This window comes from Microbacterium esteraromaticum (genome assembly GCF_028747645.1).
GTDB classification, from domain to species: domain Bacteria; phylum Actinomycetota; class Actinomycetes; order Actinomycetales; family Microbacteriaceae; genus Microbacterium; species Microbacterium esteraromaticum_C.
The window spans coordinates 2,324,002-2,381,672 of sequence record NZ_CP118100.1 but is presented as its reverse complement, the minus strand read 5'-3'; the positions used below and the strand labels follow the sequence as shown (position 1 = coordinate 2,381,672).

The following is a 57,671-nucleotide window of genomic DNA, read 5'->3' as shown; positions in this document are numbered from 1 at the left end:
CTGCCGTACGTCATCGGGCTCGATCGCCACGAACGTCGCCACCCGCAGCTGGTTGCGGCCGAGCTTGCGGTACGGTTCGGTGTCGACGACCCCGTTCGCGCGCAACGTCTTGGCAATGGCTGCGGCGTCGATGCTGTCGTCGAAGTCGATCGTGACGACGACGGGAGAGCGGTAGGCCGGGTCGGCGACGAACGGCGTCGCGACGTCGGATGCGCTTGCCCAGTCGTACAGCAGGCCGGAGGACTCCGCGGTGCGGGCAGCGGCCCAGCTGAGGCCTCCGTTGCCCAGCATCCACTCCAGCTGCGAGTCGAGCAGGTGCAGGGTGGTGAGCGCCGGTGTGTTCAGCGTCTGGTTCAGGCGCGAGTTGTCGACCGCGTTCTTCAGGCTGAGGAACTCGGGGATGTATCGGTCCGAGGCGGCGATGCGTTCGATGCGTTCGATGGCAGCCGGAGACATCGCGGCGAACCAGATGCCGCCGTCCGAGCCGAGGTTCTTCTGCGGGGCGAAGTAGTACACGTCTGCCTGCGTGGTATCGAAGTCGATGCCGCCGGCCGCGCTGGTTGCATCGATGACCGTCAGTGCCCCGTCCGAGGCGACGCGCTGTACAGGGGCGGCGACGCCGGTGGAGGTCTCGTTGTGAGGCCAGGCATACACGTCGACGCCGTCGACGAGCTCGGGCGTCGTCGCGGTGCCCGGCTCTGCCTGGCGGACGTCGGGTGTCTCCAGCCACGGAGCGGCGGCGGCCTTGGCGAACTTGCCACCGAACTCGCCGAACACGAGGTTCTGGCTGCGGCGCTCGATGAGGCCGAATGCCGCGGCATCCCAGAACGCCGTGGAGCCACCGTTGCCGAGCACGATCTCGTACCCGTCCGGCAGGCGGAACAGGCTCGTGAGACGCTCTCGGACGCTGCCGACGAGGTTCTTGACGCCCGCCTGGCGGTGCGAGGTGCCCAGCAGGCTCATGCCCACCGAGGACAGCGCCTCGATCTGCGCGGGGCGCACTTTGGACGGACCACAGCCGAAGCGTCCGTCGACGGGCAGGAGTTCACGGGGGATCTCGATCGCCATGCTGTTGATTGTATGCCGCATGGGAAGTGCCATCCGTCGTGTGACGAGCCGTTGACGATCGCCGGGAAGGTAGGCTTGCCTAACACGCTTCGGAGGGCCCGCATGACCGACTTGATCGACACCACAGAGATGTATCTGCGCACCATCCTCGAACTCGAGGAGGAGAACATCGTGCCGTTGCGCGCACGCATCTCGGAGCGCCTCGGGCACTCCGGTCCGACCGTCTCGCAGACGGTGGGGCGCATGGAGCGCGACGGCCTGGTCGTCGTGTCTGAGGATCGGCGCCTCGAACTCACCGACGACGGTCGCCGCAAGGCCGTCGACGTGATGCGCAAGCACCGTCTCGCCGAGCGCTTGCTGTCGGATGTCATCGGTCTGGACTGGGCGTACGTGCACGACGAGGCGTGCCGGTGGGAGCACGTGATGAGCGAGCAGGTCGAGCGCCGCTTGGTCGAACTGCTCGGGCATCCGACCGAATCCCCCTACGGCAACCCGATCCCCGGTCTCGACCAGCTCGGTGACGTCGCCACGCCGGCGTTCGACGAGGGCGTCATCGGATTGGTCAAGAAGCTCGACGCCGAGGGTGGCCCCATTCAGGGCACCGTGCGCCGTCTCGCCGAGCCCGCGCAGGTCGACCCCGAGCTTCTCGAGCAGTTGCGCGAGGCCGGTGTCGTGCCCGGCGCAACAGGCGACTACCGCTACAGCGAGGGGTACGTCCTGATCCGTATGGAGGGTCGGGAAGAGGGGCTGGAGCTTCCGGTCGAGCTCGCATCGCACATCTTCCTGGTTCAGTCAAAGGCCTGATCAGGGATTGTTTTTCGGTCGGTGGAGCGGATTGCCAGGTTCTGAGGGTGACAGAAACGTTATCGTCCGGTAGCCTCGGTGAAGTCGTCGGCGCAGAAGCCCGCCGGTGACGATCGCGAGGATCGCCTCCCCGGTTCATCGTCCTCGCGAGCAGTTCGCACAACGTGCCGTGTCATACGTGCCCGAGAATCGACATTGCTGATGAACCGGCGCTTTACCCGAGCGCGGAGGCGCAGGAGGACACCCTTTTGGCCGCAGATATCGTCACGACCGAGACAGCTGAAGAAAAGAAGTCCGTACGGGCGCGCGTATCCGACGCACGCCGCGCGAGCGTCAAGCCGATGCGAACGGTCGCGATCTTCGCGGCCGTGAGCGCGCTGGTCGCCGCTGTCGCACTTCCCGCCTACGCGGCGACTAATCCGGTCACAGACCAGGCAACCACCCTGCAGCAGATGGCTGTGAGCGATGCGCAGTCGCTCGTTGTCGCCTCAGAGGCCACCGCAGCGCCCCTGGAGCGCGGTGAGTACTCGGCAACCACGCCGGACGAGATCGCGAAGAAGAAGGCCGAAGAGGCAGCCAAGGCCCGTGCCGCAGCCGCCGCTCGTGTCGCCGCGGCCAACAACAGTGGCGCTGCGATCAGCGATGCCGACCTCCGGCTGGCAGCTGCCGGCTCGGGTGCGGTCCGCTATCCGGTTCCGCAGGGCTCGTACTACGTCAGCCGCACCCTCGGCAACGGTCACAATGGCGCCGACATGGTCGCCCCTGCGGGTACGCCGATCTTCGCGACGGCCAGCGGAGTCGTGCGCATCTCGTCCGAGGGCTACTACGGCTACGGCGTGGCCATCGTGATCGACTCGGTCGTCGGTGGCCAGCGCGTGTCGACGCTCTACGCGCACATGATCAACGGAAGCCGCGCCGTGCAGGCGGGGCAGACCGTCGAGGCCGGCCAGTTCATCGGCAAGGTCGGCAACACCGGTCGCTCCTACGGCGCTCACCTGCACTACGAGGTCAAGGTCAACGGTTCGCTCGTCGAGCCGATCAGCTGGCTGCGCGCCAACGCTTCCTGACCCGACACGTTGCCGCGGTTCATCTGCGGTTCGCCTTCTGGTCAGGGCGATGGGCTAGCCTGTACGCGTCGTCGTACAGGCAGGAGAAGCAGATGGAACCGATACCGGGCATCCGAACCATGGATGCGCACGGCCATCGGAGCCATCTGCACCGTCCGCAGGGACGGTTCGGTTCCGCCGAGCGCGAATGGCGCTGTCGCTAGACAGCGCCTTTTTCGTATCTGCCCTCATCTGCCGCCCGTGCGACGTCGTGTGAGTCGAGAGTGCCGGGAAGCCATCCCGGCGGATCGAAGGGATGACGACGATGCGCACACTGGTACTGAACGCCGGATATGAACCGCTCACGGTGGTCTCGTTCAAGAGAGCCCTGGTCCTGGTCATGAATGACAAGGCGAGCGTGATCGAGCACGTGGAGAACGACCCCGTTGTGGCCGGACGCAACGCGTACGACAGACCCGTCGTGATCCTGCTCACCCGCTACGTGCGCGTGCCGTCGACGCGCAGAGTGCCGGTGACGCGTCGCGGCGTGCTGCGTCGCGATGAGCACCGGTGCGGCTACTGCGGCAAATCCGCGGCGACCATCGACCATGTGCTTCCCCGTTCCCGTGGGGGAGGGAACAGCTGGGAGAATCTCGTCGCCTGCTGCCTGAGGTGCAACAACGCCAAGAGCGATCGCACGCCGCAGGAGATGGGTTGGGCGCTGCGAGTGACGCCGCGGCAACCGCGTGGTTCGTCGTGGACGCTGCGCGGCGCGGAGCGAGGAGACCCGCGGTGGGAGCCGTATCTGGCGCTTGCGGCCTAGCCGTTCGGCCGACGCATTGGTGGTGCCCTCGACAGGATTCGAACCTGCGACCTGCCCTTTAGGAGAGGGCTGCTCTATCCAGCTGAGCTACGAAGGCGCACGGCAAGTCTAACCGTGTCGGATCGGCGACGAGAGCGCGAGAGGGCGCCGGGAAGAACCCGGCACCCTCTCGGCGTCGTCAGTGAGCGGCGTTGTAGGCGTCCACGATTTCGGCGGGAATGCGCCCGCGCTCGGAGACCTCGTGGCCCTGCTCCTTCGCCCACGCGCGGATCGCGGCGGAATCGGAGTTCCGTGCCGCACGGCGGCGGGGGGCCGATGCGCGGGCTCCAGACGCCGACGACCGGCGTCCCGCTTCGATGTACGGCGCGAGCGCGACACGCAGCTCCTCGGCGTGAGCGGCCGTCAGATCGATCTCGTAGGCGGTTCCATTCAGAGAGAAATGAATGGTCTCGCCCTCGCCGACCTCGAGCAGCGTTCCGTCGATGTCGTCAACCAGTTGATGCACAATTCGTCGAGCCATGCAGGTCACACTATTCCGATATCTCGGAGGTGGCAATACGCCACGCGCATTGATGTCAGAGAATTGCGCCGCCGAAGATCTCGAATTCGACGAATCAATTCAGCCGATCGATTCAGGGCAATAGGCCGAGACGGCGGGCTCGGGTCACAGCCGCGTGGCGCGTCGAGGCATCGAGCTTCGACATCGCCGCACCAAGGTATGCCTTGACAGTGCCCTCGCGCAGGCTGAGCTGGGCAGCGATCTGTGCGTTCGTCGATCCCATCGCGGCGCACGACAGCACATCCAGTTCGCGTCGCGAGAGGTGCACGGTCTGCACCGGTTCGGTCACGGGCTCTGCCTGGGGCGCGGCAAGTCCCAACAGCCGCCGTTCGACGGACGCGATCCGACCGCGTAGCGCGTCATCGGTGAGCAACGCGGCGATGCTGCGCAACTCGGCGAAGCTCTCGCGCAGGTCTTCGCGCTGCGTGGCGTCCAGCACCGGGGCCGGTGCCATCTCGCGCACGCGTCGCTCTACCTCGTCACGCACCCTCAGCTCGGTGCCGATCCGTTGCACGACGCCCATGGCGGGAGCCGTCGTGACTCCGCCGATCTGAGACTCCTCCCACGCGCCGGCGTAGAGGACGCCTCGGGGGCGGCCGTCGACGATGATCGGCAGCGCCAGCAGAGTGCGCAGGCCTTCGCCCAGCACGTACACGTCGTAATCGTGAGTGATCTGCCGGGAGGTGCGGTAGTCATTGGTCATCCGCGGACGCAACTCGATCATCGCTCGTCCGCCCAATCCGCGCTCGGGTCGGACGCTCAGACCGTCCAAGCTGCGCGTGCGGTTTCCGATGATGTTCGTCACCGACACGGTGCCGTGATCGATGAGTCCGCCGAATGCGACCGGGAAACGGGTACAGCGAGCCAGCTCGCGCACCCCCTCGGCGACGAGCTGCTCGACCGGTTCGCACCGTGCGATCGTGCTCAAACGACTACCAACTTTCGGGGGTGACGACCCCGTCCACCCATTTCGTAGCGTCGACCCTATCACTCGCGCGGCACTGCCGCGTGGCAATGGACATGCGGCAAGGAGGCCTCATGACAGATCGAATCATCGATGAATCCGGTGGCGGAATCGACTACATCGCGGTGGAGGAATCCGAGAGGTTCCAGGGACTCAAGCGCATGCAACGGTCATTCATCTTCCCGCTCGCGGCGTTCTTCCTGCTGTGGTACTTCGCCTATGTGCTGCTCGCCGCATTCGCTGCGGACTTCATGAGCCAGCGCGTCTGGGGCGACATCACCGTCGGACTGATTCTCGGACTCGGACAGTTCGTCACGACATTCGCGATCACGATGGCGTACGTTTCCTTCGCGAACCGCAAGCTCGATCCGGTGGCGAAAGAGATCCGTGAGGACCTGGAGCGGGCGGAGATCGTGAAATGACCGAGATCACGTTTGCCGCCGCGAATTCGCAGAACGATCCCGTTCTCAACATCGCCATCTTCGGCGCATTCGTCGCCGTCACACTCTTCATCGTGATCCGCGCCAGCCGCAACAACAAGACGGCGGCTGACTACTACGCGGCCGGTCGCTCGTTCAGCGGCACGCAGAACGGATTCGCGATCGCGGGCGACTATCTGTCGGCCGCGTCCTTCCTCGGAATCGTCGGGGCGATCGCCGTGAACGGCTACGACGGGTTCCTGTACTCGATCGGGTTCCTCGTCGCATGGTTGGTGGCACTGTTGCTCGTCGCAGAGCTGATGCGCAACACCGGCAAGTTCACCATGGCCGACGTGCTCGCGTTCCGGCTCAAGCAACGTCCTGTGCGGATGGCGGCTGCGGTGACAACCCTCGCCGTGTGCTTCTTCTACCTGCTCGCGCAGATGGCCGGCGCCGGCGGGTTGGTCTCACTGCTGCTCGGCATCGACAGTCGCGTCGGGCAATCGGTCGTGATCGCGATCGTCGGTGTGCTGATGATCGTGTACGTGCTCATCGGAGGTATGAAGGGCACCACGTGGGTGCAGATCGTCAAAGCGGGCCTGCTCATCGCGGGCGCCGTCGGCATGGCGCTGTGGGTGCTCGCCCTGAACGGGTTCAGCTTGAACACGCTGTTGGAGGCCGCGGTGGCGCAGTCGCCTGACGGTGAGAAGGTGCTCGGCCCGGGCCTCAAGTACGGGGCGAACCCGATCGACTTCATCTCGCTGGGCATGGCGCTGGTGCTCGGCACGGCCGGGCTGCCGCACGTGCTGATGCGCTTCTACACCGTGCCGACGGCCAAGGAGGCGCGTCGATCGGTGGTGTGGGCGATCTGGCTGATCGGCCTGTTCTATCTGCTGACGCTGGTGCTCGGCTACGGTGCCGGTGCACTGGTGGGTGGCGAGACGATCCTCAGTGCTCCCGGAGGCGTCAACTCGGCCGCACCCCTGCTGGCACAGGCGCTGGGCGGCCCCGTGCTGATGGGCTTCATCTCGGCGGTGGCGTTTGCCACGATCCTGGCGGTCGTGGCCGGCCTCACCATCACGGCGGCGGCATCGTTCGCCCATGACATCTATGCGAACGTCATCAAGCGCGACAAGAACGGAAAGGTGACGGCCGACCCGAACGGCGAGGTCAAGGTCGCTCGGCGCACCGTCATCGTGATCGGCGTGCTGGCGATCCTCGGCGGCATCGGCGCCCAGGGGCAGAACATCGCCTTCCTCGTCGCGCTGGCCTTCGCCGTGGCCGCCAGCGCGAATCTGCCGACCATCCTTTACTCGCTGTTCTGGAAGAAGTTCAACACCCGTGGCGCGGTGTGGAGCATGTACGGAGGTCTGCTGGGAGCGATCGGTCTCATCGTCATCTCGCCGGTGTTCTCGGGTTCGGAGACCTCGATGGTCCCCGGTATCGACATCGCGATCTTCCCGCTGAGCAACCCGGGGATCATCTCGATTCCGCTCGGATTCTTCCTCGGCTGGCTCGGTACCGTCACCGCCAGGACGAAGGAGTCGCGTGCGCTCGCCGCCGAGATGGAGGTGCGATCGCTCACCGGCTTCGGTGCGGAGAAAGCGGTCGATCACTAGGCGACCGCTCGCGGTGCCATCAGCGCCTACCGACCAGCGGACCCCGGCGGCCTACTCGCCGGGGTCCGCTGCGTTCACGATCACGATCACGATCACGATCCCGAACCCGTTTCCCGTTCGAGATCGAGGAGGAAGCGCTTGCGCTCGGGATGGGAGCCGTACTGGCCCGGCGAACCGTCGGAGCGGATCACGCGATGCACCGGCACGATCACCGAGAACGGGGTGAGTCGGCACGCGGTGCCCACGGCCCGAGCCGCACCCGGGCTGCCGGCGGTCACGGCCACCTCGCCGTAGCTCATCGTCTCGCCCCACGGGATCGTGCAGATCGTCTGCAACGCCGCGCGGGCGAACCCGTCGATCAGCCGCCAATCGAAGGCGATGCGTTCGTCGAACCGAATAGGCTCGCCCTCGAAGTAGTCGGAGACCAGATGCGCGAGCTCGTCGGCGGCGCCCGGGTCGTGCCGCAGCGGTACACCCAGGCGGCGGCCGAAGCTCTCGAGCAGCCACGGCACGCTGGGGTCGTCTGTCTCGGAGAGATCGAAGCCGACGACACCGGTATCGGAGAACACCGCCAGCGCATCGCCGAACGGTGTCGGAACGTAGTCGTGTCGGAAGGTCATGACCCCATCATCGCGTCGGGCACCGACGGCGTGGTCCCGAATGCCGCTTTCGGTGGAGAACGGCACGAGAGTGCCGATTGTGGAGGAGAACTGGGCGCGGGGGCCGGGAAACGCCGTGTACCGGCCAGAAATACGAGGCACGGCGCGTGCGCCGCTTAGGCTGGCCATGTGTGGCGACGAGATACGAAGGGCGCCGAGGATGCCGGAGCTGAACCCACGGTGAGACTCGGCGATCTGAGCGACTCCGCGACCGGTGTCGAGATCGCGCACGCTGCCGAGACGTTGCGCGCCAGTCTGCGCGCCCAAGCCGCCGATCTCGGCGGGCCCTCGCCGCTCGTGACCTTCGTCGAAGCGCCTGACGCCGGCATCGACATCTCCACAGCGCACCCCGGAAGCCTGCCGCAGTTCATTACGGGGCGATCGACGCTGCTGTCGAACCTCTTCCGTGATGAGGTGGGGTTGCGCACCGCCCGCCTGGCCGCCGAGCGCATCACCACTCGCGGTGCGGAACTGCGCGCCGTGCGCGGCATCGACGCGGTGCGACTGGCCGTCGGGATCGCCCGTTGGAGGCTCGGTGGCGTCGACTTCGCGGCGCCGGTGCTGCTACGCCCCCTGGCCATCCGGCGGCACCACGCCGACTTCGAGCTCAAACTGCACGGTGCGTTCGAGGTCAACCCCGAGCTTGTGCGGGTCGCACGTGAGCACTTCGGTATCGATCTGGATCCGGCGGGGCTCGCCCGTCTCGCGTACGACGGCGGGATCTTCAAACCGCAGCCGGTGATCGACCGGCTGCGCACGTTGACCCAGTCCATCGATACCTTCGCGGTGCACCCGCGCCTGATTGTCTCGACGTTCGCCGACGTCGCCGGACCGATGGTGCGCGACATGGTCGACCTCGACCACCCGGTACTCAACGCGCTCGGCGGTCACGCCGATGATCGTGAGCAGGCGAGGGCCCGCCGCGAGGCGCCCGCCGTCACCGATCCGGACGACCGGGCACCAGCATCCGAGACCCTCCTGCTCGATGCCGACGCGGAACAGGAGGCGGTGCTCGCGCGCATCGCGGCCGGGCATTCGCTGGTGGTGTCGACGCTGCCGGGAACAGGCGGTACCCAGACCGTGATCAACGCGCTGGGCGCCTTCGTGCGTGCAGGCAAGCGTGTGCTCGTGGTCTCGGCGCGCCGATCCACGCTCGACGGGGTGGCGCACCGGCTCGCCGGTGTCGGACTGGAGGGGCTTGCCGTCTCGCCGGGAGCCGTGCGCCGCGACCTCATCAAGGCGATCGGACGCAACGAGAAGGCGACCAGGCCGAAGGCCACCGAGATCGACGAGGCGCTGGTGCGTCTGCGCGCCGTGCTTCGCGACTACCGTGCCGCGGTCACCCAACCGGTGGGGCGCACGGGGGCATCCGTCCTCGATGCCACACGGCAGTTGACCCGTCTCGCCCTGCACGCGGTCCCGCCGTCGACCGGTGCGCGCCTGTCGATGGACGCGCTGGAGCGCCTTTCCGGCGATCGCAGTGATGCAGCGCAGGCGCTGACCCGCGCCGCACGACTGGGTGAGTTCCGGTTCGGACCCGATGATTCACCCTGGTACGGCGTCAGCTTCGACAGCGCCGAGAAAGCGCAGCACGCGCACGAGCTTGCCGGGCGGTTGCACACCGTGGCCGTTCCCGCCGTGCTGGAGCAGGGGTACGAGCTCATCGCCCAGACGAGCATGCGTCCGTTCTCGACGATCGACGAGCTCGGCGAATACGTGCGTCTGCTGCAGGGCATCCGGGACTCCCTCGATCACTTCAGCCCGACCGTCTTCGAACGCCCGCTGGGCGAGCTCATCCGCGCCTACGGTTCGCGGCGTGACGCTCCCGGGATGTCGGCGGCGAACCGGCGACGGCTGAAGAAGCTCGCTCGCGAGTACGTGCGTCCGGGCGCTCACGTCACCGAGATGCACGAGGCGCTGCTGCGCATCCAGCAGCAGCGCACGCAGTGGCAGCGCTATGTCGAGGCCGGCGTCGCACCGCAGGTACCGCTCGGACTGTTAGATGTGCACGCCGCATGGCAGCGGGTGTCGGCTGAACTCGCTGAACTCGACACCGCCCTGGGGCGCAAGGAACCGCTGTCGGCGTTGCCGGTGGCACGTCTGGTGCGCACGCTGTCGGGGCTCGCCGCGCGTTCGGCGGTGTTCGACAACCTGATCGAGCGCACCGAAATCCGCGACGCGCTCACCGATCTCGGCCTGCGCCCGTTGCTGGCCGATCTCTCGGTGCGGCACGTTCCCGAAGAGCGCGTGGCGGACGAACTGGAGTTCTGCTGGTGGCAGTCGCTGCTCGAGCGCGCCCTGCAGGATGACCGTTCACTGCTCGGCGCCAACACTGCGGTCGTCGATCGGCTCGAGCGCGATTTTCGTCTGGTGGATGAGGCGCACACGGCGATGGCCGGCCCGTTGCTGGCCTGGAATCTCGCGAACCAGTGGCGGATCGCGATTGTCGACGAGCCCGCGCAGGCCGCGAACCTGCGTCGTGCGCTGAAGGGCGGTGAGGCCACACCCGCCGAGATCGTGTCGGCCGCGCCCGACCTGGTGCGGGTGCTCGCCCCGGTCTGGATAGCTTCGCCCTACGAGGTGCCCGAGATCCCCGACTCCGTGGATTTCGACGCGGTCCTGCTGGTGGACGCCGCGGCCGTCAACCTCGCCGAGGCGGCACCGGCCATCCGTCGTGCCCGTCAGATCGTCGCGTTCGGTGACCCGGTCACGCAGCGTCCGACGCCGTTCGACGTGGCGACGCTGCCGGCGGCGGATTGGGAACGCGAGGTGGACTTCGACGATGTCTCGGCCTTCGAACGTCTCGCCGACCTGTTCCCGGTCGTCACGCTCACTCGCAGCTACCGCGCGGGTGGCGAGGACTTGGCCGAGCTGATCAACGATGCCTTCTACGGCGGTGAGATCGTCTCGCTGCCGTGGGCGGGTTCATATCTGGGTCGGGGAAGCCTCACCGTCGACTATGTCGAAGGCGGAGTGGGGATGCCCGACCCGCGCACCGGCGCGGTCGAGAGCCCCGATGCTGAGGTCGCCCGGGTCGTCACCCTGGTGGTCGAGCACGCGGTGCACCGGCCCACAGAGACGCTGATGGTGGTCACTGCGAGCCGGCGTCACGCCGAGCGCGTGCGCACCGCCGTCGCCGCGGCGCTCGCCGGGCGATCGGACGTCTCGGACTTCGTCGGACGCGACACGGCCGAGCCGTTCGCCGTGTTGACGCTGGAGGAGTCGGTCGCCGAGAGTCGTGACCGCGTGGTGTTCTCTCTGGGCTACGGGCTGACTCGTCATGGCCGTGTGCTCAGCGACTTCGGCGACTTGTCGCAGGAGGACGGCGACCGTCTGCTCACGGTCGGTATGACGCGGGCCCGGCGCTCCATGGTGATCGTCTCGTGCATCCGCCCGTCGTCCTTCGATGAGGGGCGCCTCGCGCACGGCGCGGCGACGCTCATGTCGATCCTCGGCGGGCTCGCGGCGCGTAGCCGCGACGCACGCCTGGAGGACCTCGCGGATCCGCTCACGCTGGCTCTGGCACGCGAACTGCGCCGGCTCGGCGCCGCCGTCGACGTCGACTACCGCGGGCTCCTGCCGCTGGTCGCGCAGCACGACGGTCGTGCCGTGATCATCGAGTCCGATACCGAGCTGGGTGGCGAGTCGCTGCGTGAGAGCCTGCGGCTGCGCCCGCAGGTGCTGCGCCGACTGGGATGGCACTACGTGCGCGTGCACGCCTTCGACCTGTACAGCGACCCCGTGACCGTCGCACGGCGCGTGGCGACCGTGCTCGGCATCGGCGAAGACACGGTGCGTGCCGACAACGACACGCAGCCACTGGACATCGATGACTGACCAGCCGCGCCAGCGCATCGTGCGCGTCGCGGGCGCGCGTCGCGCGAAACTGACCGCGGTCGAGGGGGCGACGAGCGAGCCTCACACCCCGAGCGAGCGCACCGCCGCGCCGAAGGGCGCGAGCGGACCCAATGACGAGCGGATGCTGCGCGACGTCCCTCCGCATTACTGAGCAGGCTGTCTCGCGGGACGGACCTGCCACAACCGTGTGCCGGAACGACGAACGCCCCGCACCGAGAAGGAGCGGGGCGTTCGCGGACGGTTCGTTCAGTCGTCGGCGTTGTGGCGGCGCAGGGCGTCGCGGATCTCGATGAGCAGCTCCTGCTCGGTCGGGAGGGTCTCTTCCTCAACAGCGGGGTTCTTCGCCGCCTGGCGCTCCTTGTACTTGTTCATCGGCACGACGAAGACGAAGTACACCACGATCGCGACGGCGATGAAGCTGATGACCGCCGAGATGAGCTCACCGATCGGGAACGTGACTGGCTGACCGTAGAGCCCGGTGACGGTCCAACCGACTTTGCCGGCCTCATCCGCCTGGAAGAATAGCTCGACCAGCGGGGTGATGATCGCCGAGACGACGGCGTTGACGATCGCGGTGAAGGCGCCACCGATGACGACCGCGACGGCCAGGTCGATGACGTTGCCCTTGGTGATGAACTCTTTGAAACCCTGGATCATGATTCCCCCTGTGTGTGAGACCTGGGCCGGGTGCGCGAGGCCTATGCGGTGCTCTTCGAGGCCGCGGGAGCGGCACTGCTCGAAGAAGCCGACTTCGATGATGCCTGATCGGCCTTCGCAGCGGGAGCATTTCCCCGCGAGTCGGTGCGGTAGAACCCCGCACCGTTGAACGTCACGCCGATCGAACCGTACTGTTTGCGCAAGGCACCACCGCACTCGGGGCAGATGGTGAGCGCGTCGTCTGAGAAGCTCTGCACCGCGTCGAAACGGTGCTCGCATGCGGTGCAGGCGTAGGCATAGGTGGGCATGGGGCTCCCTGTCAGTTGCGCGCAGGGGAGAACGTGATGGTCTGCGTCGGGGTGACGACGCCGTCCACCGGCTGATCGTGCATCTCGCGCGGCAGCGAATCGAGTACTTCCGAATCATAGATGACCGCGTAGACGGGCGGGCATTTCTCCATCGACCCGAGCGTCTTGTCGAAGTAGCCGCGCCCCCAGCCCAACCGGGTGCCGTCGCGGTCGACGGCGGCTGCGGGGATGAGCATCAGGTCCACGTCGCCGACGGCGATCGGGCCCAGCACCTCGCCGGTCGGCTCGAGCAGCCCGAAGAGCCCCTCGGTGACGTCGTTGGCATCGCCGGCGACGGCCCAGTCCAGCAGGCCGTCGGCCCGGGTGATGGGGAGCAGCACACGGATGCCTCTTTCGAGCGCCCCCTGCAGGAACACCGCCGTGCTGGGCTCGCTGACGGTGGAGAGGTAGCACGAGACGGACTGCGCATCGTGCGCGGCCAGCAGCGCATCCAGTTGCGCGGCAAGGCCGGTAGCGGCGTCCTCGCGTTGCGCGTCGGAGAGGAGCTGGCGGCGCTCGCGCAGTTCGGCGCGCAGGGCCCTCTTGTGCTGTTCTGCTTCGCTCGACATGGCATCGAGCATACGGGCACGTGCGTCGGGGGCATCCGCCTTCTCCGAGGATCCGCGCGACAGCGCGGCTATGCTGAGCCGCATGGCGAAGATGACGGCGGTCGTTCCCACGTCGGGATCGGGAACGCGGTAGGCGTCCGACGATGATCCTCCCCTCGGAACCGCTGCCCGCCCTGCAGTACGACCGCGTTGCGTTGCGCCTGGTGCGCGTGCGCGACGCCCGCACACTGCAGCGGGAGTTGCTCGCCAATCGCTCCTGGCTGCAGCCGTGGGAGGCGACGATCCCCGGCGGCGTCGCCACTTTCGACATGCGTGTCAGCATCCGCCGCCTGCTCCAGCAGTACCGCGACGGTGGGGGCTATCCGTTCGTGATGGAGTACGGCGGTGAGATCGCCGGGCAGCTCAACATCTGGGGCGTTGCGCGCGGCTCGTTGGCCTCGGCGACGATCGGGTACTGGGTGAGCGAGCGCTTCGCGGGCCGCGGCATCACGCCGACAGCGGTCGCCCTGGCGACGGACGCCGCGTTCGAGCAGTACGGCTTGCACCGCATGGAGATCTGCATCCGACCGGAGAATGTGGCGAGCCTGCGGGTCGTGCAGAAACTCGGCTTCCGATACGAGGGTCTGCGGCGCCGGTACATCCACATCGACGGCGATTGGCGCGACCATTACGCGTTCGCGCTGACGCGCGAGGACGTGCCCCGTGGCGTGCTGGCGCGCTGGGTGGCCGGAGACGCTCCGGAGTCGGCCGCGATGATCGCACCTGGGGATCTCCCGCACATCTGAGCATGTCGTGACGACACGCGATCGAAAGTTGGGCTGGCCTGCGGCTGGTCGCCTACCGTGGTCTGTATGGACGGGCCGGTGCTGAGTGGGGGCGTGATCGTACTGGTCGCGGTGCTGCTCTGGGCGCTGTACTTCCTGCCGAGTTGGCGGGGCCGTCATCAGTACTACGCGGCCGAGCGCAATGCGGTGCGTCTCAATCAGGCGCTGCGTGTGCTCGCCGAGACCAGCGAGACTCCCGAAGAAGTCCGCCTCGAGCTGACCGCCCGCACCGCCCACGCACAGCAGAAGCTGGCCAAGCGCGTGCAGGCAGAGAAAGAGAACGCGCGTCTGGAGATGCTTCGTCAGGAGCTCGCGGCGGCGCGACAGGATCCACTCGTCCGGCAGGCGCGTGCGCGCCGACGTGTGCGTCTGGCGGCGAGCAGCATGCTGGTGCTCGGACTGACGCTTCTGGCCCTGGGGATCTGGCCGCTCATGACGAACGGCTCTTGGCTGGCGGCAGCCAGCGGACTGGCACTCATGGTTCTCGGTGTCACCGTGCTGGCCCGCATGGCGCGCGTCGCCCGCCGTGCGGCGCGCCGCGCGCGCCCGCAGATCGTCACCGCGGATGCGGAACGCGTGTCGCCGCCGCTTCACGACCAGGGCCCCGCCTACTGGACGCCGCGCCCGCTGCCGCAGCCGATGGTCACCGTCGCCGGCTCACGTGCGCAGAGCGCTCGGGCCGAGGCGGATGCCCAGGATGAACGCCGTCGTTCGGCTCAGCGCGAGGAGCTGCGCCGCCGGGCGGAGGAGATCGCACCGCCGGCACCCACCGAGCTACCCGCAGCACGTGTTGAGGCGGAGTCGCCGTACGCGCGCATGGGTGTGATCGATGACGCTGAGATCGAGGCGCACGTGCGCGAACTGCTCGCTCGTCGATCCGCAGGCTGAACGCGTGATATTCTGACTGAGTTCACGGGCCTATGGCGCAGTTGGTAGCGCGCCTCGTTCGCATCGAGGAGGTCAGGGGTTCGAATCCCCTTAGGTCCACAGAACGAAGAGGGCCCTCCCCACGCTCAGCGCGGGGAGGGCCCTCTTCGTTGTATCGGAGCGCCTGGCTGCAGAGCGCCGGCTCACGGGGGAGAGCGCGACACGCCCGGGTGCGGGGGTGATTTGCCGGGATGGACGGATCCACGTAAATTATTACTTGTTCGCCCCAAGCGGTTGAGCGGAAAGCCTCCGGGCTCAGCTCCCCTCCAAGTAGCGAACAAGTCACCTCCAAGTCATCCTCTGATGAACGGCCCCGTGTCGGAGAGCGTGACGGTTCCGCCCGGAGTCAATTTGACAGTCGGGTCGGGATGATTATGATTGTGAAGTTGCCTTGCGCGTCTGGCCTTTGTTGGTTGGTGTGTGGGTGCGTCCGATCCTTGAGAACTCAACAGCGTGCACTTGTCAAATGCCAAATTATCCTCGTCCAGTCTTTTTGGCTGGTTGAGAATTCCTTTGGATCAAATTATATGTGAATGTCAGCAATGATGTTCGTTTTTTGGTCATGATTGAACTCGCTGCCTGTTCGCCGTTTTCCCGGTGGGTGGGTATGCATCGTTTTTTTACGGAGAGTTTGATCCTGGCTCAGGATGAACGCTGGCGGCGTGCTTAACACATGCAAGTCGAACGATGAAGCCTAGCTTGCTGGGTGGATTAGTGGCGAACGGGTGAGTAACACGTGAGCAACCTGCCCCTGACTCTGGGATAAGCGCTGGAAACGGCGTCTAATACTGGATATGTCCCATCACCGCATGGTGTGTGGGTGGAAAGATTTTTCGGTTGGGGATGGGCTCGCGGCCTATCAGCTTGTTGGTGAGGTAATGGCTCACCAAGGCGTCGACGGGTAGCCGGCCTGAGAGGGTGACCGGCCACACTGGGACTGAGACACGGCCCAGACTCCTACGGGAGGCAGCAGTGGGGAATATTGCACAATGGGCGGAAGCCTGATGCAGCAACGCCGCGTGAGGGATGACGGCCTTCGGGTTGTAAACCTCTTTTAGCAGGGAAGAAGCGAGAGTGACGGTACCTGCAGAAAAAGCACCGGCTAACTACGTGCCAGCAGCCGCGGTAATACGTAGGGTGCAAGCGTTATCCGGAATTATTGGGCGTAAAGAGCTCGTAGGCGGTCTGTCGCGTCTGCTGTGAAATTCCGAGGCTCAACCTCGGGCTTGCAGTGGGTACGGGCAGACTAGAGTGCGGTAGGGGAGATTGGAATTCCTGGTGTAGCGGTGGAATGCGCAGATATCAGGAGGAACACCGATGGCGAAGGCAGATCTCTGGGCCGTAACTGACGCTGAGGAGCGAAAGGGTGGGGAGCAAACAGGCTTAGATACCCTGGTAGTCCACCCCGTAAACGTTGGGAACTAGTTGTGGGGTCCTTTCCACGGATTCCGTGACGCAGCTAACGCATTAAGTTCCCCGCCTGGGGAGTACGGCCGCAAGGCTAAAACTCAAAGGAATTGACGGGGACCCGCACAAGCGGCGGAGCATGCGGATTAATTCGATGCAACGCGAAGAACCTTACCAAGGCTTGACATACACGAGAACGGGCCAGAAATGGTCAACTCTTTGGACACTCGTGAACAGGTGGTGCATGGTTGTCGTCAGCTCGTGTCGTGAGATGTTGGGTTAAGTCCCGCAACGAGCGCAACCCTCGTTCTATGTTGCCAGCACGTAATGGTGGGAACTCATGGGATACTGCCGGGGTCAACTCGGAGGAAGGTGGGGATGACGTCAAATCATCATGCCCCTTATGTCTTGGGCTTCACGCATGCTACAATGGCCGGTACAATGGGCTGCAATACCGTGAGGTGGAGCGAATCCCAAAAAGCCGGTCCCAGTTCGGATTGAGGTCTGCAACTCGACCTCATGAAGTCGGAGTCGCTAGTAATCGCAGATCAGCAACGCTGCGGTGAATACGTTCCCGGGTCTTGTACACACCGCCCGTCAAGTCATGAAAGTCGGTAACACCTGAAGCCGGTGGCCTAACCCCTTGTGGGAGGGAGCTGTCGAAGGTGGGATCGGTAATTAGGACTAAGTCGTAACAAGGTAGCCGTACCGGAAGGTGCGGCTGGATCACCTCCTTTCTAAGGAGCACTGCGGTTCTTCGGGACCGACAGAGCCGGATTCACACCGAATGTGTGTGACCGGAGCTCATGGGTGGAACATTTGACATGGCTCTTGGTGAGTCTTCTGGTTTTAGTACGCCGCTTGCGGTGGGAACGGACTGGGGGATGAGCTGGGGGCCTGCACGCTGTTGGGTCCTGAGGGACCGGGCCGGCCTTCCCTGTTGTGGGGTGGGTTGTTCTGTTTCCTTGTGGCCCCTTTCGTCGTCTCCCTTTGTGGGGGGTGGTGTGGGGGACCGCCCGTACTTTGAGAACTACACAGTGGACGCGAGCATCTTAAAGAATTATTTGCTGCCAGTCTTTTCCTGGGCTGGTGGCTTCTCATGTGATTTCAAGTCTTTAAGAGCAAACGGTGGATGCCTTGGCATCTGGAGCCGAAGAAGGACGTAGCAATCTGCGATAAGCCTCGGGGAACTGATAAGCGAGTTTTGATCCGAGGATGTCCGAATGGGGAAACCCCGCCAGGCGTTTGTGCGACCTGGTGACTCCCGCCTGAATATATAGGGCGGGTAGAGGGAACGTGGGGAAGTGAAACATCTCAGTACCCACAGGAAGAGAAAACAACAGTGATTCCGTGAGTAGTGGCGAGCGAAAGCGGATGAGGCTAAACCGGGTGTGTGTGATAGCCGGCAGGTGTTGCATGCCCGGGGTTGTGGGACTTTTCTGATCATTCTGCCGAGTGGTCGACGTGATGTGACGGTGTAGACGAATGGTCTTGAAAGGCCAGCCATAGTGGGTGCCAGCCCCGTAGTTGAAACGCTGCTCACAGCGTGAAGAGTATCCCAAGTAGCACGGGGCCCGAGAAATCCCGTGTGAATCTGTCAGGACCACCTGATAAGCCTAAATACTCCCAGATGACCGATAGCGGACAAGTACCGTGAGGGAAAGGTGAAAAGTACCCCGGGAGGGGAGTGAAATAGTACCTGAAACCGTTTGCTTACAAACCGTTGGAGCCTCCTTAGTAGGGGTGACAGCGTGCCTTTTGAAGAATGAGCCTGCGAGTTAGTGATATGTGGCGAGGTTAACCCGTGTGGGGTAGCCGTAGCGAAAGCGAGTCTGAATAGGGCGATTCAGTCGCATGTCCTAGACCCGAAGCGAAGTGATCTATCCATGGCCAGGCTGAAGCGACGGTAAGACGTCGTGGAGGGCCGAACCCACTTAGGTTGAAAACTGAGGGGATGAGCTGTGGATAGGGGTGAAAGGCCAATCAAACTTCGTGATAGCTGGTTCTCTCCGAAATGCATTTAGGTGCAGCGTTGCGTGTTTCTTGCCGGAGGTAGAGCTACTGGATGGCCGATGGGCCTCACCAGGTTACTGACGTCAGCCAAACTCCGAATGCCGGTAAGTGAGAGCGCAGCAGTGAGACTGTGGGGGATAAGCTTCATAGTCGAGAGGGAAACAACCCAGACCACCATCTAAGGTCCCAAAGCGCGTGCTAAGTGGAAAAGGATGTGGAGTTGCTTAGACAACCAGGAGGTTGGCTTAGAAGCAGCCACCCTTGAAAGAGTGCGTAATAGCTCACTGGTCAAGTGATTCCGCGCCGACAATGTAACGGGGCTCAAGCACGCCACCGAAGTTGTGGCATTGACATTTTTGGTAGGCCTTCGTGGTCCAGCCGTGTTGATGGGTAGGAGAGCGTCGTGTGGCGAGTGAAGCGGCGGTGTGAACCAGCCGTGGACGCTACACGAGTGAGAATGCAGGCATGAGTAGCGAAAGACGTGTGAGAAACACGTCCTCCGGAAGACCAAGGGTTCCAGGGTCAAGCTAATCTTCCCTGGGTAAGTCGGGACCTAAGGCGAGGCCGACAGGCGTAGTCGATGGACAACGGGTTGATATTCCCGTACCGGCGAAGAACCGCCCAAGCTAATCCAGTAATGCTAAGTGTCCAAAGCCAGTCATCGTCACCTTCGGGTGGCACCGGCTGGTGGAGCACACGACCCTATGCTGGTGCGGCTAGCGTATTAACAGGTGTGACGCAGGAAGGTAGCCCAAGCCAGGCGATGGTTGTCCTGGTGCAAGTGTGTAGGCCGAGTCATAGGCAAATCCGTGACTCATGATGGCTGAGACACGATGCGGATAAAAAGTGGGTGATCCTATGCTGCCGAGAAAAGCATCGACGCGAGGTTCAAGCCGCCCGTACCCCAAACCGACTCAGGTGGTCAGGTAGAGAATACCAAGGAGATCGAGAGAATCGTGGTTAAGGAACTCGGCAAAATGCCCCCGTAACTTCGGGAGAAGGGGGGCCATCCACTTATACCCACTTGCTGGGAAAAGGGTGTGGTGGCCGCAGAGACTAGTGGGTAGCGACTGTTTACTAAAAACACAGGTCCGTGCGAAGACGCAAGTCGATGTATACGGACTGACGCCTGCCCGGTGCTGGAAGGTTAAGAGGACCGGTTAGCCGCAAGGCGAAGCTGAGAATTTAAGCCCCAGTAAACGGCGGTGGTAACTATAACCATCCTAAGGTAGCGAAATTCCTTGTCGGGTAAGTTCCGACCTGCACGAATGGCGTAACGACTTCCCAACTGTCTCAACCGCGAACTCGGCGAAATTGCATTACGAGTAAAGATGCTCGTTACGCGCAGCAGGACGGAAAGACCCCGTGACCTTTACTACAGCTTGGTATTGGTGTTCGGTGTGGCTTGTGTAGGATAGGTGGGAGACTGTGAAGCCATGACGCCAGTTATGGTGGAGTCATTGTTGAAATACCACTCTGGTCATATTGGATATCTAACTTCGAACCGTGATCCGGTTCAGGGACAGTGCCTGGTGGGTAGTTTAACTGGGGCGGTTGCCTCCCAAAAAGTAACGGAGGCGCCCAAAGGTTCCCTCAACCTGGTTGGCAATCAGGTGGCGAGTGTAAGTGCACAAGGGAGCTTGACTGTGAGACTGACAGGTCGAGCAGGGACGAAAGTCGGGACTAGTGATCCGGCAGTGGCTTGTGGAAGCGCTGTCGCTCAACGGATAAAAGGTACCTCGGGGATAACAGGCTGATCTTGCCCAAGAGTCCATATCGACGGCATGGTTTGGCACCTCGATGTCGGCTCGTCGCATCCTGGGGCTGGAGTAGGTCCCAAGGGTTGGGCTGTTCGCCCATTAAAGCGGTACGCGAGCTGGGTTTAGAACGTCGTGAGACAGTTCGGTCCCTATCCGCTGCGCGCGTAGGAAGTTTGAGAGGATCTGACCCTAGTACGAGAGGACCGGGTTGGACGAACCTCTGGTGTGCCAGTTGTTCCGCCAGGAGCACCGCTGGTTAGCTACGTTCGGGATGGATAACCGCTGAAAGCATCTAAGCGGGAAGCCGGCCTCAAGATGAGACTTCCATCACCTTCGGGTGGAGAGGCTCCCAGCCAGACTACTGGGTTGATAGGCCAGATGTGGAAGCACGGCAACGTGTGCAGCTGACTGGTACTAATAAGCCGATGACTTGATAACACCAATTCTTTCCAAAGATGAACGCGTCCACTTTGTGGTTCTCGACGTACGGTCGGAACCAAACAACACACCCACGAGTGTGTTGCCGACACATGTCAATAGTGTTACGGCGGCCATAGCGTGAGGGAAACGCCCGGTCACATTCCGAACCCGGAAGCTAAGCCTCACAGCGCCGATGGTACTGCAGGGGGGACCCTGTGGGAGAGTAGGACACCGCCGGACTCCTTTTAAACGAAAGAGCCACCCAACGCTGGGTGGTTCTTTCGCGTTAACACGACAACGACTCAAAGGCCGCGCGGCTTACGCGCGGCTTTTGCTGTATCCGAGGTGCTTTTCCAGCGTGCGCGCCGCGGCGCGGACAGCATCCGCCGTCTTCGGATCTCTGCGCTGTTCCCACGTGACGGCGACGGCCGCCGCGGGCCACCCCGCGTGGTCTCGCACGGCGACCGCCACCGAACGGAACTCCGGCGTCACCTCGCCGTCCTCTGATGCGATGCCTGTCGTCCGCGCTTCTCGCAGCACCTCGCGCAACTCCGACGGTCGCGCCGGCCCGTGCCCGGTACGGTCGGTGAACGCCGCGGCATCGGGGTAGAGCGCACGTACCTGACTCTGAGGCAGCATGCTGAGCATCGCGCGCCCGGTTGCGGTGAGGTGGGCCGGCAGCCGCACGCCGACGTCGGTGACGAGAGCGGGGCGTCGAGCCGCGCGTTCCTCGACGATGTACAGCACGTCGCGTCCACTCATCACCGCCAGGTGGGCGCTCTCGCCCACCTGGTCGGCGAGGGCCGCGATCACGGGCCTTCCCAGCCGCGCGAGCGGCTCCTGTCGCGCGTAGCCACCGGCGAGCTCGAACGCGCTCGTCCCGAGACCCCAGCGTCGATCCTGGGGGAGGTGCACGACGAAGCCGTGCGTTTCGAGAGTCGCGAGCAGGTGATAGATGGTCGACCGTGGAATGCCGAGATCCCGGGCTAGCGACGAAGCCGCGACCGGTGCAGGCCGTCGCGCCAGATGGCGCAGGATGCGCAACGTCTGATCCGCCGCCGGCACCTGAGGTCGGTGGGTGTCGCTGTTGTCTGGGATCACAGACACAGTCTCTCACCGCAGCACCCGTTCGTGGCGCCGAGCGGGTGGAATCGATACATGCAGTCTTCTTCCTCCGTCATCATCGGCGATGCGCCGCTTGCACCCGCACAGGTCGTCTCCGTTGCGCGCGGCGGCGCACCCGTTGAGATCAGTGACGGCGTGCGAGCGCGCGTCGCCGCTGCCCGTGCCGTGATCGATGACCGGGCCGCCGACCCGCATCCGCACTACGGCGTGTCCAGCGGTTTCGGTGCGCTCGCGACGACCTTCATCGCCCCGGAGCGCCGTCGTCAGCTGCAGGCGAGTCTGATCCGCTCGCACGCCGCAGGTACGGGTGCCGAGGTCGAGACCGAGGTGGTGCGCGCACTGCAGCTGCTGCGGCTGCAGACGCTCGCATCCGGCCACACCGGCGTGCGCCCGGTTGTCGTCGACACGTACTCCGCGATGCTCAACGCCGGCATCACGCCGGTCGTGCGCGAGTACGGTTCGCTGGGGTGTTCCGGCGACCTCGCGCCGCTCGCCCATGTCGCGCTGGCCGCGATGGGCGAGGGCGATGTGCGGGATGCGCACGGTGAGCTGATGCCCGCGGCGGATGCCCTGTCGGCAGCATCCATTGAGCCGCTCGTGCTCGTCGAAAAGGAAGGTCTCGCCCTCATCAACGGCACCGACGGGATGCTGGGCATGCTGCTGCTGGCGCTGCACGACCTCGAGACTCTCGTGACCACCGCCGACCTCGCGGCCGCCATGTCGATCGAGTCGCAGCTGGGCACGGATGCCGTGTTCGCCACCGACCTCATGGCGCTGCGACCGCAGCTCGGACAGGCCGCCAGCGCGGCCAACCTGCGTGCGTTCCTGGGGGACTCGCCGATCGTCCACTCGCACAAGGGCCCCGAGGACGGCCGCGTGCAGGACGCATACTCGTTGCGGTGCTCGCCGCAGGTGCACGGCGCCGTGCGCGACACCATGGCGCACGCCGCTCTGATCGGTGAGCGCGAACTGGCATCCGTCGTCGACAACCCCGTCGTGACCACCGACGGGCGCATCGCCTCGAACGGCAACTTCCACGGCGCACCGGTCGCCGCGGTGCTCGACTTCCTGGCCATCTCGGTGGCCGACCTCGCCTCGATCTCGGAACGGCGCACCGATCGCGCGCTCGACCCGGCGCGCAGCCACGGGCTGCCGCCCTTCCTCGCTCACGAAGTGGGCGTCGACTCGGGGCTGATGATCGCGCAGTACGCCGCTGCCGGAATCGTCTCCGAGCTGAAGAGGCTCGCCGTTCCCGCATCCGTCGACTCGATCCCGTCGTCGGCCATGCAGGAGGACCACGTGTCGATGGGCTGGGCGGGTGCGCGCAAGCTGCGCCGCGCCATCGACGGGCTCGCGAGGGTGCTCGCGATCGAACTCATCACCGGCGCCCGCGCGCTCGATCTGCGTGCGCCCCTGCAAGCGGGGCCCGCCACGGGCGCCGTGCGGGATCTCGTGCGCACGGTCGCCGCCGGTCCCGGGCCCGACCACTTCCTCTCACCCGACATGGAGGCCGTCACCGAGCTCGTGCGCTCGGGCGCGGTCGCCCGCACTGCGAAGGAGCATGCCGATGTCTGACACCACCACCCGTACCGTCCGTGCCGCGCGCGGCAACGAGCGCACCGCCAAGACATGGGGCGCCGAGGCCGCCAAGCGGATGCTGATGAACAACCTCGACCCCGAAGTTGCCGAGCATCCCGAGGATCTCGTCGTCTACGGCGGGACCGGCCGAGCCGCCCGCAGCTGGGAGGCGTACGACGCGATCGTGCGCACCCTCGACGAGCTCGAACCCGATGAGACGTTGCTGGTGCAGTCCGGCAAGCCCGTTGGCGTGTTCCGCACACACGAGTGGGCGCCGCGGGTGCTGATCGCCAACTCGAACCTCGTCGGCGACTGGGCGACCTGGCCCGAGTTCCGTCGCCTGGAAGCACTCGGACTGACGATGTACGGGCAGATGACGGCCGGGTCGTGGATCTACATCGGCACCCAGGGCATCCTGCAAGGCACCTACGAGACCTTCGCCGCGGTTGCCCGCTCGCTGGGCCGGGACTCGCTCAAGGGCACGCTCACCCTCACCGGCGGTGCCGGCGGCATGGGCGGTGCGCAGCCGCTGGCCGTCACCCTCAACGAGGGTGCGGTGCTGATCGTCGACGTCGACGAGTCGCGTCTTGAGCGTCGCGTGGCGCACGGCTATCTGGACGAGTACACCACCGATCTCGATGCGGCCATCGAGCGCGTCGTCGCCGCCAAGGAGGCCGGCGAGGCCCTCTCGGTGGGCGTGGTCGGCAATGCGGCCGAGGTGTTCCCCGAACTGCGTTCGCGCGGCGTGCCGATCGATGTCGTCACCGACCAGACCAGTGCGCACGACCCGCTTGCCTACCTGCCGCTGGGCATCGCGTTCGCTGATTGGAAGGCCGAGGCCGAACGCGACCCAGAGGCGTTCACCCGCCGCTCCCGTGAGTCGATGGCCGCGCACGTGGCCGCGATGGTCGCATTCCAGGACGCAGGTGCGGCCGTGTTCGACTACGGCAACTCCATTCGTGCCGAGGCGAAGCTGGGCGGATTCGACCGGGCGTTCGAGTTCCCCGGGTTCGTGCCGGCGTACATCCGCCCGCAGTTCGAGGAGGGGCGCGGACCGTTCCGCTGGGCTGCGCTGTCGGGCGACCCTCAGGACATCTATAAGACCGACCGGGCGATCGCCGAGCTGTTCCCCGAAGACGCTGCGCTGCACCGCTGGCTGGACAAGGCCGGCGAGAAGGTGCACTTCGAGGGTCTGCCTGCGCGCATCTGCTGGCTCGGGTACAAGGAGCGCCACCTGGCGGGTCTGAAGTTCAACGAGATGGTCGCCTCGGGCGAGCTCTCGGCGCCGATCGTGATCGGCCGCGACCACCTCGACTCGGGATCGGTCGCGTCGCCCTACCGTGAGACCGAGGCGATGAAGGACGGATCGGATGCCATCGCCGACTGGCCCCTGCTGAATGCGCTGCTGAACACGGCGTCCGGGGCGAGCTGGGTGTCGCTGCACCACGGCGGTGGCGTCGGCATCGGCCGGTCGATCCACGCCGGGCAGGTGACCGTCGCCGACGGCAGCGAACTGGCCGCGCAGAAGCTGGAGCGCGTGCTGACCAATGACCCGGGTACCGGTGTCATGCGGCACGTGGACGCCGGGTACGAACACGCCCGTGATATCGCCCGCGAGCGCGGCCTGAACATTCCGATGGGCCTGTAGTCGCCCCGCACTCGCGTACCCTCCCCACGAGGGGTCAAGAAACGTCGCGTCACACCGCGCGAACCCGACAGAATTTGACCCCTCGTGGGTGGGGAGAGGGGAGAGGGAGAGAGGATGCTGATGACGAGGACGCTGATCACCAACATCGGGGAGCTGACGACCAACGACCCGGCGCTCGATGGGACGGCGACCGGAACCATGCGCGACGCCGCCGTGCTCATCGACCACGGCCGCATCGAGTGGGTCGGCGCGGCCGACGCGGTTCCCACGGCACCCGAGGGATATCTGGAAGTGGATGCCCGAGGCCGGGCGCTCATCCCCGGATTCGTCGACAGCCACAGCCACATCGTCTTCGGCGGGGATCGCGCCGCCGAGTTCGAAGCGCGCATGGCCGGGCAGAAGTACGCCGCCGGAGGCATCCGATCGACGGTGGCGGCTACGCGCGCGGCATCCGACGACGACCTGCGCACGCGACTGCGCGGGTTCCTCGACGAGATGCTCGCGCAGGGCACCACGACCGTCGAGATCAAGAGCGGCTACGGGCTCGACGTCGACACCGAGGCACGCCTGGTGCGCCTGGCCTCCGAGGTGACCGACGAGGTGACCTTCCTCGGGGCGCATGTGGTGCCGGCCGAGTACGCCGAGCGCGCCGACGAATACGTCGACCTGGTTGTCGGCGAGATGCTCGATGCGTGCGCGCCGCACAGCAAATGGATCGATGTGTTCTGCGAGACCGGTGCGTTCACGGTGCCCCAGTCGCGTCGGGTGCTCGAAGCGGGCATCGCGCGTGGCCTGCAACCACGGGTGCACGCCAGTCAGTTGGGCCCGGGGGAGGGGGTGCGCCTCGCCGTCGAGCTGGGCGCCGCCTCGATCGACCACGGCACCTATCTGACCGAGGCCGATGTGGCCGCGCTCGCCGCATCCGAGACCGTGCTCACTCTGCTGCCCTGTGTGGAGTTCTCGACCCGGCAGCCGTACCCCGATGCGCGCGCACTGATCGACGCGGGGGTGACGGTGGCGCTGGCCTGCGACACCAACCCGGGGTCGAGCTTCACCTCGTCGATGCCGTTCTGCATCGCCGTGGCCGTGCGAGACATGGGCATGACGACGGCCGAGGCGGTCTGGGCAGCGACGGCGGGAGGTGCGCAGGCGCTGCGCCGCGATGACATCGGTGTGATCGCCGTCGGCAAACGGGCCGACCTCGTGCTGCTCGATGCTCCCACGCGCGTGCACCTGGCGTACCGGCCCGGCGTGCCCCTGATCGCGCACGTCTGGAAGGACGGTGAGCGGATCCGCTGAGACGGCCCTGCCATTGGTGGACGCGGGTAGCGTGGGGGGCATGGCTCGAATCCTCATCATCGGCGGTCACGGAAAGATCGCGCTGCTGCTCGCTCCGCTCCTCGTCGCGCGTGGTGACGAGGTCTCGGCGGTGATCCGCAACCCGCAGCACGCCGAAGACGTGCGCGCGACGGGTGCGGTACCGATCGTCTTCGACGTGGAGCACGAGGGGCAGGCCGCGCTGGCGCGCGTCATCGCCGGGCACGACGCCATCGTCTGGTCGGCCGGCGCGGGCGGCGGCAACCCGCAGCGCACGAAAGCCGTCGACCACGACGCCGCGGTGCGTTCGATGGATGCCGCGGCGGATGCCGGAGTACAGCGCTACGTCATGGTCTCGTACTTCAACGCCTCACCGGATCACGGCATCGACCCTGCGGACGGGGTCTTCGCGTACGCCGAGGCCAAGGCCGCCGCGGATGCGCACCTGCGGGCATCCGCACTGGATTGGACGGTCCTCGGGCCGAGCCGTCTGACGCTCGCCGCCCCGAGCGGCCGCATCGACGCGACGGCCGAGGTGTCGGGGGAGGTCTCGCGGGCGAATGTCGCCGAGGTGATCGCCGCGACCCTGCACGACCCCTCGACGATCGGTCGCACGATCCGGTTCAACGACGGGGAGACGCCGATCGCGGAGGCGATCCGCGGCCACTGACTCGGCCTACCCCCGATCGACCAGCCCGGCGAGCAGTTCCAGCACGCACAGGGCGGCCAGGCGAACGGTGCGTCCGTCCGGGGCATCCGCGGTCGCGTCGACTTCGGCGATGTCGGCGCCGACGACCCGGGCATCCGATGCGACACGGCGCGTCAGCGCCCGCAGCTCCCACGCGGCGAGGCCGCCGGGAACGCTGGCAGGGCACCCTGGCGCCACCGAGCGGTCGCAGACGTCGACGTCGATGTCGAGGTGCACGCGGGCATCCGCCCCGGCGCCCGCCACCTCGAGCGCTTCCGCCGCGACGTCGTCGATGCCGCGCCGGCGCACCTCGTCGAGAGTGATGACACGGATGCCCCAGTCCGCCGCGCGCTGCGCGTAGAACGCAGAGTTCGCGAAGTCGGCGATCCCGATCTGCACGATGCGCCGCGGATCGATCCGTTGCGCCTCGGGGGCATCCTCGACGAGTCGGCGCACGGGGGTGCCGTTGGAGACGCCGTCGCGCAGGTCGAAGTGCGCGTCGAACGTGATCAAGCCGGTCGCAGAGACACCGCGGGCGACCGAGTAGGTGAGCGAGTTGTCGCCGCCGAGGGCGATGACCCGGCGAGCGGATGCCGCCAGCTCGGCCACCCGGTCGACCGTGCGTTCGGTGCCTGCGGCGGAGTCCGGGTCGTCGATGTCGCCCGCATCGGCGATGCGCAGCGCTGCGCCGAGGTCGATCGTCGGCGGGCCCATCAGCGTCGGACTGTATCGGGAGAGAGCGTCGCGGATGGCTGCAGGGGTGGCATGGGCCCCGGTGGGGGACAGCGAGGTGCTGTGCACCGGAACGCCGAGCAGCGCGGCATCCACGCGCTCGCCGTCGAAGGCGGGCCAACTTCCGGCGCGGGGCCAGGACGGATCGTGCGAGAGTGCCATGCGTTCAGACTCCGGGGATCAGGGCGTGCGCGATCGCGAAGATCGTCACACCGGCGAGGGCACCCACGACGGTGCCGTTCAGGCGGATGTACTGCAGGTCGCGGCCCACCATGAGCTCGATCTTCTCGGTGGTCTCGGCCGGATCCCAGCGTTCGACGGTGTCGGTGATGATCGAGGCGATGTCGTGCCGGTAACGGTCGACGAGGAACACAGCGGCCTCGATGGCCCAGCCGTCGACGCGTCGCTGCAGGGCCGCATCCGTCGTCAGGCGTCGGCCGATGTCTTCCAGTGCCGTGGTCGCGCGCAGCCGCAGACCGCTCTGCGGGTCGGCGAGGGCCGCGAGCAGCCCCGCCTTGGCCGTGTTCCAGGCCTGAGCGGCGAGCTCGCCGACGCGGGGGCTGTCGAAGACACTCGCCTTCGCCCCCTCCAGGCGTGCACGCATGGCCGGGTCGTGCTGCAGCCCGTCGGCGAGGCGGGCCAGGTAGCCGTCGACGGCAAGACGCGCCGGATGCTGCGGATCGGCCTGCACGGCGCGAATGAACTTCACGGCTTCGGCGTACGCGGTCTCGTCGACGAAGCGGTGCGCGAGGCGCGGCACCCAGGGGGGAAGACGTCGCGAGATCAACCCTTGGAACGCGGTGGCGTTGCTGTCGAGCCAGCCGGCGATGTTGTCGACGGCGAGGTCGACGGCGCCGCGGTGGGCATCGGCCTGCACGATCTTCTCGAGCCATGCCCCTGCGGGCGGGCCCCACTCCGGTTCGACCAGGTGGTCGCGGGCGAGGTCGGCGATGAGATCGCGCACATCGTCGTCGCTGAGCGCGCGCAGCACTGCTGCGGCGATCGTCGATCCCTCGGCGGCGACGCGCTTCGCGTGCGCGGGCTGGGACAGCCAATCGCCGAGGCGATGCGCCACCGCGGTCGAGGACACCTTCTGCCGCACGACCTCGGCGGACAGGAAGTTCGTCTCGACGAACTCGCCCAGTGACCGGCCGATCTCATCCTTGCGGTTCGGGATGATCGCGGTGTGCGGGATGGGGAGCCCGAGGGGCCGGCGGAACAGGGCGGTCACGGCGAACCAGTCGGCCAGCGCCCCAACCATGCCGCCTTCGGCCGCCGCGCGTACATAGCCGAACGCGGGGTAGCGGCCCTGGAGGGCGAATGCGATCACGAAGACCACCGCCATCAGCAGCAGCGCGCCCAGCGCCACCGCCTTCATGCGGCGGAGCCCGCGGAGTCGCTCCTGGTCGGCGGGTGAGAGCAGTGCCATCGGTGTGCGCGGCATGTGGTCATCCTTTCACGCGCACCGGCGCGAGCGTGTCAGGGCGGACTACGCTCGGAGATGTGATCGAAGACATCCAGAAGCGCGCCCTGCACCGCACCAGCATCCTCGAGGGTCAGTTGCGCGGCATCACCCGGATGATCGAGAACGAGGAGTACTGCATGGACATCATCACGCAGTCGCGTGCCGTGCAGCGCTCGCTCGAGTCGCTCAACCGACTGCTGCTCGAGAACCACCTGCGCACGCACGTCACGCACATGTTCGAAGCCGGGGGCGAAGAGCGCGACCAGGCGGTCGGCGAGCTGCTCAAGGCCTTCGATTTCGATCGGAAGTAGGTTCATTTCCGTTGTCAAGCATCATTCTGACAACGGATATCGTCGCACGATCCAGTAAATTCTTCGCTTTTCGCTGTACCTCCCCGCTGAGTTGTGGTTGACTATCGGCACGTCAGAACTCAACGTGGAGGTTCCATGGCCGATTCCGCACCGGCGGCGACCGCACCCGATACCGGCAACACGACCGGGGGTGTCGAGATCGTCGGCGTCACCAAGCGCTACGGCGACTCCATCGCCGTCGACAACCTCTCACTCTCGATCCAGCCGGGGGAGTTCCTCTCTCTGCTCGGTCCGTCCGGCTGCGGCAAGACGACGACCCTGCGCATGATCGCCGGGTTCGAGCATCCCGACAGCGGCGACATCAGCATCTCGGGACGCAGCGTGCTGGGGCTGCCGCCGTACAAGCGCGAGGTCAACACCGTCTTCCAGGCCTACGCGCTGTTCCCCCACATGTCGGTCGCCGAGAACGTCGCATACGGCCTGCAGCAGCGCGGCGTGCCCAAGGCCGAGCAGCGCCAGCGGGTCACCGAAGCCCTCGACATGGTGCAGCTGCGCCGATTCGCTGACCGCAAACCCACGATGCTCTCGGGCGGTCAGCAACAGCGCATCGCGCTTTCACGGGCACTGATCAACCGGCCCAGCGTCCTTCTGCTCGACGAGCCGCTGGCGGCGCTCGACCGACAGCTGCGCGAAGAGATGCAGGTCGAGTTGAAGCTGTTGCAGTCACGACTCGGAACCACCTTCGTGTTCGTCACCCACGACCAGGGCGAGGCGCTCTCGATGAGCGACCGCATCGCCGTCATGCGGGCCGGGCGCATCGAGCAGCTCGACGGTCCCGAGCAGATCTACGCGGCCCCCGCGTCGGCGTACGTGGCCTCGTTCATCGGCCAGCAGAACTTCGTGCAGGGCACCGTCGCCGCCGACGGGGCGGCCATCGACACCGACCTCGGTGTGATCGCCGGTCCCTGGGGTGGCGAGGCGGTGGCTCCCGGCGGGGCTGCTGTCGCCGCCATCCGCCCCGAGTTCATCCGCCTCGAATCCGCAGGCTCGACCACGAACGGCGCAGACGCCCGCGTGCTCAGCGTGTCGTACCTGGGCGAGACGCTGCAGGTCGTGGTCGGCGCCGGCGAGCAGACCCTGCTCGTGCGCACGCCCGCACCGACGGCGCCCTCGGTCCGCGTCGACGACGACGTGCGCTGCGTCTGGTCACCCGACGATGTGCGGCTGTTCGCCACCGAAGGCGCGCCGCTGGCATCCACCCACGTCATCACCCTGCCCGACCGCTCCGGCACCTGACCGCGCGGTCCCCACCCCACGCACCTACCCGACGCACGAAGGAGTGCACTCATGAACGACAGCAACAGCATCCGCATCCTCGCCGACAGCACCATCGCGCCCCTCGTGCGCCGCCAGCTCACCCGCCGCGGCTTCATCGCCGCGGTCGCCGCCGTCGGCGCCGCCGGCGTCCTCACCGCCTGCTCACCCGGCGGATCCAGCGCGCCCGCACCGGGCGCCACCGGAGGGGCCATCGAAGACCAGCTGTCGATCTACAGCTGGGGAGAGTACGACTCTCCCGACGTCGTCGAAGCGTTCACCAACGAGCACGGCGCCAAGGTCATCATGGACACCTTCGCCTCGAACGAAGAGATGATCGCCAAGCTCATCGCGGCCAAGGGCACCAGCGGTTTCGACCTGGTCGTCCCGACCGGCATCTTCATCCCGCAGATGATCGAGAACGGACTACTCGCCAAGCTCAACCTCGACCTCATCCCCAACATCGAGTACATGGACCCCGCGTTCCTCGGCCGCGCCTGGGACCCGAACAACGAGTACTCGATCTGCAAGGCCTGGGGCACCACCGGCTTCGTCTACGACAAGACCGTCATCACCCGCGAACTGAAGACGTGGAACGACTTCATCGACGCCGCCCAGAACGAGGCCTCGGGCAAGACCTCGGTGCTCGATGACCCGGCGCCCCTCGGCGGCATTTACTACTGGGCCAACGGCATCGACTGGAACACGACCGATCCGGCCGACCACGACGCCTGCGAGAAATTCCTCGTCGAAGAGCTCGCCCCGCACATCTCGGCCTTCGATTCGTACCCGGGCGGCGCCGCGATCCCCCAGGCCTCGCACGCACTCATGCAGGTGTGGAACGGTGACGCGCGTCTGGGCATCATGGAGTCATCCGACCCCGACCGCTGGCAGTGGGTGCTCGGTGCGCCCGACACCGAGCTGTGGATGGACAACTGGGCACTCGCCGTCGGCGCGCCCCACCCCGAGGCCGCCCACGCGTTCCTGAACTTCATCCTCACGCCCGAGAACCAGCTGCTGCAGGTCGACTACATCGGCTACGACACCGGCGCCAAGGACATCCGCGCCGCCGCCGAGGACGCCGGACTCGAGATGCTCGACATGGTGTTCTTCGACGAGGCGCAGGTGGCGACCATGCACGAGGGCAAGGTCACCGAGTCGCAGGCGCGGATCGTCGAGATCTGGAACAAGACGAAGGCCGCTGCCGGTGCGTAGTCCGCGCTTCGGGCTGGCCGTTCCCGCCTGGGCATGGCTGGCCATCTTCTTCATCGCGCCCATCGCGATGGTCGTCTGGTTCAGCTTCGGCTACAAGCCCGGAATCTTCGGCACGCACGCCAACGACGTGCTGTCGCTGGACCGATACGCCGAGGCGATGTCACCGACGTTCTTCGCGACGTTCCAGAACACCCTGTGGGTGGGCGTGATCGGCACGGTGCTGTGCCTGGCGATCGGAGCCCCGGTCGCCTACTGGATGGCCGTCAAGGCTCCGCCCTCGCGGCGCGGTCTGCTGATCGCGCTGGTGATGGTGCCGTTCTGGACCAACTTCCTGGTGCGCACCCTGGGATGGCAGGTCATCCTCGCCCCCGAGGGCTGGCTGTCGTCGGCGCTGCAGGGCATCGGGCTGCTCGACGGGCCGCTCGACATCCTGTACTCCCGCGGGGCGGTGCTCATCGGTGTCGTCTACAACTACCTGCCGCTGATGATCCTGCCGCTGTACGTCGCCTTCGACCGCGTGGGCACCCCGCTGCGCGAGGCGAGCAAAGACCTCGGCGCCAGCTCGGTGCGCACCTTCCTGCGCGTCACCGTTCCGCTGGCGCAGCCGGGCATCGTCGCCGGTGTGCTGCTGGTCTTCATCCCGCTGATGGGCGACTACATCACCGCCACCGTGCTTGGCGGGGCCCAGGGCAACATGGTCGGTCAGCTCGTGGCGAGCCAGTTCGGCACCGCGCAGAACTGGGCGCTCGGCTCGGCGATGGCGGTGCTGCTCATCCTCATCATCATGCTGACGATCGGCGTCGCCGCGGCCATCCTGTGGCTGGTCACGCTGCCGTTCCGTCGGCGCAACCGTCTCGTGCTCGGGGAGGCCTCATGACCGACGTGCGCATTCGTCGCCGCGGCACGGGCGACCGGATCCTGGGGATCTGGTCGGTGCTCGTGTACGCGTTCCTGTTCCTGCCGATCATCGTGATCGTGCTGTCGTCGTTCAACTCGGGGCGCCTGCTGGTCGCCTGGGACGGCTTCAGCCTCGAACCCTTCGCCGCCCTGTTCGAGAAGCCCGTGATCCGCGACGCCGTGATGGTGTCGCTGCGCACCGGTCTGATCGCGGCGTTGCTGGCATCGGTGCTCGGCACGCTCGCCGGAGTCGCGATGGCCAGACGCCCCGGCCGCTGGGTGTGGTGGTTCCTGATGCTGCTGCTGCTGGTCGCTGTCACGCCCGAGATCGTCGACGCGATCGCCCTGCTGCCGTGGATGGTCTTCCTGGGGCAGGACCTCGGCATCGGCATCTTCAACGACGGCACCATGCGATTGGTCGTCGGTCACTCGCTGTTCTCGGTGGCGATCGTGTCGTACATCGTCCGCTCGCGGCTGGTCGGCCTTGACGAGAAGCTCGAAGAGGCGTCGGCCGACCTGTACGCGCCACCGCTGCGCACCTTCCTGCGGGTCACCCTGCCGCTGGCCATGCCGGCCGTGCTCGCCGGGTTCTTGCTGTCGTTCACCCTCAGCCTCGACAACACGGTGGTGTCGGCGTTCGTGCAGGTCTCGGGCACCACGCCCTGGCCGGTGTACGTGCTGAGCTCGCTGCGCAGCGGACTCCGCCCCGAGATCGCCGCGGTCTCGACGGTCATGCTGCTGCTGACCCTGGTGTCGTTGGCGCTCGTGGCGCTGGTTCTCAAACGCGCCGGCGACTCGGCGACGGATATTGCTCGAACGATGGGAGGCGGCTGAGTTGGCTCACGCAGATCTGGTTTTCACCGGTGGTGCATACGGCGGGCGGGTGTTCTGTGCGGACTCCAGCCGGGGACGCGCCGATAGCGTCGCCGTCCGCGGCGGGCGCATCGTCGCGCTCGGAGCCGAGGCGACCGCGTTGATCGGTCCCGATACCGAGGTCATCGATCTCGACGGTCGGCTGCTGATCCCCGGCTTCCAGGACGCGCACGTGCATCCGCTGTGGGGCGGCCTCGACCTGCTGCGCTGCGATCTGTCTGACCTGTCGACGGCGGACGCCTACCTCGAACGCATCCGTGGCTACGCGCAGGCGAACCCAGGCGACGACTGGATCCTCGGCGGCGGCTGGCAGATGTCGGCTTTCCCCGGTGGTACCCCGACAGCGGCGGCGCTCGACGCGGTCGTCGCCGATCGCCCGGCCTTTCTGCCCAACCGCGATGGACACGGCGCCTGGGTGAACAGCCGCGCCCTTCAGCTGGCGGGCGTCACCCGCGATACCCCCGACCCGGCCGATGGGCGCATCGAGCGCGATGCCGACGGCAACCCGACGGGCACACTGCACGAGGGCGCGATGACGCTGGTGAACCGGCTGCTGCCCGAGGAACCGCACGAACGACTGCGTGAGGCGCTCGCCGTCGGCCAGGCGTACTTGCACTCGTTCGGGATCACCGCCTGGCAGGACGCCATCGTCGGCACGCAGTACAGCGATGCCGGAGACCCCCTCCCGGTGTACATCGCGGCGGATGCCGCCGGTGAGCTCACCGGGCGCGTGGTGGGTTCGCTGTGGTGGGACCGCACCCGCGGGCTCGAGCAGATCGATGACCTCGTCGCGCGGCGCGAGAGCGCCCGGGGCGGGCGGTTCGCCGCGACCAGCATCAAGATCATGCAGGACGGCGTGGCCGAGAACTTCACCGCGTCGATGCTGGAGCCGTACTGCGATGGGCACGGGCATCCCACCGAGAACGCGGGGATCTCGTTCGTTGAACCCGAGATCCTCAACGAGGCCGCTGCGCGTCTGGACGCTCTGGGATTCACCCTGCACTTCCACGCCATCGGCGACCGAGCGGTTCGCGAGTGCCTCGACGCCGTGGAGTCGGCGCTGCGCCGCAACGGGCCCCGTGGCAACCCGCATCACATCTCGCACATCCAGGTCGTGCACCCCGACGACGTGCCGCGGTTCCGTCAGCTCGGCGTGACGGCGAACATGCAGATGCTCTGGGCCGCTCTGGAACCCCAGATGGTCGACCTCACGCTGCCGTTCCTCGGAGAGGCGCGGTCGAGCTGGCAGTACCCGTTCGGTGACCTGCTGCGTGCGGGGGCCGCGCTCGCCGCCGGAAGCGACTGGTCGGTGTCGACACCGGATCCGATGGCGGCCATCCACACGGCCGTGAACCGGCGTTCGGCGCCCTCGGAGTGGGAGGGCGACTACCCGGCGTTCCTTCCGGAGCAGGCGATCGACCTCGGCACCGCGTTGCAGGCGTACACGGCCGGCTCGGCGCGGGTGAACTCGCTGCCCGAGACGGGGACGATCAGAGTGGGGATGCTGGCCGACCTCGCGCTGCTCGATCGGGATCCGTTCGACGGCCCCCTCGACGAGATCGGCGACGCCCGGGTGATCGGCACGTGGGTCGAGGGGAAGCGGGTGTACGAGGGCTGACGGCCTCGGCGGCGGTCACCCCTTGCGGAGCCGGCGGTAGTCGCTCGGGCTCGTACCGTGCACGCGCCGGAACTGACGCGAGAAGTAGAACGGGTCGGTGTATCCGAGCCGGTCGGCGATCTCGGTGATGTTCAGCGTCGTGGTGTCGAGAAGTCGTCGCGCCCGTGCCATCTTCAGATCGCGATGGTAGGCGAGTACTCCGCCACCCGTTGCCGCTCGGAAGAGCGCCCCGAGGTGAGAGGGTGAGACGCCCACGAGCCGGGCGAGTTCAGAGACGCGGATGCTGCCTTCGGCGCGTTCGTCCAGGACGCGCATTGCCCGTTCCAGCGGTTCGCTGCGTTCGGCGAGGCGGCGATCCGCGGCGAGCTGGGTCATCAGATGCCAGGCGAGTCCGGTGGTGACGAGCAGACGGGGTGGCGAATGATCCCGTTCAAGTGCGGCGACGATCTGTTCGACCAGCGTCGTGATGCGTTCGGGGGACTGCAGCGGGAAGACGGCGGCCGGCTCTTCGGAGCCGATCGCGTGCCAGAGATGGTCCAGATCCTCGCCCTGCAGATGACACCACCAGATCGTCCAGGGATGATGAGTCTGCGCGCCGTAGGAATGCGGTGTGCCGCGAGGGATGAGGGCGGCGGTTCCAGGCTCGACCGTGATGCGGCCGTGCCCCACGTCGACCCACCCCTGCCCGTCTGTGCAGACCAGAAGCACCGTCTCAGGCGCTCCATGCGGTCTGACGCGCAGGTGATCCCGAGCCTCGGGGAACCAGCCTGCGTCGGTCACGAGCAGATTGCTGGTGACCGCTCGGGTGAGGGCGTTCGTGACCACGGGACGCGGGATGACGCAGAGCCGCTGGCGTGCGAACCCCTCCCTGCGCTCCATGCAATTGAGCATGCCATACATCAGCGAAACGTCCAGGTATGCGCCGAGAACGCCCATGGTCGTGCCGCAACCGGCGAGCCTAGCGTGGAGGACATGACCTCTTCACCTCAGTCGATCGTGCTGCCGGACCCGCCGGCGTCGGAGCGCGCCATCCTCGAAGCGGGCGGCGTCGCCTGCTGGGAACAGCCGATCACGATCGATACCTACGCCGCCGCCGAGCCCGATCGGTACCCTGCCTTTCTCGACCGCCGGGTCTATCAGGGCTCCAGCGGACGCATCTACCCGATGCCGTTCGTCGACCGTATCGAGAAAGAGGCGGCGCCGCGGACCTGGCGCGCGATCCACCTCGAGAATCAGTGGGTTCGCCTGGTCATGCTGCCCGAGCTCGGTGGGCGCATCCACGTCGGCTACGACAAGACCTGTGACTACGACTTCTTCTACCGCAACAATGTCATCAAGCCCGCACTCGTGGGCGTCGCGGGGCCGTGGGTATCGGGCGGTGTCGAGTTCAACTGGCCGCAGCATCACCGTCCCGCGACCCATCTGCCCGTCGAGACGCGTGTCGAACGGCGTCAGGACGGAACGGTCATCGTCTGGCACAGCGATCTCGACCCCCTGCAGCGCATGCGCGCCACCCATGGCATCAGCCTGCGGGGCGACTCCGCGCTGATCGGGCTCGAAGCACGCCTGGTCAACCGCACCGATGTGCCGCAGACCTTCTTGTGGTGGGCGAACGTCGCGGCACGTGCGCATGATCGGTACCAGTCGTTCTTCCCGACCGACGTCGGCTATGTCGCTGATCACGCCCGTCGTACGATCACGGCGTTTCCGGCAGCCGATCGGCCGTACTACGGGGTCGACTACGCGGCTCTGGCACAGCAGACACCGGGGGCGGACCGTATCGATTTCTACGGCAACGTGCCGGTTCCGACCTCGTACATGATCACCGACACCGTCGACGATTTCTTCGGCGGCTACGACCACGATGCGCGCGCCGGGTTCGTGCATTGGGCGGATCGCGCGATCGCGCCGGGCAAGAAGATGTGGACGTGGGGAAACGGTCCGGTCGGCCATGCGTGGGATCGTCACCTCACCGATCACGACGGTCCGTACGTCGAGCTGATGGCGGGGGTCTTCACCGACAACCAGCCGGACTTCACGTGGTTGCGCCCCGGCGAGACACGATCGTTCGCGCAGTACTGGTACCCGATTCAGCGGATCGGTCCTGCCGTGCAGGCGACGCGTGAGGCGGCCATCGGTCTCGAGGTGGATGATCGCCGCGTGCGCGTGGGGGTCGCCACGACCGGCGTGCACTCCGCGGTGCGGATCTCCGTGCGCCACGAGGACATGACGATCGCCGAGTGGACGTCGCCCGTTTCGCCCGGCGCGCCGTTCGTCGATGAGGTGCTGCTGACGGAGCCCGCCACACGGGAGGACATCGAGATCGTCGTGACCTCGGCAGACGCCGGTGTGCATGAGCTCGTGCATTGGCGCGCGCACGATGCGGCTGTCGTCGAGCCGTGGGTGGCGAGCGAGCCGCCGGAGCCGGCGGGTATCGAATCGAACGACGAACTCGTCGTCACGGCGCGCCACCTCGTGCAGTACCGCCACCCCACCCGCGCGGCCGAGCCCTACTTCCGCGAGGCCGTGCGCCGCGACCCCGGCGATGCGCGCGCACATGAGGGCCTCGCCCGCCAGTGCTTCTCCCGTGGGGAGTACCTGGCCGCTCTCGAGCATCTCGATGCCGCGCAGGCCCGCGAGACTCGACGAAACCTGAACCCCGAGCACGGTGGGGTCAGCCTGTTGCGCGGTCTCGTGCTGGAGAGGCTGGAACGGTGGAGCGACGCCGCGGATGCCTTCGGTAAGGCGAGTTGGGACAGCGCTCTGCGCACCCCAGCGGCACTGGGGCGCGCTCGGCTCGCTCTGCGCGCGGGCGATGCACAGCGCTCGCTCGAGTTCGCCGAGCAGGCGGCGACGCACGATCCATTGAGCACGCAGCTCCTTGCGGCGCGCGTGGTCGCCCTGCGCGCCCTCGGCAAGGACCAGCGTGCCCGCGATCTGCTCGCGTCCGCCCGCGACGACGATCCGCTGGACCCCCTGCTCGCGGCGCTCAACGATGCGCTTGACCCGCTCGATCCGCGTACCCTGCTCGCGATGGCGCACGAGGTTCACCGATACGGCGACCACGCCCGCGGCATCCGACTCGCCGAGCGGGCGGCGTCAGCGGGGCCGAGTGCCTTCGGCAACCCGGCCCCGATGGCGGCGTATGCGGTCGCCGCCTTCCTGGATGACGCCGGAGCACACCGCGAGGCTGCGGTGGCGCGCGGGCGTGCGCGCGCTGTCGGCGCCCGACTCGCCTTCCCCGCGGGGCTCGACGACCACGATGTGCTCTGCCGTGCCCTCGCCGCGGAGGCGGATGATGCGCGGGCGAACGGGATGCTCGGATGCTGGCTGCTCGACGCCGGGCGCACCGGCGCAGCGCTCGAAGCCCTCGACCGTGCGATCGAACAGGGCGCCGAAGACCCGGTCATCTGGCGCAACGCCGCGGTCGCCCTGGTGAACACCGGCGGCGACCTCGATCTCGCCGACGCGCGCTATGCCGCGGCGCTCGAACGCAGCGGGCCCGCGGACGCTCGGCTCGTGTACGAGCGGGATCAGCTCGCCGCACTGCGTGGCGTCGACCCGGCCGATCGGCTGGAGGCGATCGAGCGTGCCGGAGCCGAGGTGCTGATCCGCGACGATCTCATGGTCGCCTACCTCGGCTTGCTGGTCGATCTCGACCGGGCCGAGCAGGCGCTGGAGGTCTTGGAGCGGCGGGAGTTCCAGCCGTTCGAAGGCGGCGAGGGCACAGTGCTCGCCGTGTTCGACCGGGCATCGGCTGCCGTCGCGCGCGAGGTGCTCGCACGGGATCCGGAGCGCGCCAGACGATTGCTGCGGGCCGGGGTCGTGCCTCCGCAGAACCTCGGAGAGGGCCGTCATCCCGCTGATGTCGTCGCGGAGCGGTTCGTGCTCCTGGGGGACGCCGAGTCGGCGCTCGGCGATGACCGGGCCGCGGCGGTGTCCTGGCGTCGGGCGACAGCAGCCGACACGGCGTTGGCGGCTGAGGGGCATCGCATCAGCGTGAGCGATGTCTGGATCGGTCGGGCGCATCTGCGTCTGGGGGAGTGGGCGCAGGCCGCGCGCGTGTGGGACGCGCTTGAGGCGCGTGCCGCGGAGCTGGAAGCGGCAGCGGATCGCAGCGATTACTTCGCCACCTCGATGCCCGAGCTGCTGCTCTTCTCTGTCGATACGGTCGAGCGTCGCCTCCAGGAGGCTCGGGCGCTGCGCGACTTCGCCGCCGAGGGGCGTCGCGAGGCGGCGGCGGGCGGAGGATCCGGCACGATGCGCGCGGCCCCCTGACACCCCCGCTTCGCGCCGAGACCCCCTGCTGCAGACGTCTGCAGCAGGGGGTCTCGCCGCTAGCTGGGGGTGTCAGAGGATGCGCGCGGCCTCGGTGAGCACACCGCGCAGGATGCTGCCGATCTCGCGGAACTCCGCCGGGCCGATCGTCAGCGGCGGGGCGAGCTGGATGACGGGGTCGCCGCGGTCGTCGGCACGGCAGTACAGCCCCGCGTCGTACAGCGCCTTCGAGAGGAAGCCGCGCAGCAGACGCTCGGACTCGTCCTCGTCGAAGGTCTCCTTGGTGGTCTTGTCCTTGACCAGCTCGATGCCGAAGAAGTAGCCGTCGCCGCGCACGTCGCCGACGATCGGCAGATCGAGCAGGGTCTCGAGCTCGGCGCGGAACAGCGGAGAGTTCTCGCGTACGTGGGCGTTCAGTCCCTCCTCATCGAAGATGGCGAGGTTCTCGAGCGCCACAGCGGCCGAGACCGGATGCCCGCCGAAGGTGTAGCCGTGCGGGAAGTACGTCTGCCCCTTCGAGAACGGCTCGTAGATGCGGTCGGAGATGATGGTGGCTCCGATGGGGGAGTATCCGCTGGTCATGCCCTTGGCACAGGTGATCATGTCGGGGACGTACCCGTACGCGTCGCACGCGAAGGTGTGGCCGATGCGGCCGAAGGCGCAGATCACCTCGTCCGACACCAGCAGCACGTCGTGGCGATCGCAGATCTCGCGGACACGCTGGAAGTAGCCCGGGGGAGGCGGGAAACAGCCGCCGGAGTTCTGCACCGGCTCGAGGAAGACCGCAGCGACCGTGTCGGGTCCTTCGAAGAGGATCATCTCTTCGATGCGGTTCGCCGCCCACCGGCCGAAGGCCTCGGGATCGTCGGTGGGCCCGCCCATCTCGGCGGCGCGGTAGAAGTTCGTGTTCGGCACACGGAACCCGCCGGGGGTGAGTGGCTCGAACATCTCCTTCATCGCGGGGATGCCGGTGATCGCCAGGGCCCCCTGCGGGGTGCCGTGGTACGCGACCGAGCGCGAGATCACCTTGTGCTTTCCGGGGCGGCCCCGCAGCTTCCAGTAGTGCTTGGCGAGCTTGAAGGCGGTCTCGACGGCCTCACCACCGCCGGTGCTGAAGAACACCCGGTTCAAGTCGCCGGGGGCCTCATCGGCGAGCCGGTCGGCCAACTCGATCGCCGCAGGGTGCGCGTACGACCACAGGGGGAAGAACGCCAGCTCTTCGGCCTGCTTCGCTGCAGCCTCGGCCAGCCGGCGGCGACCGTGTCCGGCGTTGACGACGAACAGCCCGGCCAACCCGTCGATGTACTTGCGGCCGGCGGAGTCCCAGATGTGGTGTCCCTCGCCCTTGACGATCACCGGCACTCCAGAGGACTCCATCGTCGACTGACGAGTGAAGTGCATCCAGAGATGGTCCTTCGCTTTCTGCTGCAGTTCGGCGTTCATGTGTCGATATTGACACTGAATGCAACTGTTGGCAACAGAATTCGCAGGGAAAATACCGAGGATGCTACGAAATCAGCATCCACCCCTTGCGGGTACCTCGACGCCTCAGGCGTCGAGCGGGCCCAGCCACGCGCTCGCCGCCGTCGCGTGCGCCGATTCGGGGTCGGACGGGTGAAACATGCCCGCCAGCACATCGCGGTACAGCCGCGACAACTCGTTCGATGAGAAGTACGAGCCGCCGCCGGCGACCAGCATCGCCTCATCGACCACCTGCTTGGCCATCACGACCGCGCGGTGCTTGACGCCGGAGAGCAGGGTGAACCAGCGGGCGCCGTGATCCGCGCCGGCATCCACGTCGCGGGCGAGGGATGCGATCTGAGGGGGCAGGGCGTCGTAGGCCAGTGCCATGTCGGCGATCCGCCAGCGGATGTCGGGGTCCTGGCTGTACGTCGTGCCGCTCTTCTTCGACGTGCGCTTGTGCGCGGTGGCGACGGCCAGATCGAGGCCGCGCCGGGCGATGCCCGTGTACACCGAGGCGAGCAGCAGTTCGAAGACGCTGAAGATGCCGAACACGATCGGATCCGGGTTCGGGCCCGGGTCGATGCGGCGCACGATGCGCTCCGGCGGCGCGACGGCGCCGTTCAGCCGGGTTGTGCGGCTCTGCGTGCCGCGCATGCCGAGGGTGTCCCAGTCGTCTCCGGTCACGACCGCATCGGTGCGGTCGATGAAGGCGAACACCAGTTTCGGCGCGTCGGCGCTGGTCGTGTCGAGGCCGTGCAGACCCAGGCGGGTCCACACCGGTGCCAGCGAGGTGAAGATCTTCGTGCCGGTGAACGCGTAGCCGCCGTCCTGCCGGGGTACGGCCTGCGTGTCACTGCCGAACAGCACGAGGTCGTTGCCGCCCTCGCTGATGCCGAACGCGAACACCTCGCCGGCGACGGCGCCGTCCTGCACGAACTCCAGGCCGGTCAGTCCGCGGTCTCTGAAGACCTTCGCCACGCCGGTCCAGACGAGGTGCATGTTGATCGCAAGGGCCGTCGCAGGGGCTGCTGTCGCGAGGCGCTGCTGCAGCAGCGCCGCCTGCTCCAGGCCCAGCCCCGCGCCGCCGCGCTCGACGGGCACGAGGATCGACAGGTAGCCGGCAGTGCGCAACTCGTCGAGGTCGTCCTGCGGGAAGGTGTTCTCGCGGTCGTGTACACCGGCGCGCTCGCGGATGCGCTCGAGCAGGGCGTCGGGCAGGTAAGCAGAAGGGTCGAACGCGCTCATCCCTCCACAGTAGGGCCGGAGGATCAGGGATGGACGGTCGTGATCGGCTCGGTGTCGGGATGAGGCGAGGGGTCGCGGTCGCGCAGATCGGGGAAGAAACGCACGAACACCACCGAGACGAGCAACCCGACCGCAGCAAACAGGGCCGCTGCGAGGTAGGCGCCGGTGGGGCCGTTGAGATCGATGAGGATGCCGGCGATGGCCGACCCCAGTGCGGCCCCGATCAGCTGTCCGGTGCCCGCCCACCCGAAGGCCTCGGCCGTCTCGCTGAACTTCACGCTCGCCGTGGTGATCGCGAAGAGAACGGCAAGGGCGGGGGCGACGCCCAGTCCGGCCAGCAGCAGTGTGCCGCCGAGCCAGAAGACGTTCAGCGACACCATCGTCAGGCACAGGCCGACGGTCACGATGAGCAGGCGGCGTGCCATCGCCCACGGGCCGATCGGGATGTGCCCGAAGGCCAGTCCGCCGACCAGGCTTCCCACCGAGAAGACGGCCAGCACCAGCCCTGCCTCCAGGCCGTCGTGGCCGAAGGTCGCGACGACACCGACCTCGACAGCGGATGCTGCTCCGATCAGCAGGAACCCGATCGCGGTGGCGAGCATCACCGGTGGCTTCAGCACCACCCGACCGAACGCACGGCGGCTGCGTGGGATGCGCACCCGACCCACCTCGGGGGAGAAGATGAACCAGGCGCCGCCGAACAGCAGGATCGTGGCGACCAGCAGTAGCCCCTCGACCGTGCCGACCTGGGTGGAGACCACGGTGATCACCACGGGGGCGACGATCCAGATGATCTCCTGCAGTGAGGCGTCGAGCGAGAACAGCGGGGTGAGCTGCCCGGAGTTGACCAGCTTCGGGTAGATCGTGCGCACGGCCGCCTGCACCGGTGGCGTGGACAGGCCCGCGAGCAGGGCGAGTGCCATGTAGCCGGGAACATTCAGCGGCAGCAGTGCGAGACAGAGCAAGGCGACGACGCAGACCAGTGCGGTGAGCGTGAGCACCCGGCGCATTCCCCAGGCACCCATCCACCGGCTCGTGACCGGTCCGGCGACGGCCTGTCCGACCGATGCCGCCGCGAGGACGATGCCTGCCGCACCGTACGATCCGGTCTGCTGCTCGACATGCAGCAGGATCGCCAGACTCAGCATCCCGCTGGGGAAGCGCGCCACCAATTGCGCTGCGATCATGCGCGCCACTCCGGGCGTGCGAAGAAGGTCCCGGTATCCCGCCACGAATCTCGAGATTAGTGCCCGCGCGTGCGTGCGTGGGACGCGGCACACGGGCATCCGAAACGTGTCGCCGGGCGACACGCCCGCGACACGCCGGTGTGCACTCTCCACAGAAAATCGGATGTCGGTGACCGTCGCTAGCGTGCTGCCTGTGGATGGATCCGGACGGGGGTCGACAGACCCGCGGGAATCCGCGGTTCGCGACAGATTCGACGGGCTCTTGCCCTGTGGAAGAAAGCGTGGACAAGCTGTGTCGAGCCTGGGGAGAGCGGTGGAAAACTACACGGATGTAACTACTAGTCCTTGTGGTCGCACCTAATGTCGGCACCCATATGTAGTATTGATACTCCCGGCGGGGGGTCTGTCGGAAACATCGGATTAGAGGGGAAATCAGTCGTCATCATGTCGATCACGGTCTACACCAAGCCTTCCTGCGTTCAGTGCAACGCCACCTACCGCGCCCTCGACGCCAAGGGCATCGAATACGAGATCCACGACCTCTCCGAAGACGCCAATGCGCTCGAGCAGGTCAAGGCTCTCGGATACATGTCGGCACCCGTCGTCGTGACTGACGAGGGTCACTGGTCGGGGTTCCGTCCCGACAAGATCGACGAGCTCGCAGCGCGCCTGTCCTGACCTGGCGACAGGCGCAAACACCAAAGGGAGTGGATCATGAGCGCGGTCGCCACCGAGGTGCCGTTGCTGGTGTATTTCTCGAGCGTCTCGGGTAACACCGCGCGGTTCATCGAGAAACTCGACCTGCCCGCTCGCCGCATCCCGTTGCTTCGCACCGACGAACCGCTGGTCATCGACGAGCCGTTCGTGCTGGTCACCCCCACGTACGGAGGTGGGCAGGGGCGCGGCGTCGAGAAGGGCGCCGTGCCCAAGCAGGTCATCCGGTTCCTCAACGACGAGCGCAACCGGCGCAACATCCGCGGAGTGATCTCGGCGGGAAACACGAACTTCGGCGACGCGTTCTGCCTCGCCGGTGAAGTCATCAGCCGCAAGTGCAACGTGCCGCACTTGTATCGGTTCGAGGTATTCGGCACGCAGGACGACGTCGATCGCGTGAGCGACGGATTGGAACGATGGTGGAAGCTACAGTGACAGACGCAGTCGAGTTCAAGATGAACCCCGCCTTCGAAGGGCTCGACTACCACGCCCTCAACGCGATGCTGAACCTGTACGACGCGAACGGCAAGATCCAGTTCGATGCCGACAAGCGCGCGGCCCGCGAGTACTTCCTGCAGCACGTCAACCAGAACACGGTCTTCTTCCACTCGCTCAAGGAGCGCCTGGACTACCTCGTAGAGAAGCAGTACTACGAAGGTGCGGTCATCGACCAGTACTCCTTCGAGTTCATCCAGAAGCTCAACGACTTCGCGTACTCGAAGAAGTTCCGCTTCGAGACCTTCCTCGGCGCGTTCAAGTACTACACCAGCTACACGCTGAAGACGTTCGACGGCAAGCGCTACCTCGAGCGCTTCGAGGACCGCGTCGTCATGACGGCTCTCGCCCTCGCCGAGGGCGACGAGCAGGTTGCGATCGAGCTCGTCGACGAGATCATCTCGGGCCGCTTCCAGCCGGCCACTCCCACCTTCCTCAACGCCGGCAAGGCACAGCGCGGCGAACTCGTCAGCTGCTTCCTGCTGCGCATCGAAGACAACATGGAGTCGATCGCCCGCGGCATCAACTCGTCGCTGCAGCTCAGCAAGCGCGGTGGTGGGGTCGCTCTGCTGCTGAGCAACATCCGCGAGTCGGGTGCGCCGATCAAGCAGATCGAGAACCAGTCCTCGGGAATCATCCCCGTCATGAAGCTGCTCGAAGACAGCTTCAGTTACGCCAACCAGCTGGGCGCGCGTCAGGGCGCCGGTGCGGTTTACCTGCACGCGCACCACCCCGACATCATGCGCTTCCTCGACACCAAGCGTGAGAACGCCGACGAGAAGATCCGCATCAAGACGCTGTCGCTGGGCGTCGTCGTTCCCGACATCACCTTCGAGCTCGCCAAGAAGGGCGAGGACATGTACCTGTTCTCGCCGTACGACGTCGAGAAGGTCTACGGGGTGCCGTTCGGTGACATCTCGGTGACCGAGAAGTACCACGAGATGGTCGACGACGCGCGCATCAAGAAGACGAAGATCAACGCGCGCGAGTTCTTCCAGACGCTCGCCGAGATCCAGTTCGAGTCGGGCTACCCGTACATCATGTTCGAAGACACGGTGAACAAGGCCAACCCGATCAAGGGTCGGATCAACATGTCGAACCTGTGCAGCGAGATCCTGCAGGTGAACACCCCGACGACGTACAACACCGACCTGTCGTACGACCAGATCGGCAAGGACATCTCGTGCAACCTCGGTTCGATGAACATCGCGCTGTCGATGGATGCCGGTGACCTCGGCAAGACCGTCGAGGCCGCGATCCGCGCGCTGACCGCGGTCAGCACCCAGAGCCACATCAGCTCGGTGCGGTCGATCGAAGACGGCAACGACCGTTCGCACGCGATCGGCCTCGGGCAGATGAACCTGCACGGGTACCTGGCTCGCGAGCGGGTGTTCTACGGCTCTGATGAGGGCATCGACTTCACGAACATCTACTTCTACACGGTGCTGTATCACGCGCTGAAGGCCTCGAACAAGCTCGCCATCGAGCGCGGCGAGACCTTCGAGGGCTTCGCCGACTCGACCTACGCGTCGGGCGAGTTCTTCGACAAGTACACCGACCAGGTCTGGGCTCCCGAGACCGAGAAGGTCAAGGAGCTCTTCGCCGGTCACCGCATCCCGACGCAGCAGGACTGGGTCGAGCTGAAGGAGAGCGTGCAGCAGCACGGCATCTTCAACCAGAATCTGCAGGCCGTGCCGCCGACCGGTTCGATCTCGTACATCAACAACTCGACGTCGTCGATCCACCCGATCGCGTCGAAGGTGGAGATTCGCAAGGAAGGCAAGCTCGGTCGTGTGTACTACCCGGCGCCGTTCATGACGAACGACAACCTGGAGTACTACGAGGATGCCTACGAGATCGGGTACGAGAAGGTCATCGACACGTACGCCGCGGCGACGCAGCACGTCGACCAGGGCCTCTCGCTGACGCTGTTCTTCAAGGACACCGCGACCACCCGTGACATCAACAAGGCGCAGATCTACGCATGGCGCAAGGGTATCAAGACGATCTACTACATCCGTCTGCGTCAGCTGGCGCTTGAGGGCACCGACATGACGGAGTGCGTCAGCTGCATGCTGTGACGCGCTGACCAGGGACTTTTTCAGAATAGGAATGGCAAGATGACTCCCTCTCCGAAGCTCACGCTGGTCGACCACGTGCAGGCGATCAACTGGAACCGCATCGAGGACGAAAAGGACCTCGAGGTCTGGAACCGTCTGACGGGCAACTTCTGGTTGCCCGAGAAGGTGCCGCTGTCGAACGACGTGCAGTCGTGGAACACGCTCACCGAGCAAGAGCAGCTGATGACCATGCGCGTGTTCACCGGCTTGACGCTGCTCGACACCATTCAGGGCACGGTGGGCGCGGTCTCGCTGATCCCCGACGCGCTGACCCCGCACGAGGAGGCGGTGTACACCAACATCGCCTTCATGGAGTCGGTGCACGCCAAGAGCTACTCGTCGATCTTCTCGACCCTCGCGTCGACGAAGGAGATCGATGAGGCGTTCCGCTGGTCGGTCGAGAACCAGAACCTGCAGAAGAAGGCGCAGATCATCGTCGACTACTACCGTGGCGATGACCCGCTCAAGCGCAAGGTCGCTTCGACCCTGCTGGAGTCGTTCCTGTTCTACTCGGGCTTCTATCTGCCGATCTACTGGTCGTCGAAGGCGAAGCTGACCAACACCGCCGACCTGATCCGGTTGATCATCCGCGACGAGGCCGTGCACGGCTACTACATCGGCTACAAGTACCAGCGTGGGCTCGAGACCGAGACGCCCGAGCGTCGTGAAGAGCTCAAGGACTACACGTTCTCGCTGCTGTACGAGCTGTACGAGAACGAGGTGCAGTACACGCAAGACCTGTACGACGGTGTCGGGCTGACCGAGGACGTCAAGAAGTTCTTGCACTACAACGCCAACAAGGCGCTGATGAACCTGGGCTACGAGGCGATGTTCCCCTCGACCGTCACGAACGTGAACCCGGCGATCCTCTCGGCGCTGTCGCCCAACTCAGACGAGAACCACGACTTCTTCTCGGGGTCGGGCTCGTCGTACGTCATCGGCAAGGCCGAGGCCACCGAAGACGACGACTGGGACTTCTGAGTCGGTGTGCGGCTTCACGCATTGTGGCGCCGCACCACGTTGAAGTTGGCACACGTCTTAGGATGTGGCACTGATTCCGCAGTTGGCGTAAGAAACCATTGAGAGATAGGGGTGCGAAGCCTATGGCTAACGTTCCGCACCCCACTCCCAGGGATCTCACCAGTTCATGGCCGGACGTCCCGTCCACGGACCCCGCCGGCGAAGCCGCACGCACGTTCGTCGTCAATCTGCGCGCTGCTATGGGTGAGAAGAGCATTCGACGTGTGGCCGCAGATGCGGGTATCGATGAGGGGACCGTTCGTCGGTGAGGCCTATCCACTACGGGCTGTGGTGCAGCCAGGTCCCCGCCCCCAAGTAAACCGATCTGACGTCACCCATCGGTAGGTCGCCCCGGCCCCCGGCGTACGGGGCTGAGGCCGGGAGCGGCTGCGTGCTACAGAGATTGCGTCAAGCCGATGTGGGAAGTTCCGCGTGTTTGCGGGGATCTGCTCCATAAGGCGCAGTCTCACCGGGAACTCTTCGGTGGGTTTTGGACATACCTAAGCGAATCCAATTCCTATCGGAGGAGCTTCCTATGTTCTGGCGTGCCTTATCCGCCTCCGCAGCGCTCGTGCTGGCCCTAGTAGTAGTCCCCGTCCCGGCGTTCGCGCCGACGTCATCCGTCGAAGATCCCGTGGCCTGCACCGTCGGTGGCATTCCCGTGCCCGAAGGTGACCCCGCCCCCGATGACATCCCGCGGTCGTCTCCTGCTTCGAGACTGTCGAGGAGGCCGAACAGTTCATCGCAGACGGAGCCCCGGGTGACGTGGAGCGGCTTCAGTCGACTGTTCGGCAGTCCATAGCGGCGGCTGCGACGGTGACCATCGGCAAGGTGTGGTCGGGAACGTCCCGCACCGGTTCAGTTCTCATCCCGAACGCAGCGGCAGCACCACCGGGACCATCCTCGCGTCCTGGACCTACGACACCCTCGCGAAGGGCATGCTCACCTCGTCGTCACGCTTCGTCGACGGGAAGGAGTACAAGACCCAGACCACCGGCTATGACAACGGATACCGCCCCACCGGCGCTAAGACTCTGATCCCGGCCGGAGCTCCCGCGTTCGCGGGGACGACCTACTCGACGAATACGTACTACAACCCGGATGGCACTGTCTCCGCGATGGTGCTTCCGGCGGCGGGAGGACTGCCCGCTGAGGAGCTGTACCCGTTGTACGACTCGCTAGGGCGGCAGTCTGCCCTCTCGGGCGCTGCGGGATACGCCAGCTCGATCACCTATACGGCGAGCGGTCAAGTGAGTCAGATCATTCGCTCGGGAACGGTCTGGAGCGCGCTCACGCTCTCCTACGACACCGGCACCCGGGACCTCAAGTCGCTCGACGAAACCACTCGCCGAAACGGCACGACTTTTACGCAGGAAGCCCTGCGCGAGTACACCCGCAACACCGCAGGTGTCGTCACCAAGGCCACCACGACCGGGGCCGCTCACACAGCCGACGTGCAGTGCTACACCTACGGGCCGCTGCAGGCAATGACCGCAGCATGGTCCTCGGCCACCAGCGACTGCGCCGACGGCCCATCAGGTGCCTTGGGCGGACCTGCACCGTACTCCGCGAAGTACACGGTCGATCCGGACACAGGGAATCGAACGAGCAGCACCGTGAAGATCGGGGCCAACGGGACGCCCACGACCTCGACATACAGCTATCCGGCAGCCGGTGCCGCCCGGCCGCACGCCGTCACCGAGGTCAAGGCCACGACCGGAGCAACGACGGTCACGAACCCGTATCAATACGACGATTCCGGTTCGATGACCAAGCGTGCGGGGCAGACCCTCACCTACGACGAATCTGGCCGCGTCAGCTCAATCGCTGACGGCACCACAACCGAAAAGAGCATCTACACCGCCGACGGTCAGCTGCTCCTGCGGTGGGGTGGGTCTGACGGGGCATCGCTGTTCCTCGGTAATACTGTGCTGCGGACGGTAGGCACGACAACGACAGGCGTCCGGTCGTATCAGGCTGCCGGGATCACCGTCGCGGAACGCACCTCAGGGACCGGTGGTGGTCTGTGGTGGCTTTCCCCCGACCCCGTGGGGACGGTCGGTCTGCAGATCAACGCGGCCACAGGCACGGTAACCAGGCGGTGGATGGATCCGTACGGAGTGGCCCGAGGAGGATCGAACACCTGGTCGTCAAACTTCGGGTACCTCAATCAGCCGAAGTCTGCCACGGGTCTCACCCAGCTCGGTGCCCGCGCCTATGACGCGGCCCTTGGCAGGTTCGTCACGGTTGACCCGCTGCTCGACACATCCGACCCACGTCACTCCAACGCCTACGCCTACGCGTTCAACTCGCCCATCTCCTACTCGGATGCCAGCGGTCTGCGGCCCATCATCGATGCCCCGAATGGGAAGCAGTACACCCCGCAACAGATGAAGAATGCCAGCCAGGCGAACAAGCCGTGGACCCAGCCCGCAGGACGTGGACCGAAGGCAGCGCCGCCGGCGGCGGGGAACACCGCGAAGGCACAAGCCCCGTGGAGCATCACGAACTGGGACTCGAACTCGCCGATGTTCACCGAAGCGAACCCCTACGGGGACGGCGGGGCTGCGGCCGAGGCAATCGGAATCACGGCACTCGTGGCGGTGGGCGTCGTCTGCGTCATCGTCAGCGCCGGAGCGTGCATCGTCGCTGGCGTGGTCATAGGCGCCGGAACCGGTGCGGCACAGTACACAGTCACCACAGCACCAGAGGCACGCACTTTCGAAGATGGCGCGTACGCTGGCACGCTCGGGGGAGCTCTCGGCGGTGTAGGCGTCGGTGTCGGCCTCGGCGTCAACAGATTCCTAGGCGGCGTCGCAGCAAAACAGGCGGCCGCAAAGGCTGTGCCGGAGACTCTTAATTTCGGAAGCCGGGCAGCGGCGAGGGAGGGGCTACCTGGCGATCTGGCGGCTGTCGGGAACCGCTTCTTCCGTGGGGCAACCAGCAAGAGTCAGGACTTCCAAGCAATCGGACTCCCTGGAGGTGGGTATCGCCTCCAATTCTTCTCGCCAGCCAACAACCCGGGCTACGGGAAGGTTTACGTCCAACAGATTGATAGCGGCGGCAACATCATCAGTCGGTACAAAGATACCATCGGACCTGACGGCTTCATCGAAAGGAAGTTTGTCCAGTGAGGTACGCGAACACATCGCTAGCGGAGTTGCTTGCCGGGGTCATCAGAGGAGAACTCGGCTCGATGAGCGCTGTTATGTCCGCAAAGCACGAAGAACTTCTCTCAGCAGCTGATGCGCTGGGGGGGCCGCTCGTTGTACCTCGAACAGCTGCTGTCTCGGTCCTCCGTGCACTACGCAACGGTGTCTACGGGCCCGAATCAGTGCAGGCGTGGGCTTCGTTTGTAAGCGCCGGATTTGTCGCGAATCGTTCGCCCGGGCCAATTCGTCCCGTCGAGATCGACTTTGAGGACGCATGGGAGGACGCGATAGCGGAGGCGGTTTCGAGGCTTGACGAGATCGGGGACGTGGTCGACGGTGAGGTCACGAGTTGCGAGATTGATGACCTTCTCAAACTCTTGGGTGAGAGGCCATGAGGCGTCTTCTCGCAGCGCTGTTCGACCTCATCGCCGTCTGGATGGCGTCGGCGGCGGCGGGGAGTCCATTCCTTCGTCAGGCGAGCGGGTGGAGGCGTACACGGGCGGCGAGCCGCCCAACGGCCGTTCGGTGCACCCGCAGCGACCCTGGGTGGAGCGCTCACAGCGACAAGCGTCTCCGCGGGGTTCGGCCTTGCGGGAGGTGTCCTCGGGATTGCCACGGGCAAGGCCATCAGCGCGACGGCAAGTCACGTAGCTTCGTGGGCAATCTAGGTTGGATCTCTCGCACTTCAATGGACGGCGCCGTCCAGATCTTCCAGAAGGATGGCGCCAAGTACGTCCTTCGGAGCAAGAACTCCAGCGGCTCCAATGGATGGACCGCCGACTTCATGCCATCCGGCTCGACACGGCATATCCTCGAGATCCGATTGGGGTAGGTGCCGTGACCGATCCGCACGTCTATCCCGTGGACGACGAGTCCTTCTCGCAGGTGCTCGGCGTGCTCACGCACGCCGTGGACATCGATCTTCGCCTGCCAGACTGGCCATTCAAGATTCCGGTGGGGAACGCCGATCTGTGTCAGTTCAGCCTCGCTATCGAGGGGCCATTTGGCTCGGTATTGCAGGATCTCGTCGACGCTCATGGGGACACCAGTGCGAGCGTTGTGGTCTTCGACCCGACACCTGCCTACTACCGCGAGCACTACGGTTCGTACCCGGCCTTCACCCTGTCTGGTCGGACAATCGCACAGACCTTTTGGGAAGCCGTCACCTACGAACCGAGGGACGATCCCACTGGCTCGGTGGCGTATACGGCTAATGTCGTGGGTATCGCTGGAAGCTCTGGAGAGTGGGCTGTCTGGGCCGAGCGATCCTGGGACATCGCCATCGTTCTGTCGCGGCAGTCCAAGGGCAAATGGTTGTCAGCAGGCGTGGACTTCGTGTCGGTCGAAACGGCGCTTGCAGACTTCACCGAGCCGGACTTCAAGGTTCCGCTATCGGACCAGGAGCGCAGCACCTTCCTCGACAACATCCGAACTCGAGGGTTGCTGACGTGATTCGCTGCCTGTCGACGGTTGTTCTAGTTATGATCCGGCGACCGGGATGTGACGAATGTGCTCGACAATGCCGTGTTTGCCAACACAGGACACTGTGTCGCGAGCCGTGAGTACACGCGCGACTTGGCGGGCAACGTGACGAGCTCCTCGAGCGCACGATTGAAGCGCACCGGCACTTTAGCTGCGTTCTTCCGCAGGCCTCAGCAACAGACAGTTTATGGACCTGGGACGCTGTGCTGAGGATGTGGGACATCGCGAGAGGACGGCGGACAGTTGGATAGTTTCAAAAACTGTGCCAACTTCTGTGACGCAAGCGCCTAGATGGTGGCCGGCGTGACTTCAGCCAGGACTTGAGCCAACTGTGCGGTATCAGCGCCAAGTATGGTGACGCCGCACAGTTGTGTGCGGCGCCACGGAGCGTGGCGCCGCACACACAGAAGCTTGCCCGAGCAGATCGGCCTCGAAGAATGTTGCTGTGTGTCGCTCACGCTACTCCTCCAGCTTGAGCGGCGTGGGTGTCTGTCGCCGAGGAACGGTTGACATGCACCACTGAAGCTGATCAGCTGAGAAGGTCCGATCGCAAAAGGGCGAAAGTGGGGACCAGATGGGGAGCATCGAAGGCAAGACCATCGTCATCACAGGTGGTGGAAGCGGCATTGGGCGGGCCATCGCGAAGAGGTTCGCCGCAGATGGAGCCCTTGTTGTCGCCACCGATATCAACGACCAAGGACTGGCGGCGCTGGAAGGCATCGAAGGCATCCTCACTACCCACGCCGACGTCAGTTCCTGGGAGCAGGTCCGCGCGTCCGTCCAGTTCGCAGTTGACCGAACGGGCAAGCTCGACGTCTACGTCAACTGTGCCGGAATCGCGCTCAATACTCTTCTCGTAGACACTGACCCCGCGAAATTCGCGCTGCTTCAGTCCATCCACGTCAACGGCTGCTTCTATGGCATGAAGGCGTCCCTGGAGCACATGCGTCCCCAGGGGTCGGGGAACATTCTCAACGTGATCTCGCGAGTCGCCGAAACTGGGACACCGAACACCTCTGCCTACGGTGCGGCCAAGGCCGCGATGTGGGTACTCAACAGAGTTGCGGCGGCCGAAAACAAGGACGCGGGTATCTGCATCAATGCGCTCTTCCCGGGGATGTCTCTGACAGGGATGACCAAGGACGGCGCACTCGGGGATCCCTCGCATCTGGGCGCGCCCGACCAGGAGTACGACACCTTCAAGATGCTTGCGACTCTCGACCCTGGCGGGGACACCGGCGCGGTCTGGTCGCGCGGGCGGGTTTATCCGATGTTCGAGGGCAACGACCTTTCCGATCTGACCGGTGATCTGGCGGCAGGCCGGAGAGGCCGCGAGAAGTGAGTGGGTCCGGCGGTTTCTTGTGCGGGGGCCGGGACATTGATCTCTGCGGCCGGCCTTCTGGAACACAAGGGGGAACGCCGTGAACGACGGCAGATCGCACGAGAAAACTAGGGGAACGCTCTTCTACGACGACAGTCCCGAGGTAGGCGCGGACCGGGTCCCAATCGTGCTGTTGCCCGGGGGTAGCCTGAACTCGTCGTACCTCATCCCGCTCGCGAACCGCCTGGTTCAGGCCGGACATCGAGTGGTACGGATCGAAGCGCGCGGCACTCGGGCCGAGGGCGACGGTCGTGCCGTGACGATGCACACATTCGCGGATGAGGTGGCGGCGGTCATGGCGCGCCTCGAACTACCCCCGAGCTGGATCGCTGGACACGCTTTCGGCAATCGGGTGGCGCGGACGGTGGCGTTGGACTTTCCCGGCCGGGTTCACGGACTCATTTTGCTCGCCGCGGGTGGTACCGTCACCCCCTCAGCAGAGGCGCAGGAGGCGCTTCGGATTGCGTTCTCAGACGTCACCGACTCCGAAGCGGAAGCCGCCATGATCTACATGGTCGGTGACCCAGGCGATGCCGTCGCAGCGTGGCACGCTATCAAGGAGGCGCGCGATCCCGGGTTAGGCGCGGTCCAGCGGACTGCGAACCTTGCCACACCGCAGGAGGAATGGGCGCCGATCCGCCCCGGCGCCAAAGCGCTGATCATCCAGGGGACGCGAGACCAGATCGCTCCGCCCGCCAATGGAGAACAGCTGGCCGCCAGCAATCCTGGAAACACAAGGCTGCTGTCGATCGACGGGGCTGGGCATCTCTTCCCATTCCTGCAACCTGAGGAGACCGCCCGAAAGGTGCTGGACAGCATCTGACTTCCCGAGCAGTACTTCTGCTCTTCGAGCAGCGCGACGAGTGCGGCTCGCGCCAGAAGAGGTGCTTCTCACATGTCGAGTTGAGTCCTGCGTAGTGTTTAGCGCGCGGTGACCTGGCCCGTCGCTCCTGACGTACACGCGGTCACCGTGTGATTCTTCGATGAAACTCTCACATCCCACTCGAACCAGTAGCAACGGTCGAGCTCCACCCGCAGCGTTCTCACCGCCCGCGCCGCGGCGGCCTTCTCCTCCTCCGAGTGGCGACGCATCGTCGGCTGCCCATTCGCCAGCTCCTTCGGCGCAGTCTCCGCCTCGTCTCCGAGGTCAGGAGCCTTCAACAAACTCAGGGCGCTTCAAACCGCTCAGCCGCGAGGATCGGGCTGCTGAGAAGGAATGTCATGTGGTTTCGACGCGCGTGATCGTTTCGCCTCGTCTGCACGGTCCTGGGATGCGGGGGTCGCAACGTACGGATGCCAATGCTGACCGACGGCTTGCTCCCACCGCGCGCTGCGTTTCGATGCTTCCTCGGACGCGGCGATACCGCCGCTGTCACCGTCAGTTTGCTGTTCTTTCGCCCGTTCGTCTGCCTCTTCTTCGGGGCGCTTGTCTGCGTTCATCTCCTGACCGTACGCGCTCAACATATACACGCACACAGGAAGCGCGCCAGCAGGATGAACAGCAGAGAACGCACGTACCGAACTCGATCACCAGCGCAGCGCAGTCGTTGGGTGGCAAGCCCCGCTGAGATACGGATTCCTCAGTCCTCTCCAGGGGGTGGGGGGTCTGAACTTGGTCTATCGGATAGCACTCGCTAGGCGTAGCGTGAGCAACATGTGGACGGTGATTGTAGTGCTTCTCATCGCGTGGGCTGTGCTCGCGGTGGTGGGGTTCGCCTTCGAGGGGCTGTTCTGGCTCGGCGTGATCGGCCTGATCCTCGCGTTCGGGACGATCGTGTTCGGGCTTGTGCGTCGCAATCGCGCGCGAGGAGGGTGAGAGAGATGAGCGGTTCGTCCAGCGCCAACGAACCGGGGCCGCTTGGTGTGCAGCAGGTTCTGGTGGGATCATTACCGGCGTCGTTGATGACTTCGGCCGCGCCGGCCAGGTATACCGTCGAGGCGGTGTTCACCCGCAAGCTAGAGCGGGATGAAGTGGCCGCCATCGAGAGCGAGGACACGCGCCGGTTCCTCGAAGAGCAGGGGTTTCCCGGGGTGGCTCTGCACGTATCGGATCGCCGTCTTGAGATTCGCAACACGAACCTGGAGGAACTCAACTCGGGGTTGTCGCGGGTCATCGCGAACTACCTCGCAGAGGTCGCGGTGCTCTCCTCGGGTCTGAGGGCTACTGCTGCCGCCGAAGCGAAGACCCTGGCGCGTCGCGAGCTGAAGCGTGCGGCCGCCGTCGCGGCGCTCGCAGGCACCGTCGTGTTCGAACCTGGTCCTGTCCAGGCAAGACCGATCCAGGTTTGGGATAACGAGGGGGGAGCCTCCTCCACGTCATGACCGGGGGCTTCCGAAGGAAGGTCAATCATGGGCGGCGTACGGAGCACTACCCCCAGAGCGAAGGGCGGCGCGGCCACTGAGCCAAACCTCTTCACCCCACTCGCCTTGCAGATCCGCAACAGCGGCTTGATGCGTCGGCGCTATGGGTACTACTGGAGCAAGATCATCCTGCTCACGCTCGCATTGTTGGTTGCGCTGGTCGTCTTCGTCTGGGTCGGCGACACATGGTGGCAACTTTTCACCGCGGTCCTCCTGGCGTTCCTGTTCACTCAGACAGCATTTCTCGGACACGATGCCGCGCATCGGCAGATCTTCGTCTCTGGACGCTGGAACAACTGGATCAGTCTGATCCTGGGCGATCTGCTGGTTGGGATGAGCTACGGGTGGTGGCAGCACAAACACACCCGTCACCATGCGAACCCCAATAAGCTCGGCGCTGACCCCGACATCGAGCTACCCGTCATCGCGGTGACGACAGAGACCGCACAGCGTGAGTTCGGACGCGTCCTCACGTGGCTGAGGGCGCACCAGGGGATCCTGTTCTTCCCCATTCTGCTGTTCGAAGGTGTCTCGCTACATGCCTCCAGCGTGCGCCGGGTGCTCTCGCGGGGTCGCCTCGAACACCGCACCGTCGAGATCGTGTTCCTCTGTATCCGGCTGGTCGGCTTCATCACGCTCGTGTTCCTGGTGCTCTCTCCCGGTATCGCTGCGGCTTTCCTCGCCGTGCAACTTGGCGTGTTCGGATTCCATATGGGGATCGCCTTTGCTCCCAACCACAAGGGCATGCCGATCGTCCCGCGAAACATGAAGCTCGACTTCTTGCGTCGGCAGGTGATGATGAGCCGGAGCATCCGGGGGACCCGCGTGCTCGATTTCCTCATGGGCGGCTTGAACTACCAGATTGAGCACCACCTCTTTCCTTCGATGCCGCGCCCTCAGTTGAGAAGGGCCGCACCGGTGATCGCCGAGTACTGCCGCCGAGTGGGCGTGCCGTACACACAGACCGGGCTTTTCGCCGCCTACGCCATCGTCATCCGCTACATCAACAAGGTCGGATTGGGCGAGCGCGACGTCTTCACCTGTCCTCTTGTCGAGCAACGCAACTACATTGGTGCCACCTGATCTGGTGCCCCGCGCCCTCTCCGTTGGGAAAGAGCGGTACGTCGCACCGACCTAGTCGGTGCGGTCGTGCCCGTTGCTGTCTTGGGTGACGATGACTCGGTCGTCTCGTACCACCCGGTTGAGGAACGCGCTGACGACCCGCATGAACTCGTTCCGCTCCTCCCA

48 protein-coding genes, 2 tRNA genes and 3 rRNA genes (2 of these 53 only partly in view) are annotated in these 57,671 nt (G+C 65.7%); 36 read left to right on the top strand and 17 right to left on the bottom strand.

Features of this window, described 5'->3' with window-relative positions:
- Positions 1–1,068: the 5' portion of a phosphoserine transaminase gene (gene serC / locus PTQ19_RS11385; RefSeq protein WP_274367417.1), read on the bottom strand. The gene continues 42 nt to the left of window position 1, outside the view; the window shows 1,068 of its 1,110 coding nt (coding positions 1–1,068); the start codon lies at positions 1,066–1,068; the stop codon falls past the left edge of the window.
- A 102-nt stretch (positions 1,069–1,170) separates the two neighbouring features.
- On the opposite strand from serC, the gene PTQ19_RS11380 reads away from it, so the two are divergent.
- The 3 genes from PTQ19_RS11380 (at position 1,171) to PTQ19_RS11370 (ending at position 3,741) form a co-directional block, all read left to right on the top strand.
- Complete coding sequence (locus PTQ19_RS11380) at positions 1,171–1,872, top strand: metal-dependent transcriptional regulator (RefSeq protein ID WP_274367416.1); 702 nt, start codon at positions 1,171–1,173, stop codon at positions 1,870–1,872.
- Positions 1,873–2,213: 341 nt separating this feature from the next.
- Positions 2,214–2,939: a M23 family metallopeptidase gene (locus tag PTQ19_RS11375; protein ID WP_206551624.1), complete on the top strand. Its 726-nt coding sequence runs from the start codon at positions 2,214–2,216 to the stop codon at positions 2,937–2,939.
- Positions 2,940–3,243: 304 nt separating this feature from the next.
- Positions 3,244–3,741 carry an HNH endonuclease gene (locus PTQ19_RS11370; protein WP_274367415.1) on the top strand — a complete coding sequence of 166 codons (498 nt, stop codon included), beginning with the start codon at positions 3,244–3,246 and terminating at the stop codon, positions 3,739–3,741.
- 20 nt (positions 3,742–3,761) lie between these two features.
- Here the strand turns inward: PTQ19_RS11370 and PTQ19_RS11365 are convergent.
- The 3 genes from PTQ19_RS11365 to PTQ19_RS11355 form a co-directional block, all read right to left on the bottom strand.
- Positions 3,762–3,838 (bottom strand) — tRNA-Arg (locus PTQ19_RS11365).
- 81 nt (positions 3,839–3,919) lie between these two features.
- Positions 3,920–4,261: a histone-like nucleoid-structuring protein Lsr2 gene (locus PTQ19_RS11360; RefSeq protein ID WP_206551607.1), complete on the bottom strand. Its 342-nt coding sequence runs from the start codon at positions 4,259–4,261 to the stop codon at positions 3,920–3,922.
- Between the two features lie 112 nt (positions 4,262–4,373).
- Entirely contained in the window at positions 4,374–5,228 is an 855-nt protein-coding gene (locus PTQ19_RS11355) for a LuxR C-terminal-related transcriptional regulator (RefSeq protein WP_224818780.1), read from the bottom strand.
- Positions 5,229–5,338: 110 nt separating this feature from the next.
- Between PTQ19_RS11355 and PTQ19_RS11350 the strand changes: the two genes are divergently transcribed.
- A complete protein-coding gene (locus PTQ19_RS11350; RefSeq protein ID WP_274367414.1) occupies positions 5,339–5,686 on the top strand; it encodes a DUF485 domain-containing protein in 348 nt (115 codons plus the stop codon).
- Entirely contained in the window at positions 5,683–7,302 is a 1,620-nt protein-coding gene (locus PTQ19_RS11345) for a solute symporter family protein (protein ID WP_274367413.1), read from the top strand. The genes PTQ19_RS11350 and PTQ19_RS11345 overlap by 4 nt, the downstream gene beginning before the upstream one ends.
- 92 nt (positions 7,303–7,394) lie before the next feature.
- Here PTQ19_RS11345 and PTQ19_RS11340 read toward each other — a convergent pair whose 3' ends face one another.
- Complete coding sequence (locus PTQ19_RS11340) at positions 7,395–7,922, bottom strand: methylated-DNA--[protein]-cysteine S-methyltransferase (RefSeq protein WP_274367412.1); 528 nt, start codon at positions 7,920–7,922, stop codon at positions 7,395–7,397.
- 168 nt (positions 7,923–8,090) lie between these two features.
- Between PTQ19_RS11340 and PTQ19_RS11335 the strand changes: the two genes are divergently transcribed.
- Both PTQ19_RS11335 and PTQ19_RS11330 read left to right on the top strand, forming a co-directional pair.
- Positions 8,091–11,798 carry an AAA family ATPase gene (locus tag PTQ19_RS11335; protein WP_425313113.1) on the top strand — a complete coding sequence of 1,236 codons (3,708 nt, stop codon included), beginning with the start codon at positions 8,091–8,093 and terminating at the stop codon, positions 11,796–11,798.
- On the top strand, positions 11,791–11,970 hold the full coding sequence (locus tag PTQ19_RS11330; RefSeq protein WP_179410230.1) for a hypothetical protein: 180 nt from the start codon (positions 11,791–11,793) through the stop codon (positions 11,968–11,970). Before PTQ19_RS11335 ends, PTQ19_RS11330 begins: the two co-directional genes overlap by 8 nt.
- Before the next feature lie 95 nt (positions 11,971–12,065).
- Here the strand turns inward: PTQ19_RS11330 and mscL are convergent, their stop codons facing one another.
- The 3 genes from mscL to PTQ19_RS11315 are packed head-to-tail and all read right to left on the bottom strand — an operon-like array spanning position 12,066 to position 13,392.
- The gene (gene mscL / locus PTQ19_RS11325; RefSeq protein WP_274367411.1) at positions 12,066–12,476 is read right to left on the bottom strand and encodes a large conductance mechanosensitive channel protein MscL; all 411 of its coding nucleotides are present in this window, start codon (positions 12,474–12,476) and stop codon (positions 12,066–12,068) included.
- 41 nt (positions 12,477–12,517) lie between these two features.
- Positions 12,518–12,784, bottom strand: coding sequence for an FmdB family zinc ribbon protein (locus PTQ19_RS11320; RefSeq protein ID WP_274367410.1), 267 nt, complete (start codon positions 12,782–12,784; stop codon positions 12,518–12,520).
- Between the two features lie 11 nt (positions 12,785–12,795).
- Positions 12,796–13,392 carry a 5-formyltetrahydrofolate cyclo-ligase gene (locus PTQ19_RS11315; RefSeq protein ID WP_274369070.1) on the bottom strand — a complete coding sequence of 199 codons (597 nt, stop codon included), beginning with the start codon at positions 13,390–13,392 and terminating at the stop codon, positions 12,796–12,798.
- Between the two features lie 143 nt (positions 13,393–13,535).
- Here PTQ19_RS11315 and PTQ19_RS11310 point away from each other — a divergent pair, with 143 nt between their 5' ends.
- From PTQ19_RS11310 to rrf, 6 genes are all read left to right on the top strand, one after another.
- Positions 13,536–14,177: a GNAT family N-acetyltransferase gene (locus PTQ19_RS11310; RefSeq protein ID WP_274367409.1), complete on the top strand. Its 642-nt coding sequence runs from the start codon at positions 13,536–13,538 to the stop codon at positions 14,175–14,177.
- A gap of 93 nt (positions 14,178–14,270) precedes the next feature.
- Complete coding sequence (locus PTQ19_RS11305; protein WP_274367408.1) at positions 14,271–15,104, top strand: hypothetical protein; 834 nt, start codon at positions 14,271–14,273, stop codon at positions 15,102–15,104.
- A gap of 26 nt (positions 15,105–15,130) precedes the next feature.
- Positions 15,131–15,203 (top strand) — tRNA-Ala (locus PTQ19_RS11300).
- A 559-nt stretch (positions 15,204–15,762) separates the two neighbouring features.
- A 16S ribosomal RNA gene (locus tag PTQ19_RS11295) occupies positions 15,763–17,287 on the top strand.
- Between the two features lie 368 nt (positions 17,288–17,655).
- Positions 17,656–20,761, top strand: a 23S ribosomal RNA gene (locus PTQ19_RS11290).
- Positions 20,762–20,866: 105 nt separating this feature from the next.
- Positions 20,867–20,983: ribosomal RNA gene (rrf, locus tag PTQ19_RS11285) — 5S ribosomal RNA — on the top strand.
- Together the 16S, 23S and 5S rRNA genes form the textbook arrangement of a ribosomal RNA operon.
- 78 nt (positions 20,984–21,061) lie before the next feature.
- Here the strand turns inward: rrf and PTQ19_RS11280 are convergent.
- Positions 21,062–21,850: an IclR family transcriptional regulator gene (locus PTQ19_RS11280; protein ID WP_274367407.1), complete on the bottom strand. Its 789-nt coding sequence runs from the start codon at positions 21,848–21,850 to the stop codon at positions 21,062–21,064.
- A 51-nt stretch (positions 21,851–21,901) separates the two neighbouring features.
- Here PTQ19_RS11280 and hutH point away from each other — a divergent pair, with 51 nt between their 5' ends.
- From hutH to PTQ19_RS11260, 4 genes are all read left to right on the top strand, one after another.
- Positions 21,902–23,443 carry a histidine ammonia-lyase gene (gene hutH / locus PTQ19_RS11275; RefSeq protein WP_274367406.1) on the top strand — a complete coding sequence of 514 codons (1,542 nt, stop codon included), beginning with the start codon at positions 21,902–21,904 and terminating at the stop codon, positions 23,441–23,443.
- Positions 23,436–25,094 carry a urocanate hydratase gene (gene hutU, locus PTQ19_RS11270; protein ID WP_224818552.1) on the top strand — a complete coding sequence of 553 codons (1,659 nt, stop codon included), beginning with the start codon at positions 23,436–23,438 and terminating at the stop codon, positions 25,092–25,094. The genes hutH and hutU overlap by 8 nt, the downstream gene beginning before the upstream one ends.
- 120 nt (positions 25,095–25,214) lie before the next feature.
- Positions 25,215–26,393, top strand: a complete 1,179-nt coding sequence (gene hutI / locus PTQ19_RS11265; RefSeq protein WP_274367405.1) for an imidazolonepropionase — start codon at positions 25,215–25,217, stop codon at positions 26,391–26,393.
- A 40-nt stretch (positions 26,394–26,433) separates the two neighbouring features.
- Positions 26,434–27,081, top strand: coding sequence for an NAD(P)H-binding protein (locus PTQ19_RS11260; protein ID WP_274367404.1), 648 nt, complete (start codon positions 26,434–26,436; stop codon positions 27,079–27,081).
- A 6-nt stretch (positions 27,082–27,087) separates the two neighbouring features.
- Here PTQ19_RS11260 and PTQ19_RS11255 read toward each other — a convergent pair whose 3' ends face one another.
- A complete protein-coding gene (locus PTQ19_RS11255; protein WP_274367403.1) occupies positions 27,088–27,993 on the bottom strand; it encodes an agmatinase family protein in 906 nt (301 codons plus the stop codon).
- Positions 27,994–27,997: 4 nt separating this feature from the next.
- Complete coding sequence (locus PTQ19_RS11250) at positions 27,998–29,275, bottom strand: DUF445 domain-containing protein (protein WP_274367402.1); 1,278 nt, start codon at positions 29,273–29,275, stop codon at positions 27,998–28,000.
- Between the two features lie 59 nt (positions 29,276–29,334).
- On the opposite strand from PTQ19_RS11250, the gene PTQ19_RS11245 reads away from it, so the two are divergent.
- The 6 genes from PTQ19_RS11245 to PTQ19_RS11220 all read left to right on the top strand — a co-directional run bounded on the left by PTQ19_RS11245 (position 29,335) and on the right by PTQ19_RS11220 (position 35,524).
- Positions 29,335–29,607, top strand: coding sequence for a metal-sensitive transcriptional regulator (locus PTQ19_RS11245; protein WP_179410241.1), 273 nt, complete (start codon positions 29,335–29,337; stop codon positions 29,605–29,607).
- Between the two features lie 135 nt (positions 29,608–29,742).
- The gene (locus PTQ19_RS11240; RefSeq protein ID WP_274367401.1) at positions 29,743–30,903 is read left to right on the top strand and encodes an ABC transporter ATP-binding protein; all 1,161 of its coding nucleotides are present in this window, start codon (positions 29,743–29,745) and stop codon (positions 30,901–30,903) included.
- A 51-nt stretch (positions 30,904–30,954) separates the two neighbouring features.
- Positions 30,955–32,136, top strand: coding sequence for a polyamine ABC transporter substrate-binding protein (locus PTQ19_RS11235; RefSeq protein ID WP_179410243.1), 1,182 nt, complete (start codon positions 30,955–30,957; stop codon positions 32,134–32,136).
- The gene (locus PTQ19_RS11230; protein ID WP_179410244.1) at positions 32,129–33,013 is read left to right on the top strand and encodes an ABC transporter permease; all 885 of its coding nucleotides are present in this window, start codon (positions 32,129–32,131) and stop codon (positions 33,011–33,013) included. Before PTQ19_RS11235 ends, PTQ19_RS11230 begins: the two co-directional genes overlap by 8 nt.
- Complete coding sequence (locus PTQ19_RS11225) at positions 33,010–33,867, top strand: ABC transporter permease (RefSeq protein WP_179410245.1); 858 nt, start codon at positions 33,010–33,012, stop codon at positions 33,865–33,867. Before PTQ19_RS11230 ends, PTQ19_RS11225 begins: the two co-directional genes overlap by 4 nt.
- Before the next feature lies 1 nt (position 33,868).
- Positions 33,869–35,524 (top strand): amidohydrolase, encoded by a 1,656-nt coding sequence (locus tag PTQ19_RS11220; RefSeq protein WP_274367400.1) that lies wholly within the window; start codon positions 33,869–33,871, stop codon positions 35,522–35,524.
- A gap of 15 nt (positions 35,525–35,539) precedes the next feature.
- On the opposite strand, the gene PTQ19_RS11215 is transcribed toward PTQ19_RS11220, so the two are convergent.
- Positions 35,540–36,403 carry a helix-turn-helix domain-containing protein gene (locus PTQ19_RS11215; protein WP_274367399.1) on the bottom strand — a complete coding sequence of 288 codons (864 nt, stop codon included), beginning with the start codon at positions 36,401–36,403 and terminating at the stop codon, positions 35,540–35,542.
- Between the two features lie 93 nt (positions 36,404–36,496).
- Between PTQ19_RS11215 and PTQ19_RS11210 the strand changes: the two genes are divergently transcribed.
- Entirely contained in the window at positions 36,497–39,802 is a 3,306-nt protein-coding gene (locus PTQ19_RS11210; RefSeq protein ID WP_274367398.1) for a DUF5107 domain-containing protein, read from the top strand.
- A 72-nt stretch (positions 39,803–39,874) separates the two neighbouring features.
- On the opposite strand, the gene PTQ19_RS11205 is transcribed toward PTQ19_RS11210, so the two are convergent.
- The 3 genes from PTQ19_RS11205 to PTQ19_RS11195 all read right to left on the bottom strand — a co-directional run bounded on the left by PTQ19_RS11205 (position 39,875) and on the right by PTQ19_RS11195 (position 43,743).
- Positions 39,875–41,245, bottom strand: a complete 1,371-nt coding sequence (locus PTQ19_RS11205) for an aspartate aminotransferase family protein (RefSeq protein ID WP_274367397.1) — start codon at positions 41,243–41,245, stop codon at positions 39,875–39,877.
- 105 nt (positions 41,246–41,350) lie between these two features.
- Complete coding sequence (locus PTQ19_RS11200) at positions 41,351–42,511, bottom strand: acyl-CoA dehydrogenase family protein (RefSeq protein ID WP_274367396.1); 1,161 nt, start codon at positions 42,509–42,511, stop codon at positions 41,351–41,353.
- Between the two features lie 23 nt (positions 42,512–42,534).
- Complete coding sequence (locus PTQ19_RS11195; protein WP_274367395.1) at positions 42,535–43,743, bottom strand: MFS transporter; 1,209 nt, start codon at positions 43,741–43,743, stop codon at positions 42,535–42,537.
- 399 nt (positions 43,744–44,142) lie between these two features.
- Here PTQ19_RS11195 and nrdH point away from each other — a divergent pair, with 399 nt between their 5' ends.
- From nrdH to PTQ19_RS11150, 9 genes are all read left to right on the top strand, one after another.
- Positions 44,143–44,376 (top strand): glutaredoxin-like protein NrdH, encoded by a 234-nt coding sequence (gene nrdH, locus PTQ19_RS11190; protein ID WP_179410252.1) that lies wholly within the window; start codon positions 44,143–44,145, stop codon positions 44,374–44,376.
- A 36-nt stretch (positions 44,377–44,412) separates the two neighbouring features.
- A complete protein-coding gene (nrdI, locus tag PTQ19_RS11185; protein WP_274367394.1) occupies positions 44,413–44,847 on the top strand; it encodes a class Ib ribonucleoside-diphosphate reductase assembly flavoprotein NrdI in 435 nt (144 codons plus the stop codon).
- A complete protein-coding gene (gene nrdE / locus PTQ19_RS11180) occupies positions 44,829–46,988 on the top strand; it encodes a class 1b ribonucleoside-diphosphate reductase subunit alpha (RefSeq protein ID WP_274367393.1) in 2,160 nt (719 codons plus the stop codon). Before nrdI ends, nrdE begins: the two co-directional genes overlap by 19 nt.
- Before the next feature lie 39 nt (positions 46,989–47,027).
- Entirely contained in the window at positions 47,028–48,008 is a 981-nt protein-coding gene (gene nrdF, locus PTQ19_RS11175) for a class 1b ribonucleoside-diphosphate reductase subunit beta (protein WP_179410255.1), read from the top strand.
- Between the two features lie 872 nt (positions 48,009–48,880).
- Complete coding sequence (locus PTQ19_RS11170) at positions 48,881–51,181, top strand: RHS repeat-associated core domain-containing protein (protein WP_274367392.1); 2,301 nt, start codon at positions 48,881–48,883, stop codon at positions 51,179–51,181.
- A complete protein-coding gene (locus PTQ19_RS11165) occupies positions 51,178–51,594 on the top strand; it encodes a hypothetical protein (protein ID WP_274367391.1) in 417 nt (138 codons plus the stop codon). The genes PTQ19_RS11170 and PTQ19_RS11165 overlap by 4 nt, the downstream gene beginning before the upstream one ends.
- A gap of 442 nt (positions 51,595–52,036) precedes the next feature.
- Positions 52,037–52,651: a hypothetical protein gene (locus PTQ19_RS11160; protein WP_274367390.1), complete on the top strand. Its 615-nt coding sequence runs from the start codon at positions 52,037–52,039 to the stop codon at positions 52,649–52,651.
- Positions 52,652–53,255: 604 nt separating this feature from the next.
- Entirely contained in the window at positions 53,256–54,023 is a 768-nt protein-coding gene (locus PTQ19_RS11155; protein ID WP_274367389.1) for an SDR family NAD(P)-dependent oxidoreductase, read from the top strand.
- A 79-nt stretch (positions 54,024–54,102) separates the two neighbouring features.
- On the top strand, positions 54,103–54,885 hold the full coding sequence (locus tag PTQ19_RS11150; protein ID WP_274367388.1) for an alpha/beta fold hydrolase: 783 nt from the start codon (positions 54,103–54,105) through the stop codon (positions 54,883–54,885).
- 362 nt (positions 54,886–55,247) lie between these two features.
- Here PTQ19_RS11150 and PTQ19_RS11145 read toward each other — a convergent pair whose 3' ends face one another.
- Positions 55,248–55,502, bottom strand: a complete 255-nt coding sequence (locus PTQ19_RS11145) for a hypothetical protein (RefSeq protein ID WP_274367387.1) — start codon at positions 55,500–55,502, stop codon at positions 55,248–55,250.
- A gap of 205 nt (positions 55,503–55,707) precedes the next feature.
- Between PTQ19_RS11145 and PTQ19_RS11140 the strand changes: the two genes are divergently transcribed.
- From PTQ19_RS11140 to PTQ19_RS11130, 3 genes are read left to right on the top strand one after another with little or no spacing between them, the layout of a single operon-like run.
- Complete coding sequence (locus PTQ19_RS11140; RefSeq protein WP_274369092.1) at positions 55,708–55,878, top strand: hypothetical protein; 171 nt, start codon at positions 55,708–55,710, stop codon at positions 55,876–55,878.
- Between the two features lie 5 nt (positions 55,879–55,883).
- Entirely contained in the window at positions 55,884–56,384 is a 501-nt protein-coding gene (locus tag PTQ19_RS11135; RefSeq protein WP_274367386.1) for a hypothetical protein, read from the top strand.
- Between the two features lie 27 nt (positions 56,385–56,411).
- Positions 56,412–57,506 (top strand): fatty acid desaturase family protein, encoded by a 1,095-nt coding sequence (locus PTQ19_RS11130; protein WP_274367385.1) that lies wholly within the window; start codon positions 56,412–56,414, stop codon positions 57,504–57,506.
- A 51-nt stretch (positions 57,507–57,557) separates the two neighbouring features.
- Here the strand turns inward: PTQ19_RS11130 and PTQ19_RS11125 are convergent, their stop codons facing one another.
- Positions 57,558–57,671: the end of a proline iminopeptidase-family hydrolase gene (locus PTQ19_RS11125; protein ID WP_274367384.1), read on the bottom strand. Its footprint extends 867 nt past the window's final position; only the last 114 of its 981 coding nucleotides appear in the window; its start codon lies off the right edge, out of view; it ends in the stop codon at positions 57,558–57,560.

Coding starts and splice junctions, on each gene's coding strand:
- PTQ19_RS11155 (WP_274367389.1), top strand. CDS start 53,256: ATGGGGAGCATCGAAGGCAAGACCATCGTCATCACAGGTGGTGGAAGC.
- PTQ19_RS11250 (WP_274367402.1), bottom strand. CDS start 29,275: ATGCCGCGCACACCGATGGCACTGCTCTCACCCGCCGACCAGGAGCGA.
- PTQ19_RS11340 (WP_274367412.1), bottom strand. CDS start 7,922: ATGACCTTCCGACACGACTACGTTCCGACACCGTTCGGCGATGCGCTG.
- PTQ19_RS11240 (WP_274367401.1), top strand. CDS start 29,743: ATGGCCGATTCCGCACCGGCGGCGACCGCACCCGATACCGGCAACACG.
- PTQ19_RS11215 (WP_274367399.1), bottom strand. CDS start 36,403: ATGGAGCGCAGGGAGGGGTTCGCACGCCAGCGGCTCTGCGTCATCCCG.
- PTQ19_RS11130 (WP_274367385.1), top strand. CDS start 56,412: ATGGGCGGCGTACGGAGCACTACCCCCAGAGCGAAGGGCGGCGCGGCC.
- PTQ19_RS11200 (WP_274367396.1), bottom strand. CDS start 42,511: ATGAGCGCGTTCGACCCTTCTGCTTACCTGCCCGACGCCCTGCTCGAG.
- PTQ19_RS11260 (WP_274367404.1), top strand. CDS start 26,434: ATGGCTCGAATCCTCATCATCGGCGGTCACGGAAAGATCGCGCTGCTG.
- PTQ19_RS11345 (WP_274367413.1), top strand. CDS start 5,683: ATGACCGAGATCACGTTTGCCGCCGCGAATTCGCAGAACGATCCCGTT.
- PTQ19_RS11380 (WP_274367416.1), top strand. CDS start 1,171: ATGACCGACTTGATCGACACCACAGAGATGTATCTGCGCACCATCCTC.
- nrdI (WP_274367394.1), top strand. CDS start 44,413: ATGAGCGCGGTCGCCACCGAGGTGCCGTTGCTGGTGTATTTCTCGAGC.
- nrdH (WP_179410252.1), top strand. CDS start 44,143: ATGTCGATCACGGTCTACACCAAGCCTTCCTGCGTTCAGTGCAACGCC.
- PTQ19_RS11370 (WP_274367415.1), top strand. CDS start 3,244: ATGCGCACACTGGTACTGAACGCCGGATATGAACCGCTCACGGTGGTC.
- PTQ19_RS11210 (WP_274367398.1), top strand. CDS start 36,497: ATGACCTCTTCACCTCAGTCGATCGTGCTGCCGGACCCGCCGGCGTCG.
- nrdE (WP_274367393.1), top strand. CDS start 44,829: ATGGTGGAAGCTACAGTGACAGACGCAGTCGAGTTCAAGATGAACCCC.
- PTQ19_RS11255 (WP_274367403.1), bottom strand. CDS start 27,993: ATGGCACTCTCGCACGATCCGTCCTGGCCCCGCGCCGGAAGTTGGCCC.
- PTQ19_RS11225 (WP_179410245.1), top strand. CDS start 33,010: ATGACCGACGTGCGCATTCGTCGCCGCGGCACGGGCGACCGGATCCTG.
- PTQ19_RS11235 (WP_179410243.1), top strand. CDS start 30,955: ATGAACGACAGCAACAGCATCCGCATCCTCGCCGACAGCACCATCGCG.
- nrdF (WP_179410255.1), top strand. CDS start 47,028: ATGACTCCCTCTCCGAAGCTCACGCTGGTCGACCACGTGCAGGCGATC.
- PTQ19_RS11205 (WP_274367397.1), bottom strand. CDS start 41,245: ATGAACGCCGAACTGCAGCAGAAAGCGAAGGACCATCTCTGGATGCAC.
- PTQ19_RS11360 (WP_206551607.1), bottom strand. CDS start 4,261: ATGGCTCGACGAATTGTGCATCAACTGGTTGACGACATCGACGGAACG.
- hutH (WP_274367406.1), top strand. CDS start 21,902: ATGCAGTCTTCTTCCTCCGTCATCATCGGCGATGCGCCGCTTGCACCC.
- PTQ19_RS11310 (WP_274367409.1), top strand. CDS start 13,536: ATGATCCTCCCCTCGGAACCGCTGCCCGCCCTGCAGTACGACCGCGTT.
- mscL (WP_274367411.1), bottom strand. CDS start 12,476: ATGATCCAGGGTTTCAAAGAGTTCATCACCAAGGGCAACGTCATCGAC.
- PTQ19_RS11330 (WP_179410230.1), top strand. CDS start 11,791: ATGACTGACCAGCCGCGCCAGCGCATCGTGCGCGTCGCGGGCGCGCGT.
- PTQ19_RS11375 (WP_206551624.1), top strand. CDS start 2,214: ATGCGAACGGTCGCGATCTTCGCGGCCGTGAGCGCGCTGGTCGCCGCT.
- PTQ19_RS11315 (WP_274369070.1), bottom strand. CDS start 13,392: ATGTCGAGCGAAGCAGAACAGCACAAGAGGGCCCTGCGCGCCGAACTG.
- PTQ19_RS11350 (WP_274367414.1), top strand. CDS start 5,339: ATGACAGATCGAATCATCGATGAATCCGGTGGCGGAATCGACTACATC.
- PTQ19_RS11320 (WP_274367410.1), bottom strand. CDS start 12,784: ATGCCCACCTATGCCTACGCCTGCACCGCATGCGAGCACCGTTTCGAC.
- hutU (WP_224818552.1), top strand. CDS start 23,436: ATGTCTGACACCACCACCCGTACCGTCCGTGCCGCGCGCGGCAACGAG.
- hutI (WP_274367405.1), top strand. CDS start 25,215: ATGACGAGGACGCTGATCACCAACATCGGGGAGCTGACGACCAACGAC.
- PTQ19_RS11145 (WP_274367387.1), bottom strand. CDS start 55,502: ATGAACGCAGACAAGCGCCCCGAAGAAGAGGCAGACGAACGGGCGAAA.
- PTQ19_RS11135 (WP_274367386.1), top strand. CDS start 55,884: ATGAGCGGTTCGTCCAGCGCCAACGAACCGGGGCCGCTTGGTGTGCAG.